55 protein-coding genes, 1 tRNA gene, 1 other RNA gene and 2 pseudogenes (1 of these 59 running past the window's edge) are annotated in these 56,612 nt (G+C 57.9%); 23 read left to right on the top strand and 36 right to left on the bottom strand.

The features are described 5' to 3' along the window. The 3 genes in view from mdtN to FHW76_RS16300 are tightly spaced (at most 12 nt apart) and all read left to right on the top strand, a layout consistent with a single transcriptional unit that may run on beyond the window. Positions 1-191 carry the final stretch of a multidrug transporter subunit MdtN gene (gene mdtN / locus FHW76_RS16310; RefSeq protein ID WP_008806390.1) on the top strand. Its footprint begins 835 nt before the window's first position, so 191 of the gene's 1,026 nt are visible here — the last part of the coding sequence; the start codon falls outside the window, past its left edge; its stop codon occupies positions 189-191. 12 nt (positions 192-203) lie between these two features. Further along, on the top strand, positions 204-2,141 hold the full coding sequence (gene mdtO / locus FHW76_RS16305) for a multidrug efflux transporter permease subunit MdtO (protein ID WP_023323249.1): 1,938 nt from the start codon (positions 204-206) through the stop codon (positions 2,139-2,141). Further along, a complete protein-coding gene (locus FHW76_RS16300) occupies positions 2,138-3,586 on the top strand; it encodes an MdtP family multidrug efflux transporter outer membrane subunit (protein WP_023340707.1) in 1,449 nt (482 codons plus the stop codon). The genes mdtO and FHW76_RS16300 overlap by 4 nt, the downstream gene beginning before the upstream one ends. A gap of 266 nt (positions 3,587-3,852) precedes the next feature. On the opposite strand, the gene FHW76_RS16295 is transcribed toward FHW76_RS16300, so the two are convergent. From FHW76_RS16295 to FHW76_RS16275, 5 genes are all read right to left on the bottom strand, one after another. Continuing rightward, positions 3,853-4,152: a DUF1889 family protein gene (locus tag FHW76_RS16295; RefSeq protein WP_008806393.1), complete on the bottom strand. Its 300-nt coding sequence runs from the start codon at positions 4,150-4,152 to the stop codon at positions 3,853-3,855. A gap of 183 nt (positions 4,153-4,335) precedes the next feature. Beyond that, positions 4,336-5,889: a peptide MFS transporter gene (locus FHW76_RS16290; protein ID WP_008806394.1), complete on the bottom strand. Its 1,554-nt coding sequence runs from the start codon at positions 5,887-5,889 to the stop codon at positions 4,336-4,338. Positions 5,890-6,366: 477 nt separating this feature from the next. Beyond that, positions 6,367-6,789: a glutaredoxin-dependent arsenate reductase gene (gene arsC, locus FHW76_RS16285; protein ID WP_008806395.1), complete on the bottom strand. Its 423-nt coding sequence runs from the start codon at positions 6,787-6,789 to the stop codon at positions 6,367-6,369. 9 nt (positions 6,790-6,798) lie between these two features. Then, positions 6,799-8,091 (bottom strand): arsenic transporter, encoded by a 1,293-nt coding sequence (locus tag FHW76_RS16280; RefSeq protein ID WP_008806396.1) that lies wholly within the window; start codon positions 8,089-8,091, stop codon positions 6,799-6,801. A 52-nt stretch (positions 8,092-8,143) separates the two neighbouring features. Then, positions 8,144-8,473, bottom strand: a complete 330-nt coding sequence (locus FHW76_RS16275; RefSeq protein ID WP_008806397.1) for a metalloregulator ArsR/SmtB family transcription factor — start codon at positions 8,471-8,473, stop codon at positions 8,144-8,146. A gap of 219 nt (positions 8,474-8,692) precedes the next feature. On the opposite strand from FHW76_RS16275, the gene FHW76_RS16270 reads away from it, so the two are divergent. Then, complete coding sequence (locus tag FHW76_RS16270) at positions 8,693-8,986, top strand: YciI family protein (protein ID WP_008806398.1); 294 nt, start codon at positions 8,693-8,695, stop codon at positions 8,984-8,986. Positions 8,987-9,004: 18 nt separating this feature from the next. Beyond that, entirely contained in the window at positions 9,005-9,577 is a 573-nt protein-coding gene (locus FHW76_RS16265) for a DUF1349 domain-containing protein (protein WP_012540607.1), read from the top strand. 3 nt (positions 9,578-9,580) lie between these two features. Here FHW76_RS16265 and FHW76_RS16260 read toward each other — a convergent pair whose 3' ends face one another. Beyond that, complete coding sequence (locus FHW76_RS16260) at positions 9,581-9,856, bottom strand: hypothetical protein (protein WP_008806400.1); 276 nt, start codon at positions 9,854-9,856, stop codon at positions 9,581-9,583. 169 nt (positions 9,857-10,025) lie between these two features. Next, positions 10,026-10,925: a LysR family transcriptional regulator gene (locus FHW76_RS16255; RefSeq protein WP_060876012.1), complete on the bottom strand. Its 900-nt coding sequence runs from the start codon at positions 10,923-10,925 to the stop codon at positions 10,026-10,028. Positions 10,926-11,063: 138 nt separating this feature from the next. Here FHW76_RS16255 and FHW76_RS16250 point away from each other — a divergent pair, with 138 nt between their 5' ends. The 4 genes from FHW76_RS16250 to FHW76_RS16235 are packed head-to-tail and all read left to right on the top strand — an operon-like array spanning position 11,064 to position 13,814. Beyond that, positions 11,064-11,372 carry a superoxide dismutase gene (locus FHW76_RS16250; RefSeq protein ID WP_004151785.1) on the top strand — a complete coding sequence of 103 codons (309 nt, stop codon included), beginning with the start codon at positions 11,064-11,066 and terminating at the stop codon, positions 11,370-11,372. Between the two features lie 2 nt (positions 11,373-11,374). Further along, on the top strand, positions 11,375-11,938 hold the full coding sequence (locus tag FHW76_RS16245; protein WP_023298192.1) for an NAD(P)H-dependent oxidoreductase: 564 nt from the start codon (positions 11,375-11,377) through the stop codon (positions 11,936-11,938). 20 nt (positions 11,939-11,958) lie between these two features. Then, complete coding sequence (locus FHW76_RS16240) at positions 11,959-12,978, top strand: aldo/keto reductase (RefSeq protein ID WP_008806403.1); 1,020 nt, start codon at positions 11,959-11,961, stop codon at positions 12,976-12,978. 32 nt (positions 12,979-13,010) lie between these two features. Next, complete coding sequence (locus FHW76_RS16235) at positions 13,011-13,814, top strand: carboxymuconolactone decarboxylase family protein (protein WP_064166670.1); 804 nt, start codon at positions 13,011-13,013, stop codon at positions 13,812-13,814. 360 nt (positions 13,815-14,174) lie between these two features. Here FHW76_RS16235 and FHW76_RS16230 read toward each other — a convergent pair whose 3' ends face one another. Then, positions 14,175-15,104: a LysR family transcriptional regulator gene (locus tag FHW76_RS16230; protein ID WP_183476832.1), complete on the bottom strand. Its 930-nt coding sequence runs from the start codon at positions 15,102-15,104 to the stop codon at positions 14,175-14,177. Between the two features lie 129 nt (positions 15,105-15,233). Here FHW76_RS16230 and FHW76_RS16225 point away from each other — a divergent pair, with 129 nt between their 5' ends. Then, entirely contained in the window at positions 15,234-16,622 is a 1,389-nt protein-coding gene (locus FHW76_RS16225; protein WP_038421782.1) for an MFS transporter, read from the top strand. 244 nt (positions 16,623-16,866) lie between these two features. Here FHW76_RS16225 and FHW76_RS16220 read toward each other — a convergent pair. After that, positions 16,867-16,940 (bottom strand) — tRNA-Gly (locus FHW76_RS16220). Between the two features lie 80 nt (positions 16,941-17,020). After that, on the bottom strand, positions 17,021-17,734 hold the full coding sequence (actS, locus tag FHW76_RS16215) for an amidase activator ActS (protein WP_064323764.1): 714 nt from the start codon (positions 17,732-17,734) through the stop codon (positions 17,021-17,023). 313 nt (positions 17,735-18,047) lie between these two features. Here actS and idi point away from each other — a divergent pair, with 313 nt between their 5' ends. Next, positions 18,048-18,602, top strand: coding sequence for an isopentenyl-diphosphate Delta-isomerase (idi, locus tag FHW76_RS16210; RefSeq protein ID WP_044614464.1), 555 nt, complete (start codon positions 18,048-18,050; stop codon positions 18,600-18,602). Between the two features lie 230 nt (positions 18,603-18,832). Here idi and lysS read toward each other — a convergent pair whose 3' ends face one another. The 5 genes from lysS to xerD all read right to left on the bottom strand — a co-directional run bounded on the left by lysS (position 18,833) and on the right by xerD (position 24,915). Then, positions 18,833-20,350, bottom strand: a complete 1,518-nt coding sequence (gene lysS, locus FHW76_RS16205; RefSeq protein ID WP_008806422.1) for a lysine--tRNA ligase — start codon at positions 20,348-20,350, stop codon at positions 18,833-18,835. 9 nt (positions 20,351-20,359) lie between these two features. Continuing rightward, positions 20,360-21,458, bottom strand: a protein-coding gene (gene prfB / locus FHW76_RS16200; protein WP_012540595.1) for a peptide chain release factor 2 whose coding sequence is annotated in 2 segments (ribosomal slippage) — positions 20,360-21,382 and positions 21,384-21,458 — 1,098 coding nt in all. Because the reading frame shifts where the segments join, the coding sequence is not laid out codon by codon here. An 85-nt stretch (positions 21,459-21,543) separates the two neighbouring features. After that, entirely contained in the window at positions 21,544-23,277 is a 1,734-nt protein-coding gene (gene recJ / locus FHW76_RS16195; RefSeq protein WP_008806424.1) for a single-stranded-DNA-specific exonuclease RecJ, read from the bottom strand. 5 nt (positions 23,278-23,282) lie between these two features. Continuing rightward, entirely contained in the window at positions 23,283-23,996 is a 714-nt protein-coding gene (gene dsbC / locus FHW76_RS16190) for a bifunctional protein-disulfide isomerase/oxidoreductase DsbC (RefSeq protein WP_008806425.1), read from the bottom strand. Positions 23,997-24,018: 22 nt separating this feature from the next. After that, positions 24,019-24,915 (bottom strand): site-specific tyrosine recombinase XerD, encoded by an 897-nt coding sequence (gene xerD / locus FHW76_RS16185; protein ID WP_008806426.1) that lies wholly within the window; start codon positions 24,913-24,915, stop codon positions 24,019-24,021. Between the two features lie 100 nt (positions 24,916-25,015). Between xerD and fldB the strand changes: the two genes are divergently transcribed. Further along, complete coding sequence (gene fldB / locus FHW76_RS16180) at positions 25,016-25,537, top strand: flavodoxin FldB (RefSeq protein WP_008806427.1); 522 nt, start codon at positions 25,016-25,018, stop codon at positions 25,535-25,537. Positions 25,538-25,543: 6 nt separating this feature from the next. Here the strand turns inward: fldB and FHW76_RS16175 are convergent, their stop codons facing one another. Beyond that, entirely contained in the window at positions 25,544-25,954 is a 411-nt protein-coding gene (locus FHW76_RS16175; protein WP_002916310.1) for a protein YgfX, read from the bottom strand. Then, entirely contained in the window at positions 25,935-26,201 is a 267-nt protein-coding gene (gene sdhE / locus FHW76_RS16170; RefSeq protein WP_002916312.1) for an FAD assembly factor SdhE, read from the bottom strand. The genes FHW76_RS16175 and sdhE overlap by 20 nt, the downstream gene beginning before the upstream one ends. Positions 26,202-26,446: 245 nt before the next feature. On the opposite strand from sdhE, the gene ygfZ reads away from it, so the two are divergent. Beyond that, positions 26,447-27,430 (top strand): tRNA-modifying protein YgfZ, encoded by a 984-nt coding sequence (ygfZ, locus tag FHW76_RS16165; protein WP_012967246.1) that lies wholly within the window; start codon positions 26,447-26,449, stop codon positions 27,428-27,430. Between the two features lie 363 nt (positions 27,431-27,793). Here the strand turns inward: ygfZ and trhA are convergent, their stop codons facing one another. Further along, entirely contained in the window at positions 27,794-28,453 is a 660-nt protein-coding gene (trhA, locus tag FHW76_RS16160; RefSeq protein WP_008806429.1) for a PAQR family membrane homeostasis protein TrhA, read from the bottom strand. A gap of 163 nt (positions 28,454-28,616) precedes the next feature. Beyond that, positions 28,617-28,928 carry a N(4)-acetylcytidine aminohydrolase gene (gene yqfB, locus FHW76_RS16155; RefSeq protein ID WP_008806430.1) on the bottom strand — a complete coding sequence of 104 codons (312 nt, stop codon included), beginning with the start codon at positions 28,926-28,928 and terminating at the stop codon, positions 28,617-28,619. 50 nt (positions 28,929-28,978) lie between these two features. Here yqfB and FHW76_RS16150 point away from each other — a divergent pair, with 50 nt between their 5' ends. The 6 genes and pseudogenes from FHW76_RS16150 to FHW76_RS16125 all read left to right on the top strand — a co-directional run bounded on the left by FHW76_RS16150 (position 28,979) and on the right by FHW76_RS16125 (position 34,909). Beyond that, positions 28,979-29,707: a MurR/RpiR family transcriptional regulator gene (locus FHW76_RS16150; protein WP_012967245.1), complete on the top strand. Its 729-nt coding sequence runs from the start codon at positions 28,979-28,981 to the stop codon at positions 29,705-29,707. A gap of 119 nt (positions 29,708-29,826) precedes the next feature. Continuing rightward, positions 29,827-31,260, top strand: a complete 1,434-nt coding sequence (gene bglA / locus FHW76_RS16145; RefSeq protein WP_012967244.1) for a 6-phospho-beta-glucosidase BglA — start codon at positions 29,827-29,829, stop codon at positions 31,258-31,260. 124 nt (positions 31,261-31,384) lie between these two features. Beyond that, positions 31,385-31,744, top strand: a complete 360-nt coding sequence (locus FHW76_RS16140) for a hypothetical protein (protein ID WP_012967243.1) — start codon at positions 31,385-31,387, stop codon at positions 31,742-31,744. Between the two features lie 49 nt (positions 31,745-31,793). Further along, positions 31,794-33,803: a protein-disulfide reductase DsbD gene (locus FHW76_RS16135; protein WP_183476830.1), complete on the top strand. Its 2,010-nt coding sequence runs from the start codon at positions 31,794-31,796 to the stop codon at positions 33,801-33,803. 1 nt (position 33,804) lies between these two features. Beyond that, positions 33,805-34,416, top strand: coding sequence for a DsbA family protein (locus FHW76_RS16130; RefSeq protein ID WP_119866732.1), 612 nt, complete (start codon positions 33,805-33,807; stop codon positions 34,414-34,416). Then, positions 34,406-34,909: pseudogene (locus FHW76_RS16125) on the top strand (protein disulfide oxidoreductase). Before FHW76_RS16130 ends, FHW76_RS16125 begins: the two are co-directional and overlap by 11 nt. A gap of 232 nt (positions 34,910-35,141) precedes the next feature. Here FHW76_RS16125 and FHW76_RS16120 read toward each other — a convergent pair. The 8 genes from FHW76_RS16120 to FHW76_RS16085 all read right to left on the bottom strand — a co-directional run bounded on the left by FHW76_RS16120 (position 35,142) and on the right by FHW76_RS16085 (position 45,263). Next, positions 35,142-35,885, bottom strand: coding sequence for an SDR family oxidoreductase (locus tag FHW76_RS16120; protein WP_008806437.1), 744 nt, complete (start codon positions 35,883-35,885; stop codon positions 35,142-35,144). Between the two features lie 60 nt (positions 35,886-35,945). After that, positions 35,946-38,819 carry an aminomethyl-transferring glycine dehydrogenase gene (gene gcvP, locus FHW76_RS16115; RefSeq protein WP_032733801.1) on the bottom strand — a complete coding sequence of 958 codons (2,874 nt, stop codon included), beginning with the start codon at positions 38,817-38,819 and terminating at the stop codon, positions 35,946-35,948. Positions 38,820-39,025: 206 nt separating this feature from the next. Beyond that, a complete protein-coding gene (gene gcvH / locus FHW76_RS16110; protein ID WP_002916479.1) occupies positions 39,026-39,415 on the bottom strand; it encodes a glycine cleavage system protein GcvH in 390 nt (129 codons plus the stop codon). Between the two features lie 24 nt (positions 39,416-39,439). Next, on the bottom strand, positions 39,440-40,534 hold the full coding sequence (gene gcvT / locus FHW76_RS16105) for a glycine cleavage system aminomethyltransferase GcvT (protein ID WP_008806440.1): 1,095 nt from the start codon (positions 40,532-40,534) through the stop codon (positions 39,440-39,442). 422 nt (positions 40,535-40,956) lie between these two features. Then, a complete protein-coding gene (gene ubiI, locus FHW76_RS16100) occupies positions 40,957-42,159 on the bottom strand; it encodes an FAD-dependent 2-octaprenylphenol hydroxylase (RefSeq protein ID WP_012540581.1) in 1,203 nt (400 codons plus the stop codon). A 10-nt stretch (positions 42,160-42,169) separates the two neighbouring features. After that, entirely contained in the window at positions 42,170-43,348 is a 1,179-nt protein-coding gene (gene ubiH / locus FHW76_RS16095; RefSeq protein ID WP_032733802.1) for a 2-octaprenyl-6-methoxyphenyl hydroxylase, read from the bottom strand. Beyond that, positions 43,345-44,661 carry a Xaa-Pro aminopeptidase gene (gene pepP, locus FHW76_RS16090; RefSeq protein WP_008806443.1) on the bottom strand — a complete coding sequence of 439 codons (1,317 nt, stop codon included), beginning with the start codon at positions 44,659-44,661 and terminating at the stop codon, positions 43,345-43,347. The genes ubiH and pepP overlap by 4 nt, the downstream gene beginning before the upstream one ends. A 23-nt stretch (positions 44,662-44,684) precedes the next feature. Next, positions 44,685-45,263: a YecA family protein gene (locus tag FHW76_RS16085; RefSeq protein WP_008806444.1), complete on the bottom strand. Its 579-nt coding sequence runs from the start codon at positions 45,261-45,263 to the stop codon at positions 44,685-44,687. Positions 45,264-45,429: 166 nt separating this feature from the next. On the opposite strand from FHW76_RS16085, the gene zapA reads away from it, so the two are divergent. From zapA to FHW76_RS16070, 3 genes and pseudogenes are all read left to right on the top strand, one after another. After that, positions 45,430-45,759, top strand: coding sequence for a cell division protein ZapA (gene zapA / locus FHW76_RS16080; RefSeq protein WP_004205298.1), 330 nt, complete (start codon positions 45,430-45,432; stop codon positions 45,757-45,759). 40 nt (positions 45,760-45,799) lie between these two features. Continuing rightward, positions 45,800-45,983, top strand: a non-coding RNA gene (gene ssrS / locus FHW76_RS16075) — 6S RNA. Positions 45,984-46,082: 99 nt separating this feature from the next. Further along, positions 46,083-46,676: pseudogene (locus tag FHW76_RS16070) on the top strand (5-formyltetrahydrofolate cyclo-ligase); the annotation flags it as partial. A gap of 86 nt (positions 46,677-46,762) precedes the next feature. Here the strand turns inward: FHW76_RS16070 and serA are convergent. Both serA and rpiA read right to left on the bottom strand, forming a co-directional pair. Further along, entirely contained in the window at positions 46,763-47,995 is a 1,233-nt protein-coding gene (gene serA / locus FHW76_RS16065) for a phosphoglycerate dehydrogenase (protein WP_032731240.1), read from the bottom strand. A 269-nt stretch (positions 47,996-48,264) separates the two neighbouring features. Continuing rightward, on the bottom strand, positions 48,265-48,924 hold the full coding sequence (gene rpiA, locus FHW76_RS16060; RefSeq protein ID WP_008806447.1) for a ribose-5-phosphate isomerase RpiA: 660 nt from the start codon (positions 48,922-48,924) through the stop codon (positions 48,265-48,267). Positions 48,925-49,091: 167 nt separating this feature from the next. On the opposite strand from rpiA, the gene argP reads away from it, so the two are divergent. After that, on the top strand, positions 49,092-49,985 hold the full coding sequence (gene argP / locus FHW76_RS16055) for a DNA-binding transcriptional regulator ArgP (protein WP_008806448.1): 894 nt from the start codon (positions 49,092-49,094) through the stop codon (positions 49,983-49,985). Positions 49,986-50,039: 54 nt separating this feature from the next. On the opposite strand, the gene FHW76_RS16050 is transcribed toward argP, so the two are convergent. The 7 genes from FHW76_RS16050 to FHW76_RS26685 all read right to left on the bottom strand — a co-directional run. Next, positions 50,040-50,798 (bottom strand): oxidative stress defense protein, encoded by a 759-nt coding sequence (locus FHW76_RS16050; RefSeq protein WP_044649678.1) that lies wholly within the window; start codon positions 50,796-50,798, stop codon positions 50,040-50,042. A gap of 89 nt (positions 50,799-50,887) precedes the next feature. Further along, on the bottom strand, positions 50,888-51,523 hold the full coding sequence (gene argO / locus FHW76_RS16045; RefSeq protein WP_064323758.1) for an arginine exporter ArgO: 636 nt from the start codon (positions 51,521-51,523) through the stop codon (positions 50,888-50,890). Between the two features lie 151 nt (positions 51,524-51,674). Beyond that, complete coding sequence (locus FHW76_RS16040) at positions 51,675-52,532, bottom strand: small-conductance mechanosensitive channel MscS (protein ID WP_012967232.1); 858 nt, start codon at positions 52,530-52,532, stop codon at positions 51,675-51,677. A 191-nt stretch (positions 52,533-52,723) separates the two neighbouring features. Then, the gene (gene fbaA, locus FHW76_RS16035) at positions 52,724-53,803 is read right to left on the bottom strand and encodes a class II fructose-bisphosphate aldolase (RefSeq protein WP_008806452.1); all 1,080 of its coding nucleotides are present in this window, start codon (positions 53,801-53,803) and stop codon (positions 52,724-52,726) included. Between the two features lie 97 nt (positions 53,804-53,900). After that, positions 53,901-55,064, bottom strand: coding sequence for a phosphoglycerate kinase (pgk, locus tag FHW76_RS16030; protein WP_008806453.1), 1,164 nt, complete (start codon positions 55,062-55,064; stop codon positions 53,901-53,903). Between the two features lie 39 nt (positions 55,065-55,103). After that, entirely contained in the window at positions 55,104-56,132 is a 1,029-nt protein-coding gene (epd, locus tag FHW76_RS16025; protein ID WP_004205289.1) for an erythrose-4-phosphate dehydrogenase, read from the bottom strand. Positions 56,133-56,517: 385 nt separating this feature from the next. Continuing rightward, on the bottom strand, positions 56,518-56,612 hold a 95-nt coding region (locus tag FHW76_RS26685), incomplete at its 5' end, for a hypothetical protein (protein WP_373568907.1).

Below are 56,612 nucleotides of genomic sequence, written 5' to 3'. Positions count from 1 at the left end.
GGGTAGTCGATTCGGTCGGCTCCGGGGTCCTGCCCGAAGGCGGGAGCGTCATCGAAGGGCTGCCGCTGATCCAAAAAAGCATTAACTGGGTTCACGTCTCGCAGCGCTTCCCGGTGAAAATCGCCGTCAGCGATCCCGATCCGGCGCTGTTCCGCATGGGCGCCTCGGCCAGCGCCGTGCTGCAGCCGTAGCCGGGGGACGCGATGTTTCCTCTCGCCCATTTTTTACGCCAGGAGCTGCGCGACGCGCCGGGACGCGCCAGCTACACGCTGCGCCTGACGCTGAGCTGCGCGGTGCTCATCACCCTGTTTATGACCCTGCAGATCCCCTTCCTGGCCGTTGCGCTGATCGTCGTGTTCTACGTCAGTCAGCCTAACGTGTTGATGATCAAGCTGGTCAGCGTGGTCTTTTTTGTCACCGTCACCGTGGCGCTCGGCGGCGTGCTGCTGATCATCAAGTGGACCTATGACTACCCGCTGATCCGCCTGGCGGCCTCCGTGGCGCTCTTTTTCTGCGCCATCTACCTGATGCGGGTGCTGGGTAAGCTGGGACTGGCTTTTTTCGTGGTGGCGCTGGCGGTGATTTATGCTCAGACCTTCCCGTCAATGACCAGTCAGAGCGAGATCCTGGTGCGGCTGCTGCTCTGGCTGTGGGTGGCGATTAACACCGCGATCCTCGTCACTTTGCTGGTCAACGCCTGTTTTCAGCAGGCCTTTCCCGGCAACCAGTTTAAGGCGCGCCTGGCGGGGATGCTGCACGAGGTCGCCCGGCGGCTGACGGCTCCTGGCGATGAAGCGCCACCGACCTTCGGCGAGACCGCCGCGCAGTTCAACCAGCTGCAGTCGCTGTTCGCCCAGGCCAGCCGGGCCACGCCGGAGATAGCCGCCGAACCGCAGGCCTGGCGCTCGCGGCTGGCCGCCACCCTGCGCTGCTATCAGCTGGCGGCGCTGCTGCAAGCAGACGAGGCGGATAGCGACGATCGTCAGCAGCTGTCGCAGGCGGTACTGAAGCTGAAGAGTGCCCTCAGCGAGGAACAGTTTGACGGCGCCATTCCTCCCCTGGCGCTCAGCGGTCGTGGCATTAATCACGCGGTTCTGCAGGAGATGGCTACCCTCCTGCAGCAGCTGGCGCAGGGTGAGCCCGTCGCCCTGCCGCAGGGTGAGGTGGAGAAGGCGCCCCTGCTGGCGCCGGACGCCTGGCGCAACCCGGCTTATCTCCATTTTGCGCTCAAGACCCTGCTGGCGACGCTAATCTGCTATGTCTTCTATACCGCTGCCGACTGGCAAGGGCTGCACACCATTATGCTGAGCTGCGTCATTGTCGCTCAGCCCGGGCTGGGCGCCACGATGCAAAAGACATGGCTGCGTATCGGCGGGGCGCTGCTCGCCACCCTGCTGGCGCTGCTGTTAATCGTCTTTGTTCAGCCCTGGACCGATTCGCTGTCGGGCCTGCTGGCGATGTCTCTGCCGGTGCTGGCGCTGGCGGCGTGGATTGCCGCCGGCTCGGAGCGTATCGCCTACGCCGGGATCCAGATTGGTTTCACCTTTGCGCTGGCCTTCCTCAGCTGGTTTGGCCCGCTGACGAACCTCACCGAGCTGCGGGATCGGGTGCTCGGCATCCTGCTCGGGGTGCTGGTCTCCTCCATTGTCCATTTGTATCTCTGGCCGGACAGCGAAGCGCCGCAGCTGAAATCGCGCCTCGCCAGCCTCTATCGCCGGCTGGCGGACTGCCTCGCCGCCCCGCACGATGCGGTGCCGCTGGCCCCTCTGTTTGTCGCCTTCACCGACAGCGAAGCGCTGCTCCATCGGGTTCGCGCTGAACCGCTGGGCACCTGGGCCCATCCCTGGCCCCAGGCGAAAGGCTGGCCGATGCGCGCCACCCTCGCCCAGGCCGAGGAGATCGCCCGCCTCAGCGAAGGCTACCGGCTCAACGCCGCGCCGGGAGACCCGACGCTGGCCCGCTGCGCCGAACAGCTGCGGCGCTACGCCGAACGTATCGAACAGGAGGCGGCAGCGCCTGACGGGACGCTGGCCGCCGATCTCCGCAACCCCTTTGGCCCGGCGCTGGCTACCGCGCTGGCCGCCCTGCCCGACTGGGGCCCGACACCGATAGCGACTGAGCAACAGGCTAAAACGTCATGATGATGCTTCCTTTCCCCGCGCGATTGCGGGTCACTCTCTTTACCCTGACGCTGACGCTGCTCAGCGGCTGCGCGCTGATCCAGGATGAGCCTTCCCAGGTCGCCATCGTCAATCCGCAGCAGGCCCAGCTGGCGCAGGTGATCCACCTGGCGAACAGCGACTGGCCGGCAGCCCGCTGGTGGGAGGCCTATGATGATCCTCAGCTCAACCTGCTGATCAACCGGGCGCTGCAGAACTCGCCGACCATGCAGGCCGCCCGGCTACGCATCTCCCAGTCGCAGTCCACGGTGGAACTCGCCCGGTCGGCGATGGGCCTGCAGGCCACCGCCGTCGCGGCGCAAAACCGCCTGCGGATCACCGACAAATCCTTTAGCTGGCCCTACTCGTACTCCCTGCCGGTGGATAAGAACGGTCCCTGGTATACGCTGAATACCGTTGGCGTCGGGGCGCAGCTGAATATCGATCTCTGGGGAGCCGATCGCGCCCGGGTCGCCGCCGCCATTGGCGAGAAAAATGCCCGGCTGGCGGAAACCGCCGGCATTGAACTCGACATCGCCAGCAGCGTGGCGCAGCTCTATTTCGCCATGCAGGCGACGTTCCAGAAAATCGCGCTGCTGCAGGAGCTGGAGGGTATTGCCCAATTCTCGGTAGCGGCCCATGAGCACCGGACCCAACGCGGCGTGGAAGACAGTGTGGATGTGGCCAATGCCCGGGCTGAGCAGCTCGCCGCTCGCCAGCAGATTATCAGCGCCGAGGGGATGCTGACCCAGTATCGTGAAACCCTGCGGGCGCTGATCGGCGCCGATGCGCAGAGCATGCCGGCGATCCATCCGGTGGCGCTGCCGGCGCTCCAGGAGACGCTGCCGCCATCGCTCTCTTTCGAGCTGCTGGCCCGCCGTCCGGACCTGCAGGCGCTGCGCGGCTACGTCACCGCCTCCCTGAGCCAGGTCGATGCGGCGAAAGCGGCCTTCTATCCTCATTTTGATATCAAAGCGTTCTGGGGGTATAACGCCCTGAGCGTCGGGGATCTGTTTAAGTCCTCTTTCCAGCAGATCAACCTGCTGCCCGGGCTGTATCTGCCAATCTTCGACGGCGGTCGTCTGAACGCTAATCTGCAGTCGGTGCGCACCGCCAGCAACATCCTGATCAAACAGTACAACCAGGCGGTGCTGGACGCGGTGCGCGATGTCGCCATCAGCTCCAGCCAGCTTAACGATCTGAACCAACAGCGCGCGCTGCAGCAGCTAAAGGTCACCGCGGCGCAGACCACCACCGACAGCGCCCGCGCCCATTATCAGCGCGGCCTGCTCAGCCGCTACGCCGCCGAAGAGGCCCGGCGGGCGGTTCTCGCCCAGCAGCTGTTGCTGCTGGACATTGAAGCCCAGCGGCTGAGCACCGACATTACCCTGATCAAAGCCCTGGGCGGCGGCTATCGCGGGCAGTAACAAAAATGCCTTCCCCCGGTGGAGAAGGCATTCAGACTGCAGACAAAGTGCAATATGCAGAGATTGCCCGGCGGCGCTGTGCTTGCGCGGGCCTACAACTAACTGCATAACTTTTTGATGTTGCTGTATTTTGTAGGCCGGGTAAGGCGAAAGCCGCCACCCGGCAGAAAGGCGAGCACAATAACCAAACAGGTTTGTCATCAGCAAGAATGCCTTCCCGGATGGGGAAGGCATTTAACAGAAGAGGCGGGGTGGATGCGCGGCGATTACACCAGGGCGCGCAGCTCCTCCTGCATATAGGTGGAAAAGAATTCCGGATGCTTGATGACCATCCGCTCGCCGGCGGCGATCCGTTCAGCCCAATCCGCCACTTTGTCGGTAAACCCGGCGCTCCAGCCCTGCTGCTGCCCGCGTTCAGCGACGTCGGCCGGGGTAGCGGGCACGCCCAGCTCTTTCAAATATTTGAGAATTCCCTTCGCGGTACTTTCATCCATAGACTGTGGTACTGGCTCAGACGTATTCATACCACCGATGAAATCCAATGCTTTATCAATGACTGCTGGCATAGGTGTGTCCTTATATTAACCACATAGTAAACCTGACTACACTATGGACCGGAAAGTGACGTGATTTCAAAGAACACGCTCACGTTATGGGACATCGCGCATTGTGAAAAAGGGATTTTGTTCTGCTGAGGCGGGTTTCGTACAAAAATAAGCCGGCCCCGTAGGGCCGGCCTGAGGATCGCGTCAGGCGTTGCTGACGGATGTTTGCCCGGCGCTGGACCGACTGTTCTCCAGCATCCGGCGGACCGGGACAATCAGCACGGCCAGCACGGCGGCGCAGATCAGCAATGCGATGGAGCAGCGGGCGAAGAGGTCCGGCAGCAGCGACAGCTGATCGGCCTTCACGTGACCGCCAATCAGGCCCGCCGCCAGGTTACCCAGCGCGCTGGCGCAGAACCACAGGCCCATCATCTGGCCGCGCATTCTCTCCGGCGCCAGCAGAGTCATGGTCGCCAGACCAATCGGACTCAGGCACAGCTCACCAAGCGTCAGCATCAGGATGCTGCCCACCAGCCACAGCGGCGACACACCGGCCCCGCCGTTGCTCAGGACGTTCTGCGCCGCCAGCATCATCAGGCCAAAGCCCGCCGCTGCGCACAGGATGCCAATCACGAATTTGGTCATACTGCCCGGACGCACGTTTTTGCGCGCCAGCGCAGGCCACGCCCAGCTGAATACCGGCGCGAGCAGAATGATAAACAAGGCGTTAATCGACTGGAACCAGACCGCGGGGATCTCAAAGTCGCCGATCATCCGGTTGGTGTAGTCGTTAGCAAACAGGTTAAAGGAGGTCGGTTTCTGTTCAAACGCGGACCAGAAAAAGGCCGCCGAGACCAGCAAAATAAAGCACACCAGCAGGCGCGCCCGCTCTTTACGGTTCAGCCCAGCGAAGACGAACAGCCAGATGAAATAGAGCGCCACGGAGGCGGCAATCACATAGACCAGCACGCTGGCCACCGCCACCGGGTTAATCACGATCGTGCCCAGGCTAATCAGCGTGACCAGCACCGCCACCCCCAGGGCCAGCGCCAGCAGCCACGCTCCGACGCCATTCTTTTTCGCCACCGGGCTGTTCCAGGTGGAATCGAGGCCGACCTCCGCGTCATAGCGCTTCATCGACGGCACGGCAAAGACGCGGAAAATGACCAGCGCCACCAGCATCCCGATCCCCCCGATGCCGAAGCCCCAGTGCCAGCCATGGGATTTAATCAGCCAACCGGAGATCAAGGGCGCGATAAACGAGCCGATATTGATCCCCATGTAGAACAGCGAAAAACCGCCGTCGCGGCGCGCGTCGCCTTTTTTATACAGGGTGCCGACCATCACTGAGATACAGGTTTTAAACAACCCGGAACCCAGGACGATAAACATCAGACCGATAAAGAACAGGTCGTTGCCCAGCCATGCCGACAGGGCGATCGACAGGTGCCCCAGGGCGATCAGGATAGAGCCGTACCAGACGGCCCGCTGCTGGCCAAGCCAGTTATCCGCCAGCCAGCCGCCCGGCAGCGCGGCCAGATACATACTGCCAGCAAAAATCCCGACGATCGCCGAGGCGTTCTCCCGCGCCAGTCCCATCCCGCCGTCGTACACCGTCGCCGCCATAAACAGGATCAGTAAGGGACGGATGCCGTAAAACGAGAAGCGCTCCCACATTTCGGTGAAGAACAGGGAGCCCAGCGGATAAGGATGGCCGAAAAAGGTACGGCTTTCGTTTTTATTAACAGAGGAATGCATAAATTCTCCAGGTAAGGTGCGCCGCAGCGCAAGTTAACCGTATAAAGCGGGCTGACGATTTATAATTTGTTTGCATTAACATCAAACGCGAGCATTTTTAACCATTTGATAACCACACAATGGTTTTGTCCAGCCCCTTACCTTCCCTTTTTAGATGAAAAGTCGACAAACATCTAGTTTTACAGATTTAACGTTCATAAAAAGATAAACAGCATTGACTTTATATTAGTGCAGAAAATCCGATTATTTTTATTAAAAAAACAGAAAGTTAACGCTAAGGCGAGGATCTATAGCGGCTCAGTTCGGCTGCCAGGATAACGACAGAAAAAGTAAGGAAAACAGGTGGAATGATGTAGAAACCACGCTAAGTGGCAATATTTCTCTATCAGGGACTATCCTGGCCCACAGTGTTTGTCGCGGAGGATGACGGGAGGGGAAGTGAGGCAGCCGGGAGTCAAAGCCGGCGCCTTTCGCGAGTTATTTCACACGCTGCCCTGCGGCATCAATGACTGGCTCACCGTCTTCCTTCACGAACGCGCCTTTTTGCGACGCCGTCAGGATCTCCAGCACCACCTCTGACGGGCGGCAGAGTCGGGTGCCCCGCGGCGTTGTCACGATCGGACGGTTAATCAGGATCGGATGCTGAAGCATAAAGTCGATTAACTGATCGTCAGTAAACCGGTCTTCCGCCAGCCCCAGCGCGTCGTAGGGTTCAACGTTTTTCCGTAGCAGGGCACGTACCGGGATCGCCATCGCGGCGATCAGCTGGCGCAGCTCATCGCGCGATGGCGGCGTCTCCAGATAATAGATAATGGTGGGCTCAGCGCCGCTGTTGCGGATCAGCGCCAGGGTATTACGCGAGGTGCCGCAGTCAGGGTTATGGTAAATGGTGATGCTCATAGTACGTTCTCATGGCTGGTTGAAGGAGAGACGCAGCGCCAGCGCGGCCAGCGTCACAAGCAGCACCGGCAGGGTCATGGTAATGCCACAGCGGAAATAATACCCCCAACCGATGGTGATGTGCTTCTGCGCCAGCACATGCAGCCAGAGCAGCGTGGCCAGGCTACCAATTGGCGTGATCTTGGGCCCCAGATCGCAGCCGATGACGTTGGCATAAATCATGGCCTCTTTGATCGTCCCTGTTGCCGCGCTGCCATCAATCGACAGGGCGCCGACCAGTACGCTGGGCATATTATTCATTATTGAAGAGAGGAAGGCCGACAGGATACCGGTGCCCAGCGTCGCGGCCCAGAGCCCGCGCTCCGCCAGCATGTTCAGCACCGTGGTCAGATAATCCGTTAACCCGGCGTTTCGCAGGCCATACACCACCAGATACATTCCCAGCGAGAAGATCACGATCTGCCACGGGGCGCCGCGCAGCACCTTGCCGGTGTTAATCACCCGCCCGCGCTTCGCGACAGCAAACAGGATCCCCGCTCCCGGCGCCGCGATGGCGCTGACCGGGATCCCCAGCGGGTCAAGAACGAAAAAGCCGACCAGCAACAGCAGCAGCACGCCCCAGCCGGTGCGGAACGTCGCCGGATCTTTTATCGCCGTGACCGGCGCTTTCAGTAACGCCATATCCCAGGCCGGCGGGATATCCCGGCGAAAGAACAGGTGCAGCATCGCCAGGGTGGTGAGGATCGCCGCGAGATCGACCGGCACCATCACCGAAGCGTACTCCCTGAAGCCGATGGCAAAGAAATCTGCCGAAACGATATTCACCAGATTCGACACCACCAGCGGCAGGCTGGCGGTATCGGCAATAAATCCGGCGGCCATGACAAAGGCCAGCATCGTTCCCTTGCTGAATCCCAGCGCTCGCAGCATGGCAATCACGATGGGGGTGAGGATCAGCGCCGCGCCGTCGTTGGCAAACAGCGCCGCCACCGCGGCGCCGAGCAGGATAATCCAGGTAAATAGCAGACGACCCCGCCCTCTTCCCCAGCGGGAAACGTGCAGAGCGGCCCATTCAAAAAAGCCAGACTCATCAAGCAGCAGGCTGATAATGATAACGGCGATAAAGGTGGCGGTCGCATTCCAGACGATATGCCACACCACCGGGATATCGGCTAGTTGTACTCCACCGGTGGCCAGCGCCAGCGCCGCGCCAAAGGCCGCGCTCCAGCCGATCCCTAAACCCCGCGGCTGCCAGATCACCAGCACCAGGGTCAGGACAAAAATCGCGCCTGCCAGCAACATGATTACCCCCGTCAATCACATTCGAAAAAACAGATATGTTTAGATAAAATTTTTACTGACAACCCGCCCCGTCAGCCAGTCTGCAAACCATCATCCGCACATCGTCCTGCTGACTGAGCCAGGCCTGCTCAATCACCTGCGCCGCCCAGGCCGGCATCTGCGGAGAGAGGCGGTAATGGACCCATTTACCCTGTTTACGATCCAGCAGCAGCCCGCTTTCCCGCAGCATCGCCAGATGGCGGGAGATCTTGGGCTGGGACTGGGCGAGCGCCGTACAGAGATCGCAAACACACAGCTCTCCACGCGCCTTGAGCAGCAATACGATCCCCAGCCGGGTTTCATCGGCGAGGTTTTTGAACAGTTGCAGGGGCAATAAAGACATGATTTCTCCTCAAGCGTGACGGACAGCATACGGAACCACCAATAAAGATCAATATACATTCGTAAAAACATATGTGTTATTTCACGCCTGCGATAAGCCCCCGTTGAGTGGCTACATGCCCTCCCTTGCGCAATAGCACGGAAAAATACCGCGCTTTCTTTTATCCCTCATCGAAATGTGTCAGGCTGGCGATCCCATCGGATTGACAGGGTTTTCAGGATGAGTACGCTTTATGTGGTTGTTTTAACGTATATAAAACCGCTCGAAGAGGTGGACGACGCCATTCCCGCCCACGTCGAATGGCTCAAAAAAGGCTATGCTGACGGCCTCTTTCTCGCCTCCGGCCGCCGCCTTCCCCGCACCGGCGGGGTGATTCTGGCGAAATGCGCCAGCCGGGAAATGCTGGAATCGCGTCTGAGTCAGGATCCCTTCCAGCAGTTGGGTCTCGCCCGTACCGAGATTATTCCCTTTGAGGCCAGCATGGCGTCACCCGTACTGCAGTCGCTGTTATAAGCGTATCCCGGAGGAAAAATGCAGCCGTCCTTTCACTGGATCAATGAACCTGCCGAGTGGCGCCGCGATACTGACGGCCTGACGGTGGTCACCGATAAGCATACCGACTTCTGGCGCCATACCTGGTATGGCTTCGAGCGTTTCTCTGGGCATCTTTATGCTACTGAGGTGGAAGGTGATTTTACCCTGCAGGCAAAAATATGTGCCGATTTCACCACGCTTTACGACCAGGCTGGACTAATGATGATGGCGGACGAGCAGACCTGGCTGAAGGCGGGGATTGAATTCAATGACGATGCCCCGGCCATCGGCAGCGTACTGACGCTAACCCACTCCGACTGGGCCACCGGGCTTTTTCCCGGCGACCCGCGCACCTTCTGGCTGCGGCTGACCCGCAAGGGCGATGCGTTAAGGCTGCAGTATTCGACCGACGGCGAGCGCTGGCCGCTGCTGCGGCTCGGCTACTTTCCGCCAGGCCCGGTGAAAGCGGGCGTCATGTGCTGCTCACCGGAGCGCGGGGGACTGGCGGTTGAGTTTCAGGATATCCAGCTTTCCCCGCCATCAGACAAAGCGCTGCACGATCTGAGCTGAACGCTAGCGGGAAGACCCGACTTTCTCTGCATCCTGGGGCCCGGGATTACAGGGTTCGCGGGTGCCGGGCAGGTAAAAATGGCCGTGCTTATCAGGATCGGTGCCGCCCGGGCACCCTGCCCGACCCGAGGAATTATCGCTATCGCCGCCGTTCGAACCGTTGCCGCCGTCGGCGCCAGCTATTACCGACTGCCCGTTATGGCCACCGTGAACGCCCTGCGCTGCACTGGCCGAAAACGCCACCAGCGCGAACATACAGACCATGAAGCGTCTGCCCATTGCTGCCTCTCCCTTATTGATATTCCCCGTCCATCGCGTTGACGATGGGATGAGCCGTTGCACGGCAAAATGCACCGCGATAAAAACGCGTTATCCGCAGGGAGTATAGGGTTAAGGCTGAGAGAAAGACAGGGCCGGTGCCTTCAGACATTTCGCACGCAAATAACCTCTATTCCGCGGTATGCGCTATCAGAAAATCAATCAGGGCTTTCACCCTTTTCGTTCTGCCCGCGTTTTTCGGGTAATAGAGATAAACCGGCGGATAGGTTTTCCAGTAGTCCTCCATCACCGGTAGAAACTGTTCACGATCGGGCTGTAGCCGCCAGATGGGTTCAAACAAGCGGCCAATCCCCAGTCCATGGCGGATACCGTCGGCCATGACGTCAATATCATTGCTGATTAACTGCCCCGGCATCTCGACGGTGAGTTGCTCGCCGTGGTCATTGAGGATCAGCGGCAGGATGCGGTTGTTGGTAATAAAGCGATAGCCAATCAGCCGGTGATGGTTGAGATCGGCGGGTACCGCAGGCACGCCATATTCGGCCAGATAGGCTGAGGAGGCATATAACCCTTCCCGAAACGGCTTCATTAACGGGCGGGCGACCACTCCGCCTTCGAGAATATCGCCAAAGCGGATCCCCAGGTCGAATCGTTCTTCAATAATATTGACGGTACCGTCATAGACCGATATTTCCAGCTGGATCCCCGGATATTGCTGACAAAATGCCGCCATCGCCGGTTTCAAAATAAGCAGGTAGGCAAAGCGCGAGAGGGTTATTCTCACTGCTCCGGAGGGTTCCTGATTCTGGTCGCGGAGGCTCTCCAGCGATGTTTCCAGAATCTCCACCGCCGCCGCAGTCTGCTCCAGCAGCTGTTGCCCGGTTTCCGTCAGCTCGATTCGCCGGGTAGTGCGCACAAAAAGCGGATGACCAATGTGCTCTTCCAGCAGCTTGAGCGCATTGCTGACCGACGGCGGCGTGATTTCTAATTTCCTTGCGGCGGCCGAGATAGTGCCTTCGCGCGCAATGCTCTGAAAAATGCGTATCTGATTATAAAGCGCGTTATTCATAGCATCTCCTTAAGCCAACCTCGCCTGATTATTAAGTACAGGCTAAATATTCTTAAGTCAATGACCGCCTAATCTTCGCCACCAGGGGCCCGTATACTTTTGTCTCTTCCCGCTGATAACGACTTTCCGGAGACAACGATGCGAATTTTATGTCTGGATATTCCCGCGCCCGGCGCGACGCTGGAACACTATGCGCCGCACCTTACCGCGGAAGCCCTGCATGCCTGGGGACTGTATAAGTCTGGCTTTATCCGCGATATCTATTTCCGTCAGGACCGACCCGGCGTCGCTATTTTCCTCGAATGCGACACCGTGGAAGAGGCGAATAACGTCATGGCCGAATTTCCGCTGGCAAAAGCGGGTTTATTAACCTTCGAGTGTATTCCACTCGGCTCGTTTATTAGCTGGGAAAATCTCTTCTCAGCCGAATTTAAACATCAGGAGTAACGATGGAAAGGCCTCATATCCTTATCGTTTCCGGACATCCGGATCTCAACCATTCCATCGCCAACGCCACCATTCTCGACGAGGTAGAGACCGCCCTGCCCGACGCGGAAATCCGTCGTCTGGACTGGCTCTATCCGGACGGCAAATTCAACATCAGCGCAGAGCAGGAAAGCCTGCTGAAGGCCGATGTGATTGTCTGGCAGTTCCCTTTTTCCTGGTATGGGCTGCCCGGGTTAATGAAACAATGGCTGGACGAGGTCTTTGTTCACGGCTTCGCGCATGGCTCAACGGCGAAACTGGGTGGTAAAAAGCTCCTTCTTTCTTTCACTACCGGGGCACCGCAGGCGCTCTACACCACTGACGGTTTCTTTGGCCACGCCATTGAAGAGTATCTCCTCCCCTTCGAGACCACGGCCAGGCTGTGCAATCTTGAGCTGCTGGCGCCGGTTTATACCTGCGGCATCAGCTACGCCGACCGGGATGCCGACAAAATCGCCCAGCAAAAAGCGCGTGCCCGGGAGCACGCGGCCAGACTGATCGCGCAGCTGAAAACTCTGGTGGAATAACCCAAAGGGAGAAAATAACGATGCAGTATACCCGGCTCGGTAAAAGTGACTTACTGGTCTCCCGCATCTGCATGGGATGTATGGGGTTTGGCGATCCGTTGACGGGTCAGCATCGCTGGACGCTGGACGAAACAGCAAGCCGGGACATCATTCGCTACGGCCTCGAAAAGGGCATCAATTTTTACGATACCGCTATCGCCTATCAGAACGGCTCCAGTGAGCGGTACGTTGGCCGGGCGCTGCGGGAGATGGCAAAACGCGAGGAGGTGGTGCTGGCCACCAAGTTTCTGCCACGAACCGCTGCCCAGATAGCCGAGGGGATCAGCGGAAAAGAGGCGATAGCCCGCTCGCTCGACCAGAGTCTGCGAAACCTCGGGATGGACTACATCGACCTCTACATCTACCACATCTGGGATCACAACACCCCGGTTATCGACGTGCTGGAGGCGCTGCACACCGCCGTGACCGCCGGCAAGGTGCGCGCGATTGGCATTTCCAATTGCTATGCCTGGCAGCTGGCGAAGGCGAACGCCCTTGCCGAACGCGAAGGGCTGACGCCCTTTGTCTCCATGCAAAGCCATTACAACCTGATTATGCGTGAAGACGAACGAGAACTCTTCGGGCTGTGCGCAGAAGATAATATCGCCATGACCCCCTATAGCGCGCTGGCCAGCGGCCGTCTCTCGCGTTTAGAAGGCTACACGCGGCGAGCGGTGGAAGATGATTATGCCCGGGGCAAATACGACGGCACGGCAGAACAGGACCGGATCATTATTGCCCGCGTCGCCGAACTTGCCGAACGGCATCAGGTCTCCATGACCGAAATCTCGCTGGCCTGGCTGCTGACTAAAGTCACCGCCCCGGTGGTCGGCGCCACGCAAAAGCACCATGTTGACGGTGCGGTCAGCGCCGTGAACCTGCGGCTCAGTTCTGAGGAGATCCGCTATCTGGAAGAGGCCTACCAGCCGCACGTTCTCACAGGCGTGATGGCGCAAAACACGCCGCAAGCCAAAGACCATCCTCAGGTGTGGACGCGGTAACCCTCTGTCCTGTTCAGCAGGGAGAATAAAACATGAAAAACGTGATTGCCGCGGCAGCCTTGTCGCTTGTGCTGTCTGATTTTGCTTATGCCAACGAACAAAGAGATGAAGCTATGATGAAAATTACCCCCTCCACCCTTGTGGACGCTGATATTCAAGCGGTCTCCCCGGCGCTGGCGCGCTTTGGTCGAGAAGCAATTACTGAAGATCTGTGGACACGCGAAGCCCTCTCGCCCAGGGACCGCAGCATCGTGACTGTGGCCATGCTGATTGCCCGCAACCAGCCAGGCGAGCTGAAGCACTATATTGAAGTCGCTCTCGATAGCGGCGTGACGCCAGCGGAAGTATCAGAGATCATTACCCATCTGGCGTTCTACTCAGGTTGGCCCAATGCAATGTCAGCCGTCAGCGTGACCAAAGCGATCTTTGCAGCCCGCGGCATCACGGCAGAGGCCCTGCCCGCCGCCTCGCCAACGCTGCTGCCACTCAATGAACAGGTAGAGAAACAGCGTGCAGAGACCGTGGAAAAAAATGTCGGCCCCATTTCGCCTGGCCTGGTTAAATTTACCGCCGACCCGCTGTTTCTCGACCTCTGGCAACGGCCCGCGCTTACGCCCCGCGACAGAAGTCTGGTGACGGTCAGCGCGTTAATCGCCGCCGGACAGAGCGCGCAGATTGGCTACCACCTGAACAGAGCCATGGATAATGGGCTTTCGGCTGAAGAGGCCGGAGAAGTAGTCGCCCAGGCGGCGTTCTACGCGGGATGGCCAAATGCGTTTACCGCCGCCCCGGTGGTCGGCGAGGTATTGCGATCGCGCGAAAGCAAAACTGAATAAAAAAGAATAAAGGACAGGGAAGCTGTCCTTTATTTATCGTTAACTGTTAATTTAAAGGTACCAGGAGGGCTTTCGATTAGGTCTCGCGGAAAGAACATAAACGGTCTATCGAAGTATGGAGACTTCGATAGTGAGTCTGTTCACATCGCTCATTGAGAAAATTTCCGTTCCGTATGCCGTCATGAGTCTCATCCTTTGAAAGCAGCGATCGCTGTGGCGAGACGGTAGCGCGGACATGTCTATTTGGTCAGAGATGGACATCTCAATTTAGCTACTACACCGCTACTTCGCTTTATTTTTTATATTAAATATCAATAATTTGAATTATTCATTTAATATAAATTGATGTTATAGCAATCGCTATACAGGCTCCTTAGTCATGACTGACCTCCCCACACCGCATATCGCAAGAATTTGCTCTCTCAGCCAGCAGTGACCGGGGTCGCGTTCCATTCTTGGGTGCCACATCTGCGATACCGTAATACGACGGCTTTTGAACGGCAGCTCGAAAACATGTACCTGGTCCGTTACCTGCTGATTGAGTAAATAGAGTGCGGGTATCATGGCGATAAGATCCGATTCCAGCGCCACGGACAGGGCTGTCGGAAATCCCGGTACGACGCTCGCAATTTTACGTTTTGTCCCCAGTTCGGCCAGCGCATCGTCGACGGATCCGTGCAACGCGCCATCGGGTGACGCTACCACATGGCCCCAGGCGACATAATCACCCACGCCTATTTCTGCCTGCTTAGCCAGCGGGTGCCCTTTACGCACGACGCCAACAAACCGATCCTCAAACAGTCGTTGCAGCCGTATTTCTGGCCCCATATTACTCTGAACGCCAATCTCCAGATCAACCAGCCCTTCCCGAAGATAGCGCGACGTTTTTTCCGGCTTAGGCGCGAAGCGTATACAGACATCCGGCGCGGCGTCGGCAACCGCTGCTATGAGCGCAGGCCCAAACGCCACCACAAAGCCATCGTTTGCCCTGATGGTAAAAAGACGCGCCAGACTTCTCGCGCAGAACGTTTCCGTTGAGGGCTGCAATACTGCCCTGGCCTCGTGCACTGCACGCCTGGCGCGATCCCGGGTCGCTTCGGCCCACGGGGTCAGTACCATGTTACGCCCGGCGCGCACCAGGATCGGGTCTCCTGTGACATCGCGTAACCTGCTTAATGTCCGGCTCATGGCCGAGGTGCTGAGGTTCAGACGACGTGCCGCACCTGCGACACTCGCTTCACTCAGCAATATGTCGAGTGCTACCAGCAAATTAAAATCGGGATCAGACATTACCCTTCCTCCCAGCACATTAAGATAAGGCGTTTGATGCAACAATAAAGTGAAAGTAGTGCGCCTTCCGCCCAGTAAAAGCCATCTTTATAGTTTTGTCATCCATACACTCTTCTCAGAGGACAAATGATGACGCTCTTTTCCAGCCAACCCGGCGACGAAGGACTGCCTGGCCCGGCGCGCGCACGGGTGATGGCCGCAATAATGACCACCACCTTAATGGGCGTGTTTGATGGCACCATGATCAACATTGCCCTGCCCTCAATGGCTCAGGAGATGCAGGTACCTGCCAGTATTGCCGTCTGGTTCGCCAACGGGTATCTGCTGGCGGCTGCGATGACGCTGGCGATATTCGCGGCGCTTGCGGCCCGTCTGGGTTATCGCCCCGTATTTCTGGCGGGCCTGACGACCTTTACCCTGACATCACTGGGTTGCGCGCTGGCGAATAAGCCCGAAGTGCTTATCGGTATGCGCGTGCTTCAGGGGATCGGCGGCGCGGCGACGCTGAGTATTGCCCCCGCAATACTCAGGTCCGTATTTCCCGGACGATTACTTGGCCGCATTCTGGGATTCCATGCCCTGCTCATTGCCTCCAGCTCCGCTATCGGCCCGGTATTGGGCGGTACGATCCTTCACACCCTGAGCTGGCAATGGCTGTTTGCGATAAACGTTCTTCCCGGCACCCTCGCCTTACTGCTGGCGGTCAGAGCGCTGCCGCGGGATGCGATCCGTATGCAGGCGCCCTTCGACACCGTGGGCGCCATATTGTCGGCGCTGCTGTTGGGTTCGACGATCATGGCGGCGAACAGCCTACAGAACGCTACTTCTCAATTCGGCAGCCTTTGCTGGATGGCTCTCGCTGCGCTGAGCGGCATGGCTTTTATCTGGCAAATCCGCCGCACGGATCATCCCTTACTGCCGCCGACCATGTTTAAAAATGAACGTTTTACCCTCGCGGCCTTCACGTCGATGATTGCTTTTGTTAGCCAGGGGATCACCTTTATTGCGCTGCCCTTCCTGTTTCAGAGCGAATACGGCTACAGTCCGGTAGTGTCTGCCCTGCTGTTTACGCCGTGGCCGTTAGGGATCGTGCTGATTGCGCCGCATGCAGGCCGTTGGGCGGACACGATATCAGCCCCGGCGATATCCACCCTGGGGCTGGTGATTTTTGTCGTCGGTTTGATCCTGCTGGCGACGTTACCCGCCGGCCCTTCAATGTGGGATATCTGCCTGCGAAGTCTGGTGTGCGGAATAGGGTTTGGCTGCTTTCAGAGTCCCAATAACCGGGAAATGCTCTCAAACGTTATTCGTGAGCACGCGAGTTATGCGTCCGGTGTTTTATCCATTATGCGCACTTTCGGGCAGTGCCTGGGAGCCGCCGCCGTAGCCGTTCTGCTGGCAGCAGATGAAAGGTCAATTCATGTTGCGCTGTGGAGCGCTGCCGCGGCCTCTGCGGTATCGGTCATCGTCAGCGCGAGCCGGTTGCGTAAAATTACTCATCCTGCGGAAACAGGATAAATGCGAAAATATCACTAAACGCGACTACTCCAGCGCCAGCAGCGCAAAACGCTGATCCCGCAACCAAAGTGGAGTCCTCCGTCGGAGTTCAATAGACTGACAGAAAGCTATAACCGCTGATTTATCAAGGGAGAAGTGAGTTTAGAAGACGTCAGGAGTTTGGAGTTTGGAGTTTGGAGTTTGGAGTTTGGAGTTTGGAGTTTGGAGTTTGGAGTTTGGAGTTTGGAGTTTGGAGTTTGGAGTTTGGAGCGGGCGAAGGGAATCGAACCCTCGTATAGAGCTTGGGAAGCTCTCGTTCTACCATTGAACTACGCCCGCGAAGAGGTGCGAGAAGCATTATAGCCCTTACGCACCCTGTGACAAGCCTGCCAGATGCTGACTGGCGATAAAATAACCTTTTAGCACTTAGGTTTACTGCCCTGCGGCGGCAGATAGCGCAGCGGATCGATGGCCGTGGCCCGATAGCGGATCTGGAAATGCAGGCGCACAGAGTCGGCATCCGTACTGCCCATGGTGGCAATTTGCTGGCCGGCCTTCACGCTCTGGCCATTATTCACCATCAGCTTATCGTTGTGGGCGTAGGCGGTGATGTAATCCTCGCTGTGCTTAATCATGATCAGGTTGCCATAGCCGCGCAGCTGGTTGCCGACATACACCACCTTGCCCGCCCCGGCGGCATACACCGGCTGCCCGCGGGTCCCGGCAATATCAATGCCCTTATTGCCGCCATCGGTGGTGGAATAAGGCAGGACCACTTTGCCACTGGTCGGCCAGCGCCAGCAGCGCTGTCCCACCGGCGGCCAGGAGGATTGAGGTACCGCAGATGAAGGGGTGACCGCCGCAGTGCGCGTAGAGGAAGATTTTTTCTTCGTCGTCTTTGACGCGCCGCTGCCGTTGAGCTTCAGCTTCTGCCCCACCTCAATGGTGTAAGGCGGCGAGATGTTATTCAGACGAGCCAGATCGCGAACGCTGGTGCCGGTAGTGCGCGAGATGCCGTACAGGGTATCGCCACGTTTGACGGTATAGGTGGCACCGGAGTCGGAGGTGCTGGAGCAACCGGCCAGCACCAGGCTTGTCGCCAGCATCAGTGTCATATAAAAGCGTTTCATCATCAGGCATCCTGCACTTAACACAACCACTTACCTCGCAATCAGGGCGAATATCATACCAGCCCGCGGCGCAGGGCGTCATCCCTGAAGGCTAACAGATGACCCTCTGGCATCACGTTCGGCCAGCGACGGAAAGATTCACGTTCATACCGCACGTCGTGGAGGGCACGCCCCGCAGTCCCAGGCTGCCGCTCGCAGACCAGCCTCCAGGGCTTGTTTTGGTAATGCCTTTCTCCCATTTATGGGCTACCCTAGTGGCCTGAGTACATGACCCGGCGGGTTTGTGCCGGGTCATTTTTTATTTTCAGGAGTCGTCATGGCCGGGGAACACGTCATTTTACTGGATGAGCAGGATCAACCTGCCGGTATGCTGGAGAAGTATGCCGCCCACACGCTTGATACCCCTTTACATCTCGCGTTTTCCTGCTGGTTGTTTAATCAGCAGGGTCAGTTTCTGGTCACCCGCCGTTCGCTGGGCAAAAAAGCCTGGCCCGGGGTGTGGACTAACTCGGTCTGCGGACACCCCCAGCAGGGCGAGACCTTCGAGCAGGCCGTCACGCGCCGCTGCCGCTTCGAGCTCGGCGTGGAGATCGCCGATATCGCGCCGATTCACCCGGCCTTCCGCTACCGGGCGGTCGCCCCCAACGGCATTGTTGAGAACGAAGTGTGCCCGGTGTATGCCGCACGCGTGGTCAGCCAAGTGCAGCCTAACGACGATGAAGTCATGGATTATCAGTGGGTTGACCTGGCAACGATGTTAAGCGCGCTGGCCGCCACGCCGTGGGCGTTTAGCCCGTGGATGGTACTGGAAGCGGAAAACCAGGACGCCCGCCAGGCGCTGATCGATTTCGTTGCGCGTTTGCGCGGGTAAGCTGACTATTCTCCAGGCCAGGCGCAGCTCTGTGCCTGTCATTAATGCCTGGCGGCGCTACGCTTGCACAGGCCTACGGTTCTGCGCCATTGCGTAGCCCGGATAAGGCATTTACGCCGCTATCCGGGATCCCCCGGCTTGCGCTGCGCCGGGCTACGTCAGGCTTCGGCCCTCATATCAGACATAAAAAAACCCGGCAAGCCGGGTTTTTTGTATTTCGCGAAGGGCGATTATTTCTGCGGACGCATCGCCGGGAACAGGATCACGTCGCGGATGGTGTGGCTGTTAGTGAACAGCATGACCATACGGTCGATACCGATACCCAGACCAGCGGTCGGCGGCAGGCCGTGTTCCAGCGCGGTGACGTAGTCTTCGTCGTAGAACATCGCTTCGTCGTCGCCGGCGGCTTTCGCATCAACCTGATCCTGGAAGCGCTGCGCCTGATCTTCAGCGTCGTTCAGCTCGCTAAAGCCGTTACCGATTTCACGGCCGCCGATAAAGAACTCGAAACGGTCGGTGATTTCCGGATTCACGTCGTTACGGCGCGCCAGCGGAGAAACTTCCGCCGGGTATTCGGTGATGAAGGTCGGCTGAATCAGATGCGCTTCCGCCACTTCTTCGAAGATCTCGGTCACGATACGGCCCAGACCCCAGCTCTTCTCAACTTTAATGCCGATGGACTCAGCGATCGCTTTCGCGGAATCGAAGTTATCCAGATCCGCCATCTCGGTTTCCGGACGGTATTTCTTGATCGCTTCGCGCATGGTCAGTTTTTCAAACGGCTTGCCGAAGTCGAACACCTGGTCGCCGTAAGGCACTTCAGTGTTGCCGAGGATGTCCTGCGCCAGGGTGCGGAACAGGGATTCGGTCAGCTCAATCAGATCTTTGTAATCCGCGTATGCCATATAGAGTTCCATCATGGTGAACTCTGGGTTATGACGAACGGAGATCCCTTCGTTACGGAAGTTACGGTTGATCTCGAAGACGCGTTCGAAGCCGCCAACCACCAGACGCTTGAGGTACAGTTCCGGCGCGATACGCAGGTACATGTCCAGATCCAGCGCATTGTGATGGGTGATGAACGGACGCGCGGAAGCACCGCCCGGGATCACCTGCATCATCGGGGTTTCCACTTCCATAAAGCCGCGGCCAACCATGAACTGACGAATACCCGCCAGGATCTGCGAACGCACTTTGAAAGTGTTGCGAGATTCATCGTTGGAGATCAGATCGAGGTAACGCTGACGATAGCGCGCTTCCTGATCCTGCAGGCCGTGGAATTTGTCCGGCAGCGGACGCAGGGCTTTGGTCAGCAGACGCAGCTCGGTGCAGTGGATGGACAGCTCGCCGGTTTTAGTCTTGAACAGCTTACCGCGGGCGGCGATGATGTCGCCAAGATCCCATTTTTTGAACTGGTCGTTATAAACGCCTTCCGCCAGGTCATCACGCGCGACGTATAGCTGAATGCGGCCGCCCACGTCCTGCAGGGTAACGAAAGACGCTTTACCCATAATACGACGGGTCATCATGCGGCCAGCAACGGCCACTTCAACGTTCAGCGCTTCCAGCTCTTCGTTTTCTTTCGCATCGAAGTCAGCGTGCAGTTGGTCAGAGGTATGGTCACGACGGAAATCGTTCGGGAAAGCGACGCCCTGCTCACGCAGCGCGGCCAGCTTCTCACGGCGGGTTTTCAGTTCATTATTAAGGTCAATTGCCGCGTCAGCGCCCTGTGCTTGTTGTTCAGACATGTTGGTTCCTCATAACCCTGCTTTCAAACTTGCTTCGATAAATTGGTCCAGGCTGCCGTCGAGCACCGCCTGAGTGTTGCGGGTTTCCACCCCGGTACGCAGATCTTTAATACGCGAGTCGTCCAGCACGTAAGAGCGGATCTGGCTGCCCCAGCCGATGTCGGACTTGTTGTCTTCCATCGCCTGCTTCTCGGCATTTTTCTTCTGCATCTCCAGCTCATAAAGCTTCGCTTTCATCTGCTTCATGGCCTGGTCTTTGTTCTTGTGCTGCGAACGGTCGTTCTGGCACTGCGTCACCAACCCGGTCGGGATGTGGGTAATACGCACCGCGGATTCCGTACGGTTAACGTGCTGTCCACCGGCGCCGGATGCGCGATAAACGTCGATACGCAGATCGGCCGGGTTAATTTCGATATCGATATCGTCATCCACTTCCGGATAAACGAACGCCGAGCTAAAGGAGGTATGACGACGGCCACCGGAATCGAACGGGCTCTTACGCACCAGGCGGTGAACGCCGGTTTCCGTACGCAGCCAGCCGTAGGCGTAATCGCCAATGATTTTGATGGTCACGGATTTAATGCCCGCAACTTCACCTTCGGATTCTTCGATGATTTCGGTCTTAAAGCCGCGGGCTTCCGCCCAGCGCAGGTACATGCGCATCAGCATGCTGGCCCAGTCCTGGGCTTCGGTGCCGCCGGAACCGGCCTGAATATCGAGGTAGCAGTCGGCGCTGTCGTATTCGCCGGAGAACATGCGGCGGAACTCAAGCTGTGCCAGCTTCTCTTCCAGCCCGTCCAGCTCAGCAACCGCTTCGTTGAAGGTCTCTTCGTCTTCGGCTTCAACCGCCAGCTCCAGCAGACCAGCCACGTCTTCCAGCCCCTGGGACATCTGATCCAGGGTATCCACAATGGCTTCCAGGGAAGAACGCTCTTTACCCAGCGCCTGGGCGCGTTCAGGTTCGTTCCAGACGTCCGGCTGTTCCAGCTCGGCGTTTACTTCTTCGAGACGCTCTTTCTTGGCATCGTAGTCAAAGATACCCCCTAAGAACGTCGGAGCGCTCCGTGAGGTCCTGAATGCGGTTTTTTACCGGATTTATTTCAAACATGGTCGGTTTCTTTTAATGGATTTGTCAAAATGCGGTGATAAGAGCGGAATTCTACCGGATTCGCGCCCTTATTCATACACTGTTGTCAATTTGGCCAGAGGTGATCGATGATCAGCTGCAGGCTGCGGTTGCCGCGGAACTCGTTGATGTCGAGCTTGTAGGCTAACTGCACTTCGCGCACGCCGTTGTCCGGCCAAATGGAAGTATCAACGTTGAAAGCAATACCGTCCAGCAGCGGGCCGCCGCCAACCGGTTCGACCATCACTTTCAGGTGACGCTCGCCCACCAGCCGCTGCTGCAGCAGGCGAAAACGGCCATCAAACAACGGTTCCGGGAACATCTGCCCCCATGGTCCGGCATCGCGTAGCATCTGCGCCACTTCCATGCTCATCTCCGTCGCCGCCAGCGGGCCGTCGGAGACCACCTCGCCCTGCAATAATGCGGGATCCAGCCACTCAGTCACCAGTTCGCCGAAGCGCTGTTGAAACTCCTCAAAGCGCGCCTCTTCCAGCGATAAACCCGCCGCCATAGCATGGCCGCCGAACTTCAGGATCAGTCCCGGATAGAGCGTATCCAGGCGCTCCAGCGCATCGCGCATGTGCAGCCCCTGAATAGAGCGGCCGGAACCTTTCAGCGTGCCGTCGCCGGTCGGCGCAAAAGCGATAACCGGGCGATGGAAGCGCTCCTTAATGCGTGATGCCAGAATGCCGACCACCCCCTGATGCCACTGCGGATGGTACATCGCCAGCCCGCCAGGCAGGGTGTCGCTGCTGCGTTCCAGTTGCTGACACAGGGTCAACGCTTCGGCCTGCATCCCCTGTTCAATCTCTTTACGCGTCTGGTTGAGCGCATCAAGCTCATTGGCTAACACGCGCGCTTCGCCGATGTTATCGCACAGCAGCAGCGCCACGCCGACGGACATATCATCCAGCCGCCCCGCCGCATTGAGGCGCGGCCCAAGGGCGAAACCGAGGTCGCTGGCCGCCAGTTTTTGCGGGTCACGGTTGGCAATTTCCAGCAGCGCTTTAATGCCTGGCCGACATTTGCCGGCGCGAATGCGGCTTAACCCCTGCCAGGTCAGGATGCGGTTGTTGGCATCCAGCGGCACGACGTCCGCGACGGTGCCCAGCGCCACCAGATCCAGCAGCTCAGCCAGGTTCGGCGCGGCTATGCCGCGGGCGTCGAACCAGCCTTTATCGCGCAGGAAAGTACGCAGCGCCAGCATCAGATAAAACGCCACCCCCACCCCGGCCAGTGATTTCGACGGGAAGTCACAATCGCGCAGGTTAGGGTTAACGATGGCCTCGGCCGCCGGTAGCGTCTCGCCCGGCAGGTGGTGATCGGTCACCAGCACCGGAATGCCCAACGCATGGGCGTGATCGACACCGGCATGTGACGAAATGCCGTTATCAACGGTCATGATCATCTGCGCGCCGCGGGCGTGCGCCTGATCGACCACTTCCGGGCTTAAACCGTAGCCGTCTTCAAAACGGTTGGGCACAAGATAGGAGACGTTACCGTAGCCCAGCGCGCGTAGCGCCAGCACGCTAAGGGCGGTACTGGTGGCGCCGTCGGCATCAAAATCGCCGACCACCACAATATGTAACCCTTTCTCGAAAGCCTCATGCAGCATTTCAACCGCTTTTTCAACGCCGGTGAGCTGCGTCCACGGCAGCATGCCTTTGACGCTGCGCTCCAGCTCCTGCGCGCTGCGCACGCCGCGGCTGGCATACAGCCGCTGCAGCAGCGGCGGCAGGTCGGCAGGGAGATCGACGCCGTCAACCGCCTCACGGCGGCGTAGTTGTATCTGTTGTTTCACGCGAATCAGTTACCGCTTGTCTGTTTTTTATGCTCGTCGAGGAACGCTTTCAGCTCTTTCGGCCCCTGATAGCCCGGCAACACCATACCGTTGCTGAGAACCATCGCCGGGGTGCCGTTGACGCCCATCTGCACGCCGAGGGTGTAATGTTTGGCGATATCCACATTGCAGCTTGCCGGCTGCACGCCTTTGCCGTTCATGGCGTCATCCAGCGCTTTGTTGCGATCTTTCGCACACCAGATGGCCTTCATGTCCTGCTCGGCCTGGCTCTGCAGCCCCTGGCGCGGGAAGGCCAGATAGCGCACGGTGATGCCCAGCGCGTTGTAGTCGCTCATCTGCTCGTGCAATTTATGGCAGTAGCCGCAGGTGATATCGGTGAAGACGGTGATGACGTGCTGCTCCTTCGGCGCTTTATAGACAATCATCTCGTTGCTCAGCGCGTTCAGCTTACCGACCAGCAACTGGTTGGTGACGTTGACCGGCTGCGCGCCGCTCACATCGTACATCGGCCCCTGGATGATGTGTTTGCCATCGTCGGTAACGTACAGGACGCCGCTGTCGGTCAGCACCGTGCTCATCCCGGAAACCGGCGACGGTTGAATATCAGTACTCTGCACACCCAGCTTCGCCAGCGACTGTTTGATCGCCGCGCTATCGGCATGCGCCGCGCCGGAAAGCGAGGCTGCCAGCAGAGTGAACATCAATAAACCTTTTTTCATACTCAGTCCTTTTGTTCAGCACTCACGCCCGCGGGTGGTGCTGTTGATGAAGTTGTCGCAGACGCTCGGTCGCCACGTGGGTGTAGATCTGCGTGGTGGAGAGATCGCTGTGTCCTAACAGCATCTGCACCACGCGCAGGTCGGCGCCGTGATTGAGCAAATGCGTGGCGAAGGCATGGCGTAATACGTGCGGGGAGAGTTTCGCGCTGTCGATCCCCGCCAGGACGGCATAGTGTTTAATGCGGTGCCAGAAGGTCTGACGCGTCATCTGCTGTGCGCGCTGGCTGGGAAATAAGACATCCGACGCCACGCCATTCAGTAGCCACGGGCGACCATATTCGAGGTAATTTTCTACCCACATTACCGCCTCTTCGCCCAGCGGCACCAGCCGTTCTTTGTTGCCTTTACCAATGACCCGCAACACGCCCTGACGCAGGCTGATATCGCTCATCGTCAGGCCAACCAGTTCCGAGACGCGCAGGCCGGTGGCATACAGCACTTCCAGCATCGCCTTATCGCGTAACTCCAGCGGCTGCTCCACCAGCGGCGCCTGCAGCAGACGTTCAACCTGCGCCTCGCTGAGATCCTTCGGCAACCGCTGCGGCAGCTTCGGCGAAGCCAGCAGCGCGCTGGGATCGTCCGGGCGAATTTTTTCCCGGTACAGATGCTGGAAGAACCGGCGCACGGCGCTGAGCAGACGTGCGGTGCTCGTTGCTTTGTAGCCGCCGGTTTGCCGCTCGGCCAGCAGCGCCTGCAGATCGTCGCTGCCGACGCTGGCCAGCGACAGGCCGCGATGGTGCAGCCACTCGACTAACATCGTCAGATCGCGACGGTAAGCGCTGAGCGTATTCTCCGCCAGATTCCGCTCCAGCCAAAGGGCATCGAGAAACTGTTCGATTTGTGCCAGATCCTGTTTCACATCGGCCTCTTTGTTCGTTATAGGGTCTCATTATGCCTTAAGAGGCCGCCTTTCTGGTACACTGGGCGCAATTCACGGCAAGAATTGAGACGTTTACGCGATGAATATAGGTCTTTTTTACGGCTCCAGTACCTGCTATACCGAAATGGCTGCGGAGAAAATCCGCGATATCATCGGCCCTGAGCTGGTGACGCTGCACAATCTGAAAGACGATTCCCCCGCGCTGATGAGCCAGTACGACGTACTGATCCTCGGCATCCCGACCTGGGATTTCGGCGAAATTCAGGAAGACTGGGAGGCGGTCTGGGAGCAACTGGATACCCTGGACCTGGAAGGCAAAATCGTCGCACTGTACGGCATGGGCGATCAGCTGGGCTATGGCGAATGGTTCCTTGACGCACTGGGCATGCTGCACGACAAGCTGGCGACCAAAGGCGTGAAGTTTGTCGGCTACTGGCCAACCGAAGGCTATGAGTTCACCAGTCCAAAACCGGTTATCGCCGATGGCCAACTGTTCGTTGGCCTGGCGCTGGATGAAACCAATCAGTACGACCTGAGCGACGAGCGCATCCAGAGCTGGTGCGAGCAGATCCTCGGCGAAATGGCCGAACACTTCTCCTGACGCCGCTTACTCCTGCGCCGGTTTTTGCAGCACCAGCCGGCGCAGATCGCGCCATTCTCCGGCATCCATGCTATCCGCCGCCAGCCACAGATGCTGCCCGCGCCGGGTATCGACATGGCGTAAACGCAGCAGCATACCGCTATTGATGACCCACGGCGTCCCGAGGATCTCCCATTCGGCGTTTTGCCAGCGAAGACGGGAATCGGTGAGCAGTTTTATCTCTCCGCGACGGGCATGGATCCGCCGCTGGCTGCGCACGCAGTCAAACACTACCAGCGACAACAGCAGCAGCCAGATCGGGGTGTAGCTTAGCGGCCAGGGAACCAACAGCACCAGCGCCGCCACAACGCCGTGGAGCAGCAGGGAAAACCACTGCGCGCGCCAGGAGATACGGAGATCAGATTGCCACAGGACCACGTTCCCGATTCCGTGTCTGAATTAAGGTTACCATCCGCTGCAGCTCCGCATCGGCCGGTTTGCCGTGGTTCATCAGCCAGTTGAACAGATCCGGATCGTCATTTTCCAGCAGGCGAATGAACAGCTGTTTGTCAGCGTCGCTGAGGGTATCGTACTCATACTCAAAGAACGGCATGATGGAGATGTCGAGTTCGCGCATCCCGCGGCGGCATGCCCAGTGGATACGTGCTTTATTGTTAATGTCCATGTTGACCTTCCAGCAGCAAAATATAGGTTAGTTTAACCCGTTTTCTGCCGTAACTTTACAGGAATATCGCTGAATGCGAGCATCCTTCCATAAAAACCATAAAATAATGATGGGCTTATTGATTCCCTGCGTCAGGCGGCTGTCTCACGCCAGCGCACAAATGGCCTGTTGAAAGCACTTGCAATGCACTATAGCTCTTTTACCATTGGTCACACACACTGCGTTAAGCGATTCAGGATATGACTATGGCTTTTACACCTTTTCCTCCGCGTCAGCCTTCCTCTTCCGCTCGTCTGCCGTTAACGCTGATGACCCTGGATGACTGGGCGCTGGCGACGATTAGCGGGCCGGATAGCGAAAAATATCTGCAGGGGCAGATTACCGCCGATGTGAGCAATCTCACCGATGCTCAGCATCTGCTTGCCGCCCACTGTGACGCCAAAGGCAAGATGTGGAGCAATCTGCGCGTATTCCGCCGCGACGGCGGCTTCGCATGGATCGAGCGCCGCAGCCTGCGCGACGTACAGCTGACCGAACTGAAAAAATATGCCGTCTTCTCTAAAGTCACCATCGCCGCCAACGACGATCTGGTTCTGTTGGGGGTGGCCGGCTTCCAGGCGCGCGCCGCGCTGGCGCCGCTGTTCGCTGCCCTGCCCGACGCGGCCGCCCCGGTGGTCAGCGAAGGCGCCACCAGCCTGCTGTGGTTTGAACATCCAGGTGAACGCTTCCTGCTGGTGACTGATGTCGACACCGCCAATCGCGTTACCGATGCGCTGCGCGGCGAAGCGCAGCTCAATAACAGCCAGCAGTGGCTGGCGCTGAATATTGAAGCCGGTCTGCCGGTTATCGACAGCGCCAACAGCGGGCAGTTCATTCCGCAGGCGACCAACCTGCAGGCGCTGGGCGGTATCAGCTTCAGGAAAGGCTGCTACACCGGTCAGGAGATGGTGGCGCGGGCGAAATTCCGCGGCGCCAATAAGCGCGCGCTGTGGACGCTGTCAGGGACCGCCAGCCGGGTGCCGGAAGCGGGGGAAGATCTGGAGCTGAAAATGGGCGACAACTGGCGCCGCACCGGGACGGTGCTTGCGGCGGTTCAGCTGGATGATGGCCAGTTGCTGGTGCAGGTGGTGATGAATAACGATATGGAGCCGGACAGCATCTTCCGCGTGCGCGACGATGCCGGAAGCCTGCGCATCGAACCGCTGCCCTATTCGCTGGAAGACGCGTAATAAAGCGTTATGACTCCCGGCTTGCGGCGCTCGCGCCTTAGCCGGGCTACTTGACTGCAAATACCGTAGCCACGGTAAGCGTAGCGCCACCGTGGGATTTCCAGGCCGCAGATAACCGTAGCCACGGTAAGCGCAGCGCCACCGTGGAATTTCCAGGCCGCAGATAACCGTAGCCACGGTAAGCGCAGCGCCACCGTGGGATTTCCAGGCCGCAGAGTATCGTAGCCACGGTAAGCGTAGCGCCACCGTGGAATTTCCAGGCCGCAGATAACCGTAGCCACGGTAAGCGTAGCGCCACCGTGGGATTTCCAGGCCGCAGAGTATCGTAGCCACGGTAAGCGCAGCGCCACCGTGGAATGTTTATCAGGACTGGCCGACGTACAGATAGATCGCCAGGAAGTGACACACGCTGCCGCCGAGCACGAAGCCGTGCCAGATAGCGTGGTTATAGGGAATACGTTTGCAGACGTAGAAGATGACCCCCAGCGAGTACACCACCCCGCCGACCGCCAGCAGCGTTACGCCGCCCACCGCCAGCTTCACTGCCAGCTGATAGACCACGATAAGCGACAGCCAGCCCATGGTCAGATAAGTCACCAGCGACAGAATTTTAAAGCGGTGTGCGATGGTCAGCTTAAACAGGATCCCCAGCAGGGCCAGGCTCCAGATGACGATCATCAGCCCCTTTGCCAGCGGTGAATTCAACCCCACCAGCAAAAACGGCGTGTAGGTCCCGGCAATCAGCAGGTAGATAGCGCAGTGGTCGAACTTTTTCAGCCACTGTTTCGCCCGCTGATGCGGGATCGCGTGATAGAGCGTAGAGGCGAGGAACAGCATAATCATGCTGCCGCCGTACAGGCTGTAGCTGGTGATCGCCGTCGCGCTGGCGTTGGTGTCTACCGCCTGCACCAGCAGCAACACGAGGCCGACAATACCGAACACCAGCCCGATCCCGTGGCTGATGCTGTTGGCAACTTCCTCTGCCAGAGAATATCCCTGAGTGATTAATGGTTTGCGCACCATATTTGACTCCGTGAAAACAAGAACGCTTTCATTGCCCACTTAGGGTAACTGAGAATGATTCCAGTGAACACCTGTTAGCTAAAATAAAACGATGTATATTTGTAAATACATTAAAATCATAATGTTACAATGTTATTTCAACTAACAGCTGTGCCGGTTTTATTTAAAGGCGTTTGAATTCAATAACATAAAACCGATCTTCCGCAGGATAGATTTCCCTAATCACCTGCCGCAGTTGTTCGAGGGTCATATTCTCCTGTTGAGCATGCTGTTCAGTTAGCGTATCGAGCGTCACCGTCGAGGTGGCGGTCACGGCGATGGTGCAAAAATAGCCGTCATCTTCATAGCGCCCAACGCGCAGGACGTCACCCGGTTTAAAATGCGATTCCGCCGCATCGCGGATAGTAATCGTTTTGCGCCCGGCAAGGATGTCCTCCTGAAAACGCTGAAAAAAGGTAATGTCATTGGCCTGCATGATATAATTCCGTCCTGGTCATTATGAATTGTGAGTTCGCCACTGTGAGTATGTTCTCCCACGCCGCTGTCGCCAGTCTCAATAATCTTGAGATGATGGTCTATCACTATGTCATTAAGAATCGTGACAAAGTGATGTACATGACCATCCGCGAACTGGCCGAGGCCGCCGGGGTCTCCACCACCACCGTGTTGCGCTTCTGCCGCAAACTGCAGTGCGAGGGCTACTCTGAATTTCGCGTACGCTTTAAATTATATCTTGAGCAGAATGAGCCTCAACAGGCAAATATCGGCGCCAGCGAAATTATGAGCTTTTTTAAAAGCGTCAATAATGACGAGTTCGATGAATTACTCGAGCAGGCCGTGGATATTATTCTCGCTTCGGAACGTATTATTTTCGTCGGCGCCGGCACCTCCGGCGCGCTGGCGAAATATGGCGCACGCTTCTTTTCCAACGTCGGTAAATTCAGCAACCATATTGACGACCCCTATTTTCCGGTAACCAATGATATGGCCCGTAACGCGCTGGCGATCGTGCTTTCCGTCTCCGGCGAAACCGAAGAGATCCTGCGCTTCGCCAGCCAGTTCAGCCTGCACCGCTGCAAGGTGATGTCGATTACCAGCCACGAGCATTCGCGACTGGCGAAACTGGCTGATTTCAATCTCTCCTGGCACGTGCCGCAGACGCGCATCGGCGGCGTCTACGATATTACAACGCAAATTCCGGTGATCTATATCCTTGAATCGCTGGGACGTAAATTAGCGCGCAAAATCAGCTAAAAATAACAGCCTGTTTTTTCGATGTAACATATTACGTTTAGCGGAATTTGTTATATCGTGACATTCAATTTCGCTTTGCTAGACTCAATCGCAATAGTTATTCAGAGAGATTAGCACAGATGAAAAAATTGACTCTTCCCAAAGACTTTTTGTGGGGCGGCGCGGTCGCCGCGCATCAGGTTGAAGGCGGCTGGAATAAAGGCGGCAAAGGCCCGAGCATCTGCGACGTGCTGACCGGCGGGGCGCACGGCGTACCGCGCGAAATCACCCACCAGGTCGAAGCGGGTAAATATTACCCTAATCATGAAGCGGTCGATTTCTACGGCCACTACAAAGAAGACATCAAGCTGTTCGCCGAGATGGGCTTCAAGTGCTTCCGCACCTCTATTGCCTGGACCCGCATCTTCCCGCAGGGCGACGAAACTCAGCCGAATGAAGAAGGGCTGAAATTCTACGATGACATGTTCGATGAACTGCTGAAGTACAACATCGAGCCGGTGATCACCCTTTCCCACTTTGAAATGCCGCTGCATCTGGTACAGCAGTACGGCGGCTGGACCAACCGCAAAGTGGTCGATTTCTTTGTACGCTTCGCCGAAGTGGTCTTCGAGCGCTATAAGCACAAAGTGAAATACTGGATGACCTTCAACGAGATCAATAACCAGCGCAACTGGCGCGCGCCGCTGTTCGGCTACTGCTGTTCCGGCGTGGTCTATACCGAGCATGAAAATCCGGAAGAGACCATGTACCAGGTGCTGCATCACCAGTTCGTCGCCAGCGCGCTGGCGGTGAAAGCGGCCCGTCGTATCAACCCGGAAATGCAGGTCGGCTGCATGCTGGCGATGGTCGCCCTCTACCCTTATTCCTGCAAACCGGAAGATGTCATGTTCGCCCAGGAGTCGATGCGCGAACGCTACGTCTTTACCGATGTCCAGTTGCGCGGTTACTACCCGAGCTATGTGTTGAATGAATGGGAACGCCGTGGCTTCAACATCAAAATGGAAGACGGCGACGCGCAGATCCTGCGCGAAGGCACCTGCGCCTACCTCGGCTTCAGCTACTACATGACCAACGCGGTGAAAGCTGAGGGCGGCACCGGCGATGCCATTTCCGGTTTCGAAGGCAGCGTGCCGAACCCGCACGTCAAAGCCTCCGACTGGGGCTGGCAGATTGACCCGGTTGGCCTGCGCTACGCCCTGTGCGAACTGTATGAGCGCTACCAGAAGCCGCTGTTTATCGTGGAAAACGGCTTCGGCGCCTACGACAAAGTCGAAGCTGACGGCAGCATCAACGATGACTACCGCATCGATTATCTGCGCGCCCACGTCGAAGAGATGATCAAAGCGGTGACTTATGACGGCGTCGATCTGATGGGCTATACCCCATGGGGCTGCATCGACTGCGTCTCCTTCACTACCGGGCAGTACAGCAAACGCTACGGCTTCATCTACGTCAATAAACACGATGACGGCACTGGCGACATGTCCCGCTCGCGCAAGAAGAGCTTTAACTGGTACAAAGCGGTTATCGCCAGCAACGGTGAGAATCTGTAACTGACCGCCCTCTCCCGGCCGGGAGGGGGCAAATCACTTATCCGCCAGACACTTCTTTACAGCTTTACCATTGCCAAAACGCGTTCGCCCGATAAGATAGGCCGCGTGAATATTTGAGGCGATCATGATTAAGCGACAACGCAAAGCCATTCTTTTTGTCCTCCTGGCCTGTCTGGTGGTGCTGACCTGCACCGCCCAGCGGATGGCCGGGATGCACGCGCTGGTCATGAACCTCACCGCCGACAGCCCGTCGCTACAGCAAAACCCGGATAAGGCCGAGGCGCCGGTCACGCCGTGCGAGCTCAGCGCCAAGTCGCTGATGGCCGTTCCGCCGATGCTGTTTGAAGGGGCGCTGTTGGCTATCACTCTGCTGCTGGCGGTGCTGGCGGCGATCCCGCCGCGTATCGAACGCCAGTGGCCTCCCCGCGTTATCTCCCCACCCCGATTGCGGGTGCATCTGCGATTATGCGTCTTCCGTGAGTGATTAATTCTCCTGACAGCTCAGGTTAATTTATTACTTACGGAGAAAATTTATGTTTATGGTATTCAGGCGACTGCTGGTCTGCCTGCTTTGGCTATGGCTGCCCGTCAGCCAGGCCGCCGATAGCGGCTGGCTGCGCGTCGCCGACAATCAACACGCCAGCGTGCGCCTGCGGGCGCAAAGCGGAAGCAATGGCGACACCCGCCTGCTTTTAGACGTAGCGCTGGGAAAGGGCTGGAAAACCTACTGGCGTTCGCCGGGCGAAGGCGGCATCGCGCCAGCTATCGCCTGGCACACGCCGCTGGAGGTTAACTGGCGCTGGCCGACGCCGCAGCGCTTCGACGTCGCGGGTATTTCCACTCAGGGGTATCACGGCGACGTCAGCTTCCCGATGACCCTGCGCGGGAAAATACCGCCGACGCTTAGCGGCGTCCTGACGCTCTCTACCTGCAGCAATGTCTGCATTCTCACTCACTACCCCTTTTCGCTGGATATGACGGCTCCGGCAGGGGAGCAATTTAATTACGATTTCACCCGCGCGATGGGCACGCTGCCGCTGCGCGACGGTCTCACCTCGGCGCTTAGCGCCAGCTACGTCAGCGGCAAACTGACGGTAACCGCCCGCCGCGATGCCGGCTGGCAGCAGCCAGCGCTGTTTATCGACAGCATGGAGGATGTCGATTTCGGCACGCCGAGTTTTACCAGCCGCGGCGATACGTTGACCGCCACCGTACCGGTCACCGATAGTTGGGGCGAGGCGGCGCCGGATCTGAGCGGCAAAACGCTGTCGCTGGTGCTGGCCGATAGCGGCCAGGCGCAGGAAAGCCAAATCGCCGTCGCCGCCGGCAGCGCCGCGGCAGGAGTGGCATTAGGCTGGGTGCTGCTGATGGCGCTGGCCGGCGGGCTTATTCTCAACGTCATGCCGTGCGTGCTGCCGGTACTGGCGATGAAGCTCGGCTCGCTGGTGCAAACCGAACGTCGCGAACGCGGCGCGGTGCGGCGGCAGTTCCTCGCCTCGGTATGCGGGATCGTCGTCTCCTTCCTGGCGCTGGCGCTGATGATGACCGCGCTACGCTTAGGTAATCAGGCGCTCGGCTGGGGGATCCAGTTCCAGAACCCGTGGTTTATCGGCGCGATGGCACTGGTGATGGTGCTGTTCAGCGCCAGTTTATTGGGACTATTCGAAATCCGTCTCTCCTCCAGCGCCAGTACCTTCCTCGCCACCCGCGGCGGCAACGGCTTGATGGGCCATTTTTGGCAGGGCGCCTTCGCCACCCTGCTGGCGACGCCCTGTACCGCGCCGTTCCTCGGTACCGCCGTGTCGGTGGCGCTGGTGGCGCCGTTGCCGCTGCTGTGGGGGATTTTCTTCGCCATGGGGATCGGCATGAGCCTGCCGTGGCTGCTTATTGTCGCCTGGCCGGGGCTGGCGCAACGACTTCCACGTCCAGGCCGCTGGATGAATCATCTGCGCGTGGTATTGGGGCTAATGATGCTTGGTTCAGCACTATGGCTGGTTAGCCTGCTGACGATCCACATCGGCCGCACGCCGGTGCTTACCCTGCTGGTGATTCTGGCCATCGGCCTGCTATTGGCCACCGCCTGGTGCTACCGCTGGCGTACGGCGCTGCGCGCGGGCGCTCTGGCCATCGTGGTGGCGGGCGCCGTCGCCTTTGTCGCCCAACAGGACGGCCAGGGCCCGCGCCGCGACCGGGTTAACTGGCAGCCGCTCAGCGAGCAGGCTATCGCTAACGGCCTTGCGGAGCATAAACGGGTATTTATTGATGTCACCGCCGACTGGTGCGTGACCTGTAAAGCCAATAAATACAACGTGCTGCTGCGCGACGACATCCAGCAGGCGCTATCAGCGCCAGACGTGGTCGCCTTACGCGGCGACTGGAGCCGACCCTCCGCCGACATTAGTCAGTTTTTAACCGCACGCGGCAACGCCGCGGTGCCGTTTAACCAGATTTACGGACCGGGATTGCCGCAGGGAGAGATCCTGCCTGCGCTGTTAGACCGCGAACAACTTCTCGCCACCCTGTCCGCCGCTAAAGGAAAATAACATGAGAGCTATCACCGCCTTATTACTGCTGTGCGTATCGGCCTTCAGCTTCGCCGCGCCGGCGGAAAAACCGCAATCGAACGGTAATGACCAGTTAGCCCAGCTGCTGTTTAACGATCCGAATAGCCCGCGCACCGGCGCGAAAGAGCCAAAACTCACAATCGTCTCGTTTACCGATTACAACTGTCCTTACTGCAAACAGTTTGATCCGCTGCTGGAAAAAATCGTCCACGATAATCCGGATATTCAGATCATCGTTAAGCTGCTGCCGTTTAAAGGGCAGAGTTCGGTGAATGCCGCTAAAGCCGCGCTCTCCACCTGGCGTCAGCAGCCCGATAAATTCTGGGCGCTGCATCAGCGGCTGATGGCAAAAAAAGGCTATCACGATGACGCCAGTATCGCCGCCGCACAGAAGAAAACCGCCACCGATGGCGTCAGTATTGATGACAAGACCATGGATTCGCTGAAGATGAACCTGATTTTGTCGCAGGTGCTGAATATTCAGGGCACCCCGGCGACCATCATCGGCGATCAGATGGTGGCCGGCGCGATCCCTGCTGAAGACCTGGAGGGGCTGGTGAAAGAACAGCTGGCGAAAGCCCGTGGCCAGTAAAATCAGGCGCTGGCTGCGCGAGCTGGCGGTGTGGCTGCTGATTGGCGCGGCGGTGAGCCTGGCGGTGGATTATTTTCGCCAGCCCGCGCTGCCGCAAAACGTCAGCGCCACATCGCTGCAGACACTCGACGGCAGGACGCTGGATCTGAACGCCATGAGCCAGCAAAAGCCGCTGCTGCTGTACGTCTGGGCGACCTGGTGCGGAGTCTGTCGCTATACCACGCCGTCGGTGGCATCGCTTGCCGCCGACGGCGGCAATGTGCTGACGGTAGCCCTGCGTTCCGGCGATAACGCCGCGCTGGAGAAGTGGCTGACCAGGAAGAAAATGACGCTGCCGACGGTGAATGACCCGAGCGGCCAACTGGCGCGGTAGTGGGATATCCAGGTAACGCCAACGCTGGTGGTCATTTCTCAAGGCGAGGTGAAGTCGGTTACCACCGGCTGGACCAGCGGTTGGGGAATGCGCCTGAGGCTGTGGCTGGCCTCCTGGTAGACCGTCGGTTTCCCCGGCTCGCGCTGCGCTTAGCCGGGCTACGGGTAGGCATCGTTGGGTAGCCCGGATAAGGCGTAGCCGCATGCGGGAAGGTTACCCGGCTCGCGCTGCGCTCAGCCGGGCTACGGGTACGCATCGTTGGGTAGCCCGGATAAGGCGTAGCCGCCATCCGGGAAGGGTTACCCCGTAGGCCCGGCAAGCGCAGCGCCGCCGGGCAATAGACATCTATGGGTTATTTACCGCCCGCCAGTTCGAGGAAGCTACCCGTCACATACGACGCTTTGTCGCTCAGCAGCCAGGCAATGGCCTGAGCGACCTCTTCCGGCTGGCCGCCGCGCTGCATCGGCAGCGAATTTTTTACCCGGTCCACGCGTCCCGGTTCGCCGCCGGAGGCGTGCATCTCGGTATAAATCAGCCCCGGACGCACGCCGTTCACCCGGATCCCTTGCGCCGCCACTTCCAGCGCCAGCCCGGTGGTCAGGGTATCTACCGCCCCTTTCGACGCGGCATAGTCAACGTACTCGCCCGGCGCGCCAAGGCGCGAGGCCGCCGACGACACGTTAACTATCGCCCCGCCCTTGCCGCCATGCCGATGCGCCATGCGCTTTACCGCCTCACGACAACAGAGGAAGTAGCCGGTGACGTTGGTGGCCAGCACGCGGTTAATACGCTCGGCGCTCAGGCTCTCCACCGTACATTGGGTAAACAGGATCCCGGCATTGTTGACCAATGCCGTCAACGGTTCGCCCATGCGGTCAACCGCCTCAAACATCGCCATCACCTGCGCTTCATCGCTGATATCCGCCCGCAGCGCCGTGGCTTTGCCGCCAGATTCAACAATGGTATTGACCACTTCGGTGGCGGCGTTAATGTTGTGATGATAATTAACCGCGACGGTATACCCTTCCTGCGCCAGCAGCAGCGCCGTCGCCCGGCCTATGCCGCGGCTCGCGCCGCTAATCAGAGCTATCGCCATACCTTCCCTCCAAAAAATAAAGGCGCCGCAGCGCCTTTAAAAGTTTAGCTAATTCACCACTTACTGGTATTCGCTCATCGGCACGCAGGAGCAGAACAGGTTGCGGTCGCCGTAGACATCATCCAGACGTTTCACCGTCGGCCAGTACTTGTTGTGCAACCCAGCCGGGAATACCGCCAGCTCGCGGCTGTACGGATGGTTCCACTCGCTGACCAGCTCACCCTGGGTGTGCGGCGCGTTCACCAGCGGGTTGTCTTCCAGCGGCCATTCACCGGCTTTGACGCGGTCGATTTCCGCGCGGATCGCCAGCATGGCGTCAATAAAGCGGTCCAGCTCTACCTTGCTTTCCGATTCTGTCGGCTCAACCATCAGCGTCCCGGCAACCGGGAAGGACATGGTCGGCGCATGGAAACCAAAGTCGATCAGGCGTTTAGCAATATCCAGCTCGCTAATGCCGGTCTCTTCTTTCAGCGGACGAATATCGAGAATACATTCGTGCGCCACGCGACCATCGCGGCCGGTATAGAGCACCGGGTAAGCCTCTTTCAGCCGGGTAGCGATATAGTTGGCGTTAAGGATCGCGTTCTGGCTCGCCTGCTTCAGGCCTTCCGCGCCCATCATGCGGATATACATCCAGCTGATCGGCAGAATGGAAGCGCTGCCGAACGGCGCGGCGGAAACCGCGCCCTGACGGGTCAGCATACCTTCAATCTGTACCACGCTGTGGCCCGGTACAAACGGCGCCAGGTGCGCTTTCACACCGATAGGGCCCATACCTGGACCGCCGCCGCCGTGCGGAATGCAGAAGGTTTTATGCAGGTTGAGGTGCGAAACGTCGGCGCCGATAAAGCCCGGAGAAGTGATCCCGACCTGGGCGTTCATGTTGGCGCCATCGAGATAAACCTGGCCGCCGAACTGGTGCACGATCTCGCACACTTCACGGATGGTCTCTTCATACACGCCGTGGGTTGACGGATAGGTGACCATGATGCAGGAGAGATTCGCCCCTGCCTGCTCTGCTTTTTCACGCAGGTCGGCAAGATCGATGTTGCCGTTTTTGTCGCAGGCAACGACCACGACCTGCATACCCGCCATCTGCGCGGAAGCCGGGTTGGTGCCGTGCGCGGAGCTTGGGATCAGGCAGATATCGCGATGGCCTTCGTTGCGGCTTTCGTGATAGTGGCGAATCGCCAGCAGGCCAGCATACTCGCCCTGCGCGCCGGAGTTCGGCTGCATACAGACGGCGTCATAGCCGGTCAGTTTCACCAGCCAGTCAGAAAGCTGGGCGATCATCTGATGATAACCTTCCGCCTGCTCGACCGGACAGAACGGGTGCAGCTCGGCAAATTCCGGCCAGGTGATCGGGATCATCTCCGCCGCGGCGTTCAGTTTCATGGTGCAGGAGCCCAGCGGGATCATCGCCTGGTTCAGCGCCAGATCTTTACGCTCCAGCGCATGCATGTAGCGCATCATCTCGGTTTCGCTATGGTAGCGGTTAAACACCGGATGGGTGAGGATCGCATCGTCGCGCAGCATCGCCGCCGGGATCGAACGGCTATCCAGCGCCACGTCTTTATCCAGGGTATCGATATCCAGACCGTGATCGTCGCCGACGATGGCGCGGAACAGGTTCAGCACATCTTCGCGGGTGGTCGCTTCATCGAGCGTAATGCCAACCGCGCCGTGAATATCGCTACGCAGGTTAATCTGCAGCGCTTCGGCACGCGCCAGCACCGCAGCTTTATCCGCCACTTCGACGCACAGGGTATCGAAGTAGTGCGCATGACGCAGCTTCAGCCCTTTCTTCTGCAGGCCGTCGGCCAGAATATCGGTCAGGCGATGAATGCGGCCAGCGATACGTTTCAGGCCCGCCGGGCCGTGGAATACCGCGTAGAGGCTGGCGATGTTGGCCAGTAGAACCTGCGAGGTACAAATGTTGGAGTTCGCTTTCTCGCGGCGGATATGCTGCTCGCGAGTCTGCATCGCCATGCGCAGCGCGGTATTACCCGCCGCATCTTTCGATACGCCGATAATCCGGCCCGGCATGGAGCGTTTGAATTCATCTTTCGCCGCGAAGAAGGCCGCGTGCGGGCCGCCATAGCCCATCGGCACGCCGAAGCGTTGGGCGGAACCGAAGACAATATCCGCGCCCTGCTTGCCCGGCGCCGTCAGCAGCACCAGCGCCATAAAGTCGGCGGCGACGCTGACAATCACTTTGCGCGCTTTCAGCTCGGCGATCAGTTTGCTGTAATCGTGGATTTCACCGGTGGTGCCCACCTGCTGCAGCAGCACGCCAAAGACATCCTGGTGATCGAGCACTTTGTCGGCGTCATCGACGATCACGTCGAAGCCGAAAGTTTCCGCGCGGGTGCGCACCACGTCCAGGGTTTGCGGATGGACGTCGGCGGCAACGAAGAAACGGTTGGCGTTCTTCAGTTTACTGACGCGTTTGGCCATCGCCATCGCTTCGGCGGCGGCGGTGGCTTCATCAAGCAGCGAAGCGGAAGCGATATCCAGCCCGGTCAGATCCAGCGTGACCTGTTGGAAGTTGAGCAGCGACTCCAGACGGCCCTGGGAGACTTCCGGCTGGTAAGGGGTATAGGCGGTGTACCAGCCCGGGTTTTCCAGCATGTTGCGCTGAATGACCGGCGGCAGCTGCACGGCGGTATAGCCCATGCCGATGTAAGACTTGAAGCGCTTGTTGCGACCGGCAATCGCCTTCAGCTCCGCCAGCGCGGCGAATTCGGTAGTCGCGTCGCCCACCTGCGGTGGGGTCGCCAGCTGGATATCCTGCGGCACAATCTGGCCAATCAGGGAGTTAAGCGAATCCGCGCCGACGGTCTTCAGCATCTCTTGCTGCTGCTGAGCGTCCGGGCCAATGTGACGTTCAATAAAGGCGTCGCGGTTTTCAAGCTGACTTAAAGTCTGAGTCATGAGCGATGGTTCCTGAAACGTGCGGTGAATCGTGATTGTCTGACTGGTTTGCCCGGCAAGCGCTGATGCTTACCGGGCCAGAATACGCAAAATCATTCGCGTTGCAGGAAGGCGGCGACACAGCGACTCCCCGGGAGCTTACAAAAGTAAGTGACCGGGGGGAGCCAGGAAGCCAACACCCCTGCAGCATGAAGGATGAAGCGTATTTATTCGTCTTCCAGTAAAGCTTCATACGCGGCGGCATCCAGTAGCGCGGCAACCTGCGCTTCGTCGCTGGCTTTAATTTTGAAGATCCAGCCATCGGTATACGGGTCGCTGTTGACCAGTTCCGGAGAGTCGTTTAACTCTTCGTTGACGGCAACGATTTCACCGCTAATCGGCGCGTAGATATCAGAAGCCGCTTTCACGGATTCAGCAACCGCGCAATCAGCGCCCGCTTCAACGGTGGCGCCCACTTCCGGCAGGTCAACGAAAACCATGTCGCCCAGCAGCTCCTGCGCATGCTCGGTGATCCCGACGGTATAGGTGCCGTCTGCTTCTTTACGCAGCCATTCGTGTTCTTTGCTGTATTTCAGTTCTGCTGGTACGTTGCTCATCAATTCATCTCCAAAAAAGGGAAATCACACAATGGCTTTGCCATTGCGTACAAAACCAGGTTTAGTCACTTTTACCGGCATTTCACGGTTACGAATTTGCACCACCGCGGTGTCGCCAATCCCGGCCGGCACGCGCGCCAGCGCGATGCTGTAGCCCAGGGTCGGCGAGAAGGTGCCGCTGGTAATAATGCCTTCTTTTTGATTACCGTCGCTATCGGTAAAACGGACCGGCAGGCCGCCGCGCAGGACGCCTTTCTCGGTCATCACCAGGCCAACCAGCTGCTCGGTGCCTTTTTCGCGCTGCATCTCCAGCGCTTCGCGACCGATAAAGTTACGATCGGCGGGCTCCCAGGCGATAGTCCAGCCCATATTCGCCGCCAGCGGAGAGACGCCTTCGTCCATCTCCTGGCCATACAGGTTCATCCCGGCCTCCAGGCGTAGGGTGTCACGCGCGCCGAGACCGCACGGCTTAACGCCAGCGTCCAGCAGACCGCGCCAGAAATCAGCGGCCTGCTCGTTCGGCATCGCAATTTCATAGCCCGCTTCGCCGGTATAACCGGTGGTGGCGATAAACAGGTCGCCGGACTGCACGCCAAAGAACGGCTTCATGCCTTCCACGGCCTGACGCTGCGCATCAGTAAACAGCGTCGCCGCCTTCGCTTTCGCCTGGGGGCCCTGCACCGCGATCAGCGACAGATCGTCGCGAACGGTAATTTCAAGGCCGTAAGGTTCAGCTTGCTCGGAGATCCAGGCGAGGTCTTTTTCGCGGGTGGCGGAGTTAACAACGAGGCGGAAATAATCTTCAGAAAGGAAATAGACAATCAGGTCATCGATGACGCCAGCGGAGGCGGTAAGCATTCCCGTGTAGAGCGCTTTGCCTGGGGTGGTCAGCTTCGCCACATCGTTGGCCAGCAAATAGCGCAAGAACTCGCGGATCCGGCTGCCGTGGAAATCGACGATGGTCATATGCGACACATCGAACATCCCTGCATCGCCGCGCACCGCATGGTGCTCATCAATCTGGGATCCGTAATGCAGCGGCATCATCCAGCCATGGAAATCCACCATGCGAGCGCCGCATAGCGTGTGTTGTTCATACAACGGAGTCTGTTGAGCCATCTTTTCCTCATCGAATAAAACGGAACCAGCCACGAGATTGTCGGCGATTTTGCGCCACGAAATTCGGCGACGGCACCGCTGACGGACGCCGACGCAAACGTTCTCTTTTGCCTGAACTTACCACCGAACCCGGCGCTAAACCATAAGCTCATTCAGGGCATCACATTAGCTTATGACTAAAATCCGCCGAAAAGCCTACAGAGTTATTGACTGGAAAAAAGCGATTTATGCCACATAAAATTAACATTAAGCTTTCATCGATAAGGAAATGATGGTGTTTTATGCGATTTTACGGGCCTAATTTCTTTAACAAAAAAAAGAGCGCATTAATAAAACTAATGCGAAAAAAGAGGTGAAATTAGAATATTTCAAATGAGGGAGAAAACCCGGCGCGCAGGCCGGGTAAAAGAAGTGTGACGGGGTTAACGTAACCAGGCGGGGAGATCGTTGAGGCCCATCGCCTGACGAATCAGCTGCGGTTTTACGCCAGGCAGCGAATCGGCCAGTTTGAGTCCCATGTCGCGGAGGAATTTCTTCGCCGGATGGCTGCCGGAGAACATTTCGCGGAATCCCTGCATACCCGCCAGCATCAGCGCGGCGCTGTGTTTGCGGCTGCGCTCATAGCGGCGCAGGTACAAATGCTGGCCGATATCTTTCCCCTGCGCATGCAGGCGCCTCAACTCGTCGATAAGCTCGGCGGCGTCCATAAAGCCAAGGTTCACCCCCTGCCCGGCCAGCGGGTGGATGGTATGCGCGGCATCGCCGACCAGCGCCAGGCGGTGGGCGGCGAACTGACGGGCATAGCGGCCGGTCAGCGGGAAGACTTCACGTTCGCTTGCCAGCTGGCAGAGGCCGAGGCAATTATCGAAGGCGATATTCAGCGCCTGGTTGAAGGTGGCTTCATCAGCCTCCTGCATCCGCTTCGCTTCCGCTGGCGATAGCGACCAGACGATCGAGCACAGGTGCGGATCGCTGAGCGGCAGGAAGGCCAGAATACCCTCGCCATGGAACGCCTGGCGTGCCACCGCCTGATGCGGCTCAGCGGTGCGAATCGTCGCCACCAGCGCATGATGGTGGTAATCCCAGAAGGTCAGCGGAATATCGGCCTTATTACGCAGCCATGAATTCGCGCCATCAGCGCCCACCACCAACCTCGCGGTCAACATGCTGCCGTCCTGCAGGCTGAGAAAGGCTTCGTTTTCACCCCACGCCACCTGCTGTAGTTCCGCAGGCGCCAGCAGGGTGACGTCAGCGCAGCGCTGCGCTTTCTGCCACAATGCGTGATGCACCACGGCATTTTCAATAATATGGCCCAGATGGCTAAAGCCCATGCTCTGGTCATCGAAGCTAATGCGGCCGAAGCTGTCTTTGTCCCACACTTCCATACCGTGATAGCAGCTGGCGCGCTGGGCGACGATCTCGCGCCAGACATCCAGCTTAGTCAGCAACTTTTCGCTGGCGGCATTGATCGCCGAAACGCGCAGCGCCGGCGGCGCATCGGCGGCCAGAGGCTGCGGCGCAGCTTTCTCCAGCACCGCGACGCGCAGGCCGCTGCCCTGTAAACCGCAGGCTACCGCCAGTCCCACCATTCCACCGCCAACAATGGCAACATCAACACTTTGCACGTTTTACTCCTTAACGGGGAACCCAACCGAGGGTACGCTGCGCCAGCGCATCGCGCGCCGGGGTAATTAAGTCCATGGCCATCAGACCGACGTTGCGCCCCGCCACCAGCGGCGCCCAACGGTTGGCAAACAGATGCACCAGCCCATCGGTGACACCGATAGTGGCGGCTTTATCACCTGCCCGCCGTGCCTGGTAGCGGCACAGCAGGGAATAATCGCCCACATCGTCGCGGGCCACGTGCGCATCGGCAAGCATCTCCGCCAGGCTCATCACGTCGCGCAGGCCGAGGTTAAAGCCCTGCCCGGCGATCGGATGCAGCGTCTGCGCCGCATTACCGACCAGCGCAAGGCGATGCGACACCGCACGGGTGGCGGTGGTTAAGGCTAACGGATAGACGCTGCGCTTACCGGCATGGGTAATACGCCCCAGCCGCCAGCCGAATGCCTGCTGTAACGCCTGACAAAAACGTTCGTCAGACCAGCTCTGTACCTCGTCGCGCCGCGACTGCGGATGGCACCACACCAGCGAACAGCGCCCTTGCGACATCGGCAGCATCGCCAGCGGACCATGCTCGGTAAAGCGCTCGAAGGCGCGGCCTTCGTGCGGCAACGCAGTGCTAACGTTAGCAATGATCGCTATCTGCTCATACGGCTGCTGCTGCCAGCTGATGCCGCAGTGAGCGCCCAGCGACGAACGGGAACCGTCCGCCGCCACCAGCAGCTTACCGTTGATGATTTCGCCGCCCTCAAGCGTAAGGCTGACGCTCTCCTCGCGGCGGCTGACCGCTTCCACTTTCGCCGGACAGTGCAGGGTGACGCCCGGCGCCTCGCGCAGCAGACTAAACAGCCGCTGGCCGACATCGTGGAGTTCAACCACCTGCCCCAGCGCCGACAAGCCGTAATCGGCCGCCGCCAGGTTCACAAAACCAGCGTGACCACGGTCGCTGACATGGACCCGCTGGATGGGCGTCGCTCGTTTAGCCAGGGTCTGCCAGATACCAATGCGCGCCAGCTGCTGGCAGGTACCGGCCGCCAGGGCAATTGCCCGATCGTCAAAACCGGGATGGCGTGACGAATGCGGATCCTGCGCCTCAATCAGATGGACCGGCAGGGCGCCGCCGGTCAAACGGGAGATGGCCAGCGCGAGCGTCGCCCCGGTCATCCCGCCGCCGACGATCAGCACGCTCATGACTGGCGCGCCGCCGCCATCAGCGCCTCGATCTCATCCGCCTTCTTCACCACGCTGGCGGTGAGATTTTCGTTGCCGTCTTCGGTAATGACGATGTCATCTTCAATACGAATGCCGATGCCGCGATATTGGGCCGGCACGTCGGCATCGGTGGCGATATACAGTCCCGGCTCGACGGTCAGCACCATTCCCGGTTCCAGTACCCGCGAACGGTCGGTGTCGTAATTACCGACATCGTGCACATCCAGACCCAACCAGTGGCTCAGGCCATGCATAAAGTACGGGCGGTGGGCGTTGTTGGCGATGAGCTCGTCAATCTCGCCTTTCAGGATCCCCAGCCGCACCAGGCCGGTAATCATAATGCGCACCACTTCCTGATTAACTTCATAAATGGAGGTGCCCGGACGATACAGTTCCAGCGCGGTTTCCAGCGACTCCAGCACGATGTCGTAGATTTCACGCTGCGGTTTGCTGAATTTACCGTTAACCGGGAAGGTGCGGGTGATATCGCCCGCATAGCCGCGGTATTCGCAGCCGGCGTCAATCAGCACTAAATCGCCATCGCGCAGCTCGGATTCGTTTTCGGTGTAGTGCAGAATGCAGCCGTTTTCGCCGCCGCCAACGATGGTGTTATAGGACGGGAAACGCGCGCCGTGGCGGTTGAATTCATGGAGAATTTCGCCTTCCAGCTGATACTCGAACATGCCAGGGCGACATTTTTCCATCGCCCGGGTATGGGCAAGGGCGGAAATTTCGCCGGCGCGGCGCATCACTGCCAGCTCTTCCGCAGATTTAAACAGGCGCATCTCATGCACGATGGGCCGCCAGTCGATGACCGAGTTCGGCGCCTGCAGATTCTGGCGAGAGCCTTTGCGCAGTTTTTCGAGGGCGTTAAACACAATCTCATCGGCATAGGCATATTCACCCTGGGCGAAGTAGATAGCATCCAGGCCGTTGAGCAGCTGATACAGCTGCTGGTTGATTTCGCTAAACGCCAGCGCACGATCCACACCGAGCTTCGCCGGCGCGGCATCCTGGCCCAGACGGCGACCGAACCAGATCTCAGCGGTCAGATCGCGAACCCGGTTAAACAGCACGCTATGGTTGTGCGTTTCATCGCTTTTGATCAACACCAGCAGCGCTTCCGGTTCGTTGAAGCCGGTGAAGTACCAAAAATCGCTGTTCTGCCGGTAGGGATATTCCGAATCTGCGCTACGCACCGCTTCCGGTGCGGCGAAAATCAGCGCCGCGCTGCCTGGCTGCATCTGCGCCAGCAGCGCCTGGCGACGCGAGAGAAATTCCTGCTGAGTCATGACGCCCCCTGAACGAATTTTAGTTAGTGTAATGTCGGTTTGCGGACTTCCGGTGCGGTTGGCTGCTGACGAGAAAAAGTGTCGTGGCACAGCAGTGCGGCAACGCGGACATACTCGATAATCTCCTCCAGAGACATCTCCAGCTCTTCCTGATCTTCGTCTTCATCGTAGCCCAGCTGGGCAATATTACGCAGATCGTCAATCGCTTCCCCGGTCTCGTCTTTCACTTTATCCAGCTTCGGTTGGCTGACGCCAAGGCCGAGCAGGAAATGGTTGACCCAACCGGCGAGAGCGTCGGCGCGGTCGAAGACGCTTACCGCATCGCCTTCCGGTAGATACAGTTGAAAGAGGAAACCGTCGTCATCCAGTGAATCGCTGATGGCGGAATGCATGTTACGCAGCGCCTGGGCCAGTTCATGACCAAAGGCGAGCCCTTCGTTGGTCAGGTCGTGCACCAGCGGCAGCCAGCTGCTGTCCGTGTTGCCGCCGCACAGCAATCCGCTGATCAAACCGTGCATTTCGGCTGGGGTGAGGCCGACCCCTTGTTGGTTCAGTAACTGGTCTACATCGTTGTAACCAGGCATTTCGTTCTGTATAGACATGCGCATTCGTCATCGTTGGGAGGAATATTCATGATATGCTACCACTTTGGACCCTGGTGAACCAGAAAAGGGCTTGTATCCCTGCACCAGGGTAGCTATAGTGTCGCCCCTTCGCAGACCCAGGCTCGGATGTGAAGGCAGCGCAGTCAATCAGCAGGAAGGTGGCATGTCTGCACAACCCGTAGATCTCCAAATTTTCGGCCGTTCACTGCGAGTGAATTGCCCGCCTGAACAAAGGGATGCCCTGAATCAGGCAGCTGAAGACCTTAATCAGCGGTTGCAAGATTTAAAAGAACGCACTAGAGTCACAAATACTGAGCAGCTGGTCTTCATCGCCGCGTTGAACATCAGCTATGAGTTGACTCAGGAAAAAGCGAAGACCCGCGACTACGCTTCGAGCATGGAGCAGCGCATTCGGATGCTTCAGCAGACCATTGAACAGGCATTGCTTGAGCAAGGTCGCATAAGCGAAAGACCAGGGTCAAAGTTTGAATAACACTTTGCAGTTAACTGTGTTAGAGTAATTCCAGAACAAAATTTCTCTGAGATGTTTGCAAGCGGGCCAGTCCCCTGAGCCGATATTTCATACCACAAGAATGTGGCGCTCCACGGTTGGTGAGCATGCTCGGTTCGTCCGAGAAGCCTTAAAACTGTGACGACACATTCACCTTGAACCAAGGGTTCAAGGGTTACAGCCTGCGGCGGCATCTCGGAGATTCCCTTCTTTAGTTCGCATTATCCCAACACTCCTGTTTTCGGCTGCTGCCGCCCTGTATTACACTTCCTCGTACTGTTTCGCTTGCTCGTAATGAGACCTGTATGACCCTACAGCCTGATATCCCGCTCTCCAGACAGCATATTCGCCAGCAGATCCGCGAGCGTCGCCGCGCGCTCAGCCCGGAGCAACAGCGCCTGTTTGCCCAACAGGCCGCCGAGCGGATGATGGCCTGGCCGCCGGTCGTACTCGCTCATACCGTGGCGCTGTTCCTCTCCTTTGACGGCGAGCTGGACACCCAGCCGCTAATTGACCAGCTATGGCGCGCCGGCAAACGGGTGTATCTGCCGGTGCTGCATCCGTTTAGCCCCGGAAACCTGTTGTTTTTACACTACCATCCACAGAGCCAACTGATAGTGAATCGCCTGAAAATCCGCGAACCGAAGCTCGATGTGCGGGACGTGCTGCCGCTCGCTGAACTCGATGTGCTGGTGACCCCGCTGGTGGCCTTCGATGTCAGTGGCCAACGGCTGGGAATGGGCGGCGGTTTTTACGACCGGACGCTGCAAAACTGGCAGCAGTATCGCCTGCAGCCGGTAGGCTACGCGCACGACTGCCAGCAGGTGGATAGCCTGCCAAGCGAACAGTGGGATATCCCGTTACCAGCGGTGATCACCCCGGGAAAAACCTGGAGTTGGTCGGTACGCGAGGACGAGAATTTCAGCCTGGAAAGTATTAACAAAAAAACGGGCAGGTACTCGTCCTGCCCGAGAGGCAAAAATAATTAGAACAGCAGACGGGCGCGGATAGTCCCCGGGATCGCTTTCATTGCCTGCAGCGCCTGCTGGGCAACATCTTCTTCCGCTTCAATATCAATAACCACGTAGCCCATCTGCGGCGACGTTTGCAGATACTGCGCGGCAATGTTGATGCTCTGCGCGGCGAAGATCTGGTTGATGGCGGTCAGGACGCCCGGCCGGTTCTCATGGATATGCAGCAGACGGCGGCCGCCATGCAGCGGCAGAGAAACTTCCGGGAAGTTAACTGCCGACAGGGTTGACCCGTTGTCAGAGTACTTCGCCAGCTTGCCAGCCACTTCCAGACCGATGTTCTCCTGCGCTTCCTGGGTCGAACCGCCGATATGCGGAGTCAGGATCACGTTATCAAACTCGCACAGTGGCGAAGTGAAGGGGTCGCTGTTGGTGGCGGGTTCTGTCGGGAAGACGTCGATAGCCGCCCCGGCCAGATGCTTACTCGCCAGCGCATCGCATAGCGCCGGAATATCCACCACGGTACCGCGGGAGGCGTTGATCAGCAGCGCGCCCGGCTTCATCAGCGCCAGCTCTTCCGCACCCATCATGTTTTTGGTGGAGGTGTTTTCCGGCACGTGCAGGCTGACCACATCGCTCATGTTCAGCAGGTCGGAGAGATGCTGAACCTGGGTGGCGTTGCCGAGCGGCAGTTTATTTTCAATATCATAGAAGAAGACATGCATCCCCAGCGATTCCGCCAGAATGCCGAGCTGGGTACCGATATGGCCGTAACCGATAATCCCCAGTTTCTTGCCGCGCGCTTCAAAGCTGCCGACTGCCAGCTTATTCCATACGCCGCGATGCGCCTTGGCGTTGGCTTCCGGCACGCCGCGCAGCAGCAGCAGCAGCTCACCGATGACCAGCTCGGCCACCGAACGGGTATTCGAGAATGGCGCGTTAAACACCGGAATACCGCGCTTCGCGGCGGCGTTCAGATCGACCTGGTTGGTACCGATGCAGAAGCAACCCACGGCAACCAGTTTTTCCGCCGCGGCGAAAATCTCTTCAGTCAGATGGGTACGGGAACGCAGGCCGATGAAATGGGCATCACGGATCGACGCTTTCAGCTGTTCGGAGTCCAGCGCGCCTTTATGAAATTCAATGTTGGTGTAACCTGCTGCGCGAAGGCTATCGATTGCCTTTTGATGCACACCTTCAACCAGCAGAAATTTAATCTTGTCTTTTTCCAGTGATACCTTAGCCATTTCCCCGTCCTGTTTTGTCTTAACTGATGTCGTGCTGAACGAAAGTTCGTCTCAGCAACATATCAAAAAAAACTATCGCGGCAATATGAACGTTTGCGTCGCCGTCCTGAAGAAATGTCATCCAGAGGGAAATGACAGGACAAAACACCAGAAAGAAGATTAATGGTAGCGTGTTAATCAGAATGGTTGCATAAATGTGACAGAAGTCACCAAATTGCACCAGGTGAAAAAATATTTGCGAGGGAGCCGACTGGCTCCCTGCGGACAGACTATTTTACGATGGTTTTCACGCCATCGGCCGTACCGATCAGTGCCACGTCGGCCCCGCGGTTGGCGAACAGCCCTACGGTCACGACGCCAGGGATGCCGTTGATGGCATTCTCCAGCGCGACAGCATCAAGAATTTCCAGGCCATGCACGTCCAGGATGACGTTGCCGTTATCGGTCACCACGCCCTGACGGTACTCCGGACGACCGCCCAGCTTGACCAGTTGACGCGCGACGGCGCTGCGCGCCATCGGAATGACTTCAACCGGCAGCGGGAATGCGCCGAGAATATCAACCTGCTTGGAGGCATCGGCGATGCAGATAAATTTATCGGCGACCGAAGCGATGATCTTCTCACGGGTCAGCGCCGCGCCGCCGCCTTTGATCATTTGCATATGACCGTTGATCTCATCCGCGCCATCAACATAGATCCCCAGGCGATCGACGCTGTTGAGATCGAAGACGGGGATCCCGAGGCTTTTGAGCTTTTCGGTAGAGGCATCGGAGCTGGAGACCGCGCCTTCAATCTGCCCCTTCATCGTGCCCAGCGCGTCAATAAAATGGGCCGCCGTCGAGCCGGTGCCTACGCCGACAATGGTCCCTGGCTGTACGTATTGCAGCGCCGCCCAACCTACTGCTTTTTTCAGTTCATCCTGCGTCATAATTATGGTCCGAGATGTGAATGCCTGTGGCGCATTATAGAACATCGACAGTGGAAATGTCCCTGCGATGCAGATCACACAACTGAGCAGACCAATTTCGTCTGTATCAAATAAAAATTTATGTCATAGTGCGAGATAACGATTAGTTATGGGGGCACGCCAGAATAATGAAACGACCGGACTACAGGACACTACAAGCGCTGGATGCGGTGATTAGGGAACGAGGATTTGAGCGCGCCGCGCAGAAGCTATGTATTACCCAGTCCGCCGTCTCACAGCGTATTAAGCAGCTGGAAAATATGTTCGGTCAGCCGCTGCTGGTGCGCACCGTGCCGCCACGCCCCACCGAGCAGGGGCAAAAGCTGCTGGCCCTGTTACGCCAGGTTGAACTGCTGGAAGAAGAGTGGCTGGGCGACGAGCAGACCGGCTCCACGCCGCTGCTGTTGTCGCTGGCGGTGAACGCCGACAGTCTGGCCACCTGGCTGCTGCCGGCGCTGGCCAATGTTCTGTCAGACTCCCCTATTCGTCTTAACCTGCAGGTGGAAGATGAAACCCGCACCCAGGAGCGCTTGCGCCGTGGGGAAGTGGTGGGCGCAGTGAGTATCCAGCCGCAGGCGCTGCCAAGCTGTCTGGTGGATCAGCTCGGCGCGCTCGATTACCTGTTTGTCGCCTCAAAAGAGTTTGCGCAACGCTATTTCCCGAACGGCGTGACGCGTTCTGCGCTGCTGAAAGCGCCGGTCGTCGCCTTTGATCATCTGGACGATATGCATCAGGCGTTCCTGCAGCAAAACTTCGACCTGCCGCCGGGTAGCGTCCCCTGCCACATCGTTAACTCATCAGAAGCCTTCGTGCAGCTGGCGCGCCAGGGCACTACCTGCTGTATGATCCCGCATCTGCAAATCGAAAAAGAGCTGAAAAGCGGCGAGCTTATTGACCTCACGCCCGGTCTGTTCCAGCGTCGTATGCTGTACTGGCACCGCTTTGCGCCGGAAAGCCGCATGATGCGCCGGGTGACCGATGCGCTTATTGATTACGGCCACAAAGTGCTGCGTCAGGATTAAATCGCCGGCATAAAAAAAGCCACTTCCGGGAAGTGGCTTTTTTGTTTCTATCGCTTACTGCGCTGGTTTCGGCTCTTCCGCCGGTTTCGCCGGCGCGGCGGCCTGAGCTGGCTGCAGCTCAAAGACCACGTCAACCTGGTCGTCAAACTGGATAGTCGCCTGCTCGTAGGTTTCCTGGGCTGAAACCGGCGCAGCGTCAGCGGCCTTCATCATACGCACCATCGGGCTCGGCTGATAGTTGGAGACGTGGTAGCGCACGCTGTAGACCGGCCCCAGCTTGCTGTGGAAGCCAGCCGCCAGCTCCTGTGCCTGATGCACCGCGTCATCGATCGCCGCTTTACGCGCCTTATCTTTGTAGGCATCCGGTTGCGCAACGCCCAGCGAAACGGAGCGGATTTCGTTCAGTCCCGCCTTCAGCGCGCCGTCCAGCAGGCCGTTAAGTTTATCCAGCTGGCGCAACGTCACTTCCACGGTGCGCACCGCCCGATAGCCTTTGAGAATGCTTTTCCCGTTCTGATAGTCATAATCAGGCTGGGTACGCAGATTCGCAGAGCTAATGTCTTTTTTCGCGATACCACTCTTTTCAAGGAAAGAGAGATACTGCGCGACGCGATCGTCTGCCTGCTTTTTCGCCGATGCGGCATCTTTCGCCGCGACGTTCACTTCGATCGCCAGGGTGGCAATATCCGGAACCGCGGCAACGCTTGCTGTACCTGAAGTCACAATGTGCGGACCGTCTGGCAATTCGTTTGCCTGTGCCGCCATTGTGCTAAATCCGAGTGCTGCCGCCAGGGCTAAGACTTTTAACTTCACTGTCGTTTCTCCATGTTACTTAAATCGCCCTTACGGGACGCATGCCAGCAAGCTTAGCGCGTACAGCAGGAAAGTCCATCGGACAACGCTTAGTTGAGCAACGCCAGGATATGGCCGACGCCCTCTTTTGCCAGCTGAAATGCAATAAACCACATGACGGCGCCGACCACAATATTGATGATCCGCTGGGCTTTGGCGGTACGCAGCCGCGGCGCCAGCCAGGCGGCTAACAGCGCCAGGCCAAAGAACCACAGGAAAGAGGCGCTAATGGTCCCCAGCGCAAACCAGCGCTTCGGCTCCACCGCCAGCTGCCCTCCCAGGCTGCCCAGCACCACAAAGGTATCCAGGTAAACATGCGGGTTCAGCCAGGTGACCGCCAGCATAGTTATAATGATTTTCCAGCGCCCCTGCTGCATCACCTCGGCGCTGGCGAGCTCAAGATCCTGACTGAACGCCGTTTTCAGTGCGCCGAAGCCATACCACAACAAAAAGGCCACGCCGCCCCAGGTCACTATCGCCAGCAGCCATGGGGATTGCATCAGCAGCGCGCTACCGCCAAAAATACCGGCGCAGATCAACAGCAGGTCGCTGACCGCGCACAGCAGGGCAATCATCAGGTGATACTGACGACGGATCCCCTGATTCATCACAAAAGCATTTTGCGGGCCAAGCGGCAAAATCATTGCCGCTCCCAGGGCAAGGCCCTGAAAGTAATAGGTAAACATAAGGATTTTTCCGCTGTGTTCGAGAGTGGCGCTGACTATAACGCGAATGGATTATTAGCGGAAATTGAAAGTATTAATCATTAATAAGCTAAGCTAATAGTGAGCCATTAAAAAAGGCCGGCATGGCCGGCCTGACTCTGTCAGTGATGATTTACTCTGCTTTTTCCGGCAGTTGTACCACATGAACATCCATCTGCGGATACGGGAAACTGATGCCGTTAGCGTCGAAATCACGCTTAATACGCTCCAGCACGTCCCAGTAGACGTTTTGCAGATCGCTGCTTTTGCTCCACACGCGAACCACGAAGTTCACCGATGAGGCGCCAAGTTCGTTCAGGCGTACGGTCATTTCGCGATCGCGCAGAATACGATCGTCAGATTCGATAATCGAGGTCAGCAGCTGCTTCACCTTGTCGATATCAGCATCGTAGGATACGCCAATGATAAACTCATTGCGGCGCGCCGGTTCGCGGGAGAAGTTAATGATGTTGCCGGCGATGATTTTGCCATTCGGCACCACCACGATTTTGCCATCTGCGGTACGCAGGGTGGTGGAGAAAATCTGCACGTTCTGCACGGTGCCGGCGATACCGCCGAGATCGACATATTCACCCGCGCGGAACGGGCGGAACATCACCAGTAGTACGCCTGCGGCAAGGTTCGACAGCGATCCCTGCAGTGCTAAACCCACCGCCAAACCGGCGGCACCCAGCACAGCAATGACCGAGGCGGTCTGCACGCCTACCCGGCCCAGGGCGGCAATCAGGGTGAAGGCGATAACCGCGTAACGCACCAGCGCCGAGAGAAAATCAGCAACGGTGGCATCAATCTTACGCGCCAGCATCAGGCGGTTGACGGTGTTAGAGACGATGCGCGCCACGATCATCCCGATGACCAGGATAACGATCGCCGCCACGATGTTGACGGCATAGCTCAGCAGCAGCTCCTGGTTGCGTGCCAGCCACGTCCCGGCGTTGTTGATGCTATCGACAACGTTCAAATCTTCCATTTAACATTCCTTATGAATCCCCGAACGGGGAAGTAAATAACTCAGCCTGCAACAGGGCAGTCAGGTTATAGGGTAAACAATAAGTGCACGTTTTGCCAAATGGATCACAGTTTTCCTGCACGCTATCCTGTTGTTAAAGTAATAAAAAAGCCCGCATTGCTGCGGGCTTCAGGGTAAGAAACAGATTTTTCTTACAGAACGTCGATCGCGTTCAGCTCTTTAAATGCCTGCTCCAGACGGGTCACCATGGAAGTCTGTGCAGCACGCAGCCATACGCGCGGATCGTAGTATTTCTTGTTCGGCTGGTCTTCGCCTTTCGGGTTGCCCAGCTGGCCCTGCAGGTAAGCTTCGTTAGTTTTGTAGTACTGCAGGATACCGTCCCAGGTCGCCCATTGGGTGTCGGTATCGATGTTCATTTTCACTACGCCGTAGCTGACGGAGTCTTTGATTTCCTGAGCGGAAGAACCGGAACCGCCGTGGAAGACGAAGTTCAGGCTGTTGTGCGGCAGGTTGTGTTTCTTGGAAACATATTCCTGAGAGTCGCGCAGGATGGTCGGAGTCAGAACCACGTTACCCGGTTTGTACACGCCGTGTACGTTACCGAAGGAAGCGGCAATGGTGAAGCGCGGGCTGATTTTGCTCAGCTCGGTGTAGGCGTAATCCACGTCTTCCGGCTGAGTGTACAGGGCGGAAGCGTCCATGTGGCTGTTGTCCACGCCGTCTTCTTCGCCACCGGTGCAACCCAGTTCGATTTCCAGGGTCATGTCCATTTTGGCCATGCGCGCCAGGTATTTAGAGCAGATTTCGATGTTTTCGTGCAGGGACTCTTCAGACAGGTCGATCATGTGAGAAGAGAACAGCGGTTTACCGGTAGCAGCGAAGTGTTTTTCACCGGCGTCCAGCAGACCGTCGATCCACGGCAGCAGTTTCTTCGCGCAGTGGTCAGTGTGCAGGATAACCGGCACGCCGTAGTGCTCAGCCATCTGGTGCACGTGGTGCGCGCCAGAGATAGCGCCGAGGATAGCAGCACCCTGAGGAACGTCAGTTTTCACGCCTTTACCTGCGATGAACGCGGCGCCGCCGTTAGAGAACTGAACGATAACCGGAGAGCGAACTTTCGCAGCAGCTTCCAGAACGGCGTTGATGGAGTCAGTACCTACGCAGTTTACCGCCGGCAGTGCAAAGTTGTTTTCTTTCGCTACCTGGAACACTTTCTGAACGTCGTCGCCAGTGATGACGCCCGGTTTTACGAAATCAAAAATTTTAGACATGTTACTTAGTCCTGTATCTGTATCTTCGACCGTTGAAGAAGGTTCGCGAGCCCTTAAGCGCGCTGAAAAACAGGCGGGTTTCCCCGCCTGAACTGAATTACTGCTTAGCGCGCTCTTCGAGCATCGCTACTGCCGGCAGGACTTTGCCTTCGACGAATTCAAGGAATGCGCCGCCGCCAGTGGAGATGTAGGAGATTTTGTCAGCGATGCCGAACAGGTCGATCGCTGCCAGGGTGTCACCGCCGCCGGCGATGGAGAAACCTTCGCTGTCCGCGATAGCGTTAGCCACGATTTCAGTCCCTTTACGGAAGTTCGGGAATTCGAATACGCCAACCGGGCCGTTCCACAGGATGGTTTTGGCGTTTTTCAGGATGTCGGCCAGTTTCTGTGCGGAAACGTCGCCAAGGTCCAGAATCTGCTCGTCATCTTTGATGTCGTTAACAGATTTCAGGGTTGCCGTTGCGGTTTCGGAGAACTCGGTCGCGACGCGAACGTCAGTCGGAACCGGGATATCACAGGTGCTCAGCAGGCGCTTAGCTTCATCAACCAGGTCTGCTTCGTACAGGGATTTACCGACGTTGTGGCCCTGGGCAGCAACGAAGGTGTTGGCGATACCGCCGCCAACGATCAGCTGGTCAGCGATTTTAGACAGGGAATCCAGCACGGTCAGTTTGGTGGACACTTTAGAACCACCCACGATAGCGACCATCGGACGAGCCGGCTCTTTCAGCGCTTTACCCAGCGCGTCCAGTTCAGCGGCCAGCAGCGGGCCTGCGCACGCCACGTCAGCAAATTTGCCGATGCCGTGGGTGGAAGCCTGCGCGCGGTGCGCAGTACCGAAAGCATCCATCACGAACACGTCGCACAGCGCGGCGTATTTTTTGGACAGCGCTTCGTCGTCTTTTTTCTCGCCTTTGTTGAAGCGAACGTTTTCCAGAACCACCAGCTCACCGGCAGCCACTTCCACGCCATCCAGGTAGTCTTTAACCAGACGTACCGGGTTGGACAGTTTGTCTTTCAGGTAATTAACAACCGGCAGCAGAGAGAATTCTTCGTTGTACTCGCCTTCGGTCGGACGACCCAGGTGAGAAGTAACCATGACTTTCGCGCCCTGCTTCAGCGCCAGTTCAATGGTCGGCAGAGATGCACGGATACGTGCGTCGCTGGTTACTTTCCCGTCTTTAACTGGTACGTTCAGATCCGCACGGATAAAAACGCGTTTACCAGCCAGATCCAGATCGGTCATCTTAATTACAGACATGGTGAATCCTCTCGTTGATTCATAAAGTTTTGTCGACGTTTATGCGTCGAACCTGAAACCAATAGCCGCCATCGCTAACGTCGTGTCGAGCATTCGGTTAGCAAAGCCCCATTCGTTATCGCACCAGACCAGCGTTTTGATCAGATGCGCGCCACTGACCCGGGTTTGCGTGCCATCAACAATAGCACTGTGCGGATCGTGGTTAAAATCTGTCGAGACCAACGGTAATTCCGTATAGTCAACTATACCATGAAATGCACCTTGTGCTGCTTTTTGCAGCAACTGGTTGACTTCACATGCTTTTACCGGTTTTTTCACCGTCACGCTCAGGTCAATTGCCGTCACGTTTATCGTCGGCACCCGCACGGCAATCGCTTCAAAACGGTCATTAAACTGCGGGAAAATACGGGTGATCCCTGCCGCCAGTTTGGTATCCACCGGAATGATCGACTGGCTGGCCGCGCGGGTACGCCGCAGATCCGGATGGTAGGCGTCAATCACCTGCTGGTCATGCATCGCCGAATGAATGGTGGTGACGGTGCCGGACTCAATGCCATAGGCATCATCGAGCAGTTTAATGATCGGAATAATGCAGTTGGTGGTGCAGGAGGCGTTGGAGACAATGCGGTGCTCGGCGCGGAGCTCATCCTGATTGACGCCATAGACCACCGTCGCGTCGAGATCGTTGCCGCCAGGATGGGAGAAGAGCACTTTCTTCGCGCCAGCCTGCAGATGGGCTTCGCCGTGTTCACGACTCCCGTATACGCCGGTGCAGTCGAGCACCACGTCTACCGCCAGCTCGCGCCACGGCAGCGCCGCAATGGTCGGCTCGTGTAGCAGGCGGATGGCATCATCGCCAACAAACAGCTGTTCGCGCTCCTGACGGACATCCCACGCGAAGCGGCCATGGCTGGTATCATATTTCAACAAATGCGCGATCCCTGCCGCATCCGCCAGCTCATTGATTGCCACCACGGTGATTTCCGCACGACGCCCGGACTCATATAGCGCACGAACCACGTTGCGTCCAATACGACCGAAGCCATTAATCGCGATGCGAATGGTCATAGATCTCCTGCAAGGCTGACCCTTTTTTGAGGTGGCTGACAGAGTAATCCAGCAACGCTCTGAGGGGAACCTTACCAGCTGCAAACTGCGACTGATTGATTAATTGTCGAACATTTAAACGACTGAAACGCTTCAGCTAGAATAAGCGAAACAAGGAATAAAAGGAATGTTTGTCCAGCGCAATAAACCAGCTATATGACTTGCGTCACATTTCCTTTGGAATAATTCACAGGGTGGTTACATGTTCGAAGAATAGTGCATACAAAAAAGCCGGGTGGCGAGGTAACAGCAAAACGGTAACCCAGGGGTTACCGTTTTTGGGGTTTGCACCCTCTCCTGTGGGAGAGGGTTGGGGTGAGGGCATCAGCCCGCACCGTACCAGCCATTACAGCAGCGCTTTCGCTTTAGCGACCACGTTGTCGACGGTGAAGCCGAACTCTTCGAACAGCTGCTCAGCCGGCGCAGACTCACCGAAGGTGG

It is taken from the genome of Klebsiella sp. RC2, assembly GCF_014192815.1.
GTDB lineage: Bacteria > Pseudomonadota > Gammaproteobacteria > Enterobacterales > Enterobacteriaceae > Klebsiella > Klebsiella variicola.
The sequence above is the reverse complement of the archived record's forward strand: the minus strand, read 5'-3'. Positions and strand labels throughout refer to the sequence as shown.

What these genes read in the sequence shown, in the direction of transcription:
- mdtO (WP_023323249.1), top strand. Translation starts at nt 204, where the DNA reads ATGTTTCCTCTCGCCCATTTTTTACGCCAGGAGCTGCGCGACGCGCCG.
- FHW76_RS16300 (WP_023340707.1), top strand. Translation starts at nt 2,138, where the DNA reads ATGATGATGCTTCCTTTCCCCGCGCGATTGCGGGTCACTCTCTTTACC.
- FHW76_RS16295 (WP_008806393.1), bottom strand. Translation starts at nt 4,152, where the DNA reads ATGCCAGCAGTCATTGATAAAGCATTGGATTTCATCGGTGGTATGAAT.
- FHW76_RS16290 (WP_008806394.1), bottom strand. Translation starts at nt 5,889, where the DNA reads ATGCATTCCTCTGTTAATAAAAACGAAAGCCGTACCTTTTTCGGCCAT.
- arsC (WP_008806395.1), bottom strand. Translation starts at nt 6,789, where the DNA reads ATGAGCATCACCATTTACCATAACCCTGACTGCGGCACCTCGCGTAAT.
- FHW76_RS16280 (WP_008806396.1), bottom strand. Translation starts at nt 8,091, where the DNA reads ATGTTGCTGGCAGGCGCGATTTTTGTCCTGACCCTGGTGCTGGTGATC.
- FHW76_RS16275 (WP_008806397.1), bottom strand. Translation starts at nt 8,473, where the DNA reads ATGTCTTTATTGCCCCTGCAACTGTTCAAAAACCTCGCCGATGAAACC.
- FHW76_RS16270 (WP_008806398.1), top strand. Translation starts at nt 8,693, where the DNA reads ATGAGTACGCTTTATGTGGTTGTTTTAACGTATATAAAACCGCTCGAA.
- FHW76_RS16265 (WP_012540607.1), top strand. Translation starts at nt 9,005, where the DNA reads ATGCAGCCGTCCTTTCACTGGATCAATGAACCTGCCGAGTGGCGCCGC.
- FHW76_RS16260 (WP_008806400.1), bottom strand. Translation starts at nt 9,856, where the DNA reads ATGGGCAGACGCTTCATGGTCTGTATGTTCGCGCTGGTGGCGTTTTCG.
- FHW76_RS16255 (WP_060876012.1), bottom strand. Translation starts at nt 10,925, where the DNA reads ATGAATAACGCGCTTTATAATCAGATACGCATTTTTCAGAGCATTGCG.
- FHW76_RS16250 (WP_004151785.1), top strand. Translation starts at nt 11,064, where the DNA reads ATGCGAATTTTATGTCTGGATATTCCCGCGCCCGGCGCGACGCTGGAA.
- FHW76_RS16245 (WP_023298192.1), top strand. Translation starts at nt 11,375, where the DNA reads ATGGAAAGGCCTCATATCCTTATCGTTTCCGGACATCCGGATCTCAAC.
- FHW76_RS16240 (WP_008806403.1), top strand. Translation starts at nt 11,959, where the DNA reads ATGCAGTATACCCGGCTCGGTAAAAGTGACTTACTGGTCTCCCGCATC.
- FHW76_RS16235 (WP_064166670.1), top strand. Translation starts at nt 13,011, where the DNA reads ATGAAAAACGTGATTGCCGCGGCAGCCTTGTCGCTTGTGCTGTCTGAT.
- FHW76_RS16230 (WP_183476832.1), bottom strand. Translation starts at nt 15,104, where the DNA reads ATGTCTGATCCCGATTTTAATTTGCTGGTAGCACTCGACATATTGCTG.
- FHW76_RS16225 (WP_038421782.1), top strand. Translation starts at nt 15,234, where the DNA reads ATGACGCTCTTTTCCAGCCAACCCGGCGACGAAGGACTGCCTGGCCCG.
- actS (WP_064323764.1), bottom strand. Translation starts at nt 17,734, where the DNA reads ATGATGAAACGCTTTTATATGACACTGATGCTGGCGACAAGCCTGGTG.
- idi (WP_044614464.1), top strand. Translation starts at nt 18,048, where the DNA reads ATGGCCGGGGAACACGTCATTTTACTGGATGAGCAGGATCAACCTGCC.
- lysS (WP_008806422.1), bottom strand. Translation starts at nt 20,350, where the DNA reads ATGTCTGAACAACAAGCACAGGGCGCTGACGCGGCAATTGACCTTAAT.
- dsbC (WP_008806425.1), bottom strand. Translation starts at nt 23,996, where the DNA reads ATGAAAAAAGGTTTATTGATGTTCACTCTGCTGGCAGCCTCGCTTTCC.
- fldB (WP_008806427.1), top strand. Translation starts at nt 25,016, where the DNA reads ATGAATATAGGTCTTTTTTACGGCTCCAGTACCTGCTATACCGAAATG.
- sdhE (WP_002916312.1), bottom strand. Translation starts at nt 26,201, where the DNA reads ATGGACATTAACAATAAAGCACGTATCCACTGGGCATGCCGCCGCGGG.
- ygfZ (WP_012967246.1), top strand. Translation starts at nt 26,447, where the DNA reads ATGGCTTTTACACCTTTTCCTCCGCGTCAGCCTTCCTCTTCCGCTCGT.
- trhA (WP_008806429.1), bottom strand. Translation starts at nt 28,453, where the DNA reads ATGGTGCGCAAACCATTAATCACTCAGGGATATTCTCTGGCAGAGGAA.
- yqfB (WP_008806430.1), bottom strand. Translation starts at nt 28,928, where the DNA reads ATGCAGGCCAATGACATTACCTTTTTTCAGCGTTTTCAGGAGGACATC.
- FHW76_RS16150 (WP_012967245.1), top strand. Translation starts at nt 28,979, where the DNA reads ATGTTCTCCCACGCCGCTGTCGCCAGTCTCAATAATCTTGAGATGATG.
- bglA (WP_012967244.1), top strand. Translation starts at nt 29,827, where the DNA reads ATGAAAAAATTGACTCTTCCCAAAGACTTTTTGTGGGGCGGCGCGGTC.
- FHW76_RS16140 (WP_012967243.1), top strand. Translation starts at nt 31,385, where the DNA reads ATGATTAAGCGACAACGCAAAGCCATTCTTTTTGTCCTCCTGGCCTGT.
- FHW76_RS16135 (WP_183476830.1), top strand. Translation starts at nt 31,794, where the DNA reads ATGTTTATGGTATTCAGGCGACTGCTGGTCTGCCTGCTTTGGCTATGG.
- FHW76_RS16130 (WP_119866732.1), top strand. Translation starts at nt 33,805, where the DNA reads ATGAGAGCTATCACCGCCTTATTACTGCTGTGCGTATCGGCCTTCAGC.
- FHW76_RS16120 (WP_008806437.1), bottom strand. Translation starts at nt 35,885, where the DNA reads ATGGCGATAGCTCTGATTAGCGGCGCGAGCCGCGGCATAGGCCGGGCG.
- gcvP (WP_032733801.1), bottom strand. Translation starts at nt 38,819, where the DNA reads ATGACTCAGACTTTAAGTCAGCTTGAAAACCGCGACGCCTTTATTGAA.
- gcvH (WP_002916479.1), bottom strand. Translation starts at nt 39,415, where the DNA reads ATGAGCAACGTACCAGCAGAACTGAAATACAGCAAAGAACACGAATGG.
- gcvT (WP_008806440.1), bottom strand. Translation starts at nt 40,534, where the DNA reads ATGGCTCAACAGACTCCGTTGTATGAACAACACACGCTATGCGGCGCT.
- ubiH (WP_032733802.1), bottom strand. Translation starts at nt 43,348, where the DNA reads ATGAGCGTGCTGATCGTCGGCGGCGGGATGACCGGGGCGACGCTCGCG.
- pepP (WP_008806443.1), bottom strand. Translation starts at nt 44,661, where the DNA reads ATGACTCAGCAGGAATTTCTCTCGCGTCGCCAGGCGCTGCTGGCGCAG.
- FHW76_RS16085 (WP_008806444.1), bottom strand. Translation starts at nt 45,263, where the DNA reads ATGTCTATACAGAACGAAATGCCTGGTTACAACGATGTAGACCAGTTA.
- zapA (WP_004205298.1), top strand. Translation starts at nt 45,430, where the DNA reads ATGTCTGCACAACCCGTAGATCTCCAAATTTTCGGCCGTTCACTGCGA.
- serA (WP_032731240.1), bottom strand. Translation starts at nt 47,995, where the DNA reads ATGGCTAAGGTATCACTGGAAAAAGACAAGATTAAATTTCTGCTGGTT.
- rpiA (WP_008806447.1), bottom strand. Translation starts at nt 48,924, where the DNA reads ATGACGCAGGATGAACTGAAAAAAGCAGTAGGTTGGGCGGCGCTGCAA.
- argP (WP_008806448.1), top strand. Translation starts at nt 49,092, where the DNA reads ATGAAACGACCGGACTACAGGACACTACAAGCGCTGGATGCGGTGATT.
- argO (WP_064323758.1), bottom strand. Translation starts at nt 51,523, where the DNA reads ATGTTTACCTATTACTTTCAGGGCCTTGCCCTGGGAGCGGCAATGATT.
- FHW76_RS16040 (WP_012967232.1), bottom strand. Translation starts at nt 52,532, where the DNA reads ATGGAAGATTTGAACGTTGTCGATAGCATCAACAACGCCGGGACGTGG.
- fbaA (WP_008806452.1), bottom strand. Translation starts at nt 53,803, where the DNA reads ATGTCTAAAATTTTTGATTTCGTAAAACCGGGCGTCATCACTGGCGAC.
- pgk (WP_008806453.1), bottom strand. Translation starts at nt 55,064, where the DNA reads ATGTCTGTAATTAAGATGACCGATCTGGATCTGGCTGGTAAACGCGTT.
- epd (WP_004205289.1), bottom strand. Translation starts at nt 56,132, where the DNA reads ATGACCATTCGCATCGCGATTAATGGCTTCGGTCGTATTGGACGCAAC.